This is a genomic window from Labrys sp. WJW (genome assembly GCF_001676615.1).
Lineage (GTDB): Bacteria > Pseudomonadota > Alphaproteobacteria > Rhizobiales > Labraceae > Labrys > Labrys sedimenti.
The window spans coordinates 1-56,255 of sequence record NZ_LYXZ01000018.1; the positions used below are offsets into that span (position 1 = coordinate 1).

The 56,255-nt window shown below is 64.7% G+C and carries 53 protein-coding genes and 1 other annotated feature (1 of these 54 running past the window's edge); of the genes, 25 read left to right on the forward strand and 28 right to left on the reverse strand.

Annotated features, from left to right (window positions below):
* From BA190_RS12030 to BA190_RS12080, 11 genes are all read right to left on the reverse strand, one after another.
* On the reverse strand, window positions 1-206 hold a 206-nt coding region (locus tag BA190_RS12030), incomplete at its 3' end, for a SulP family inorganic anion transporter (RefSeq protein ID WP_162275095.1).
* A 69-nt stretch (window positions 207-275) separates the two neighbouring features.
* Window positions 276-331, reverse strand: a sequence feature (sul1 is cis-regulatory element that is thought to sense ions involved in sulfur or methionine metabolism; They are found in Alphaproteobacteria).
* Between the two features lie 110 nt (window positions 332-441).
* Window positions 442-1,386: an ABC transporter permease gene (locus tag BA190_RS12035; protein WP_068286868.1), complete on the reverse strand. Its 945-nt coding sequence runs from the start codon at window positions 1,384-1,386 to the stop codon at window positions 442-444.
* Entirely contained in the window at window positions 1,383-2,438 is a 1,056-nt protein-coding gene (locus BA190_RS12040) for an ABC transporter permease (RefSeq protein WP_068286871.1), read from the reverse strand. The genes BA190_RS12035 and BA190_RS12040 overlap by 4 nt, the downstream gene beginning before the upstream one ends.
* Window positions 2,438-3,943 (reverse strand): ABC transporter ATP-binding protein, encoded by a 1,506-nt coding sequence (locus BA190_RS12045; protein ID WP_068286874.1) that lies wholly within the window; start codon window positions 3,941-3,943, stop codon window positions 2,438-2,440. Before BA190_RS12045 ends, BA190_RS12040 begins: the two co-directional genes overlap by 1 nt.
* Window positions 3,944-4,065: 122 nt before the next feature.
* Window positions 4,066-5,100 carry a BMP family protein gene (locus BA190_RS12050; RefSeq protein ID WP_068286876.1) on the reverse strand — a complete coding sequence of 345 codons (1,035 nt, stop codon included), beginning with the start codon at window positions 5,098-5,100 and terminating at the stop codon, window positions 4,066-4,068.
* 172 nt (window positions 5,101-5,272) lie between these two features.
* Window positions 5,273-6,568 carry an amidohydrolase family protein gene (locus BA190_RS12055; protein ID WP_068286880.1) on the reverse strand — a complete coding sequence of 432 codons (1,296 nt, stop codon included), beginning with the start codon at window positions 6,566-6,568 and terminating at the stop codon, window positions 5,273-5,275.
* Window positions 6,569-6,840: 272 nt separating this feature from the next.
* Window positions 6,841-7,761, reverse strand: coding sequence for an ABC transporter permease (locus BA190_RS12060; RefSeq protein ID WP_068286887.1), 921 nt, complete (start codon window positions 7,759-7,761; stop codon window positions 6,841-6,843).
* Window positions 7,761-8,828, reverse strand: a complete 1,068-nt coding sequence (locus BA190_RS12065) for an ABC transporter permease (RefSeq protein WP_068286891.1) — start codon at window positions 8,826-8,828, stop codon at window positions 7,761-7,763. The genes BA190_RS12060 and BA190_RS12065 overlap by 1 nt, the downstream gene beginning before the upstream one ends.
* A complete protein-coding gene (locus BA190_RS12070) occupies window positions 8,818-10,350 on the reverse strand; it encodes an ABC transporter ATP-binding protein (RefSeq protein ID WP_068286905.1) in 1,533 nt (510 codons plus the stop codon). The genes BA190_RS12065 and BA190_RS12070 overlap by 11 nt, the downstream gene beginning before the upstream one ends.
* Window positions 10,351-10,443: 93 nt before the next feature.
* A complete protein-coding gene (locus BA190_RS12075) occupies window positions 10,444-11,538 on the reverse strand; it encodes a BMP family ABC transporter substrate-binding protein (RefSeq protein ID WP_068286908.1) in 1,095 nt (364 codons plus the stop codon).
* A 62-nt stretch (window positions 11,539-11,600) separates the two neighbouring features.
* Entirely contained in the window at window positions 11,601-12,371 is a 771-nt protein-coding gene (locus BA190_RS12080; protein ID WP_068286910.1) for a GntR family transcriptional regulator, read from the reverse strand.
* A 195-nt stretch (window positions 12,372-12,566) separates the two neighbouring features.
* Between BA190_RS12080 and BA190_RS12085 the strand changes: the two genes are divergently transcribed.
* The 4 genes from BA190_RS12085 to BA190_RS12100 all read left to right on the forward strand — a co-directional run bounded on the left by BA190_RS12085 (window position 12,567) and on the right by BA190_RS12100 (window position 16,957).
* The gene (locus tag BA190_RS12085; protein WP_068286913.1) at window positions 12,567-13,433 is read left to right on the forward strand and encodes an aromatic ring-hydroxylating dioxygenase subunit alpha; all 867 of its coding nucleotides are present in this window, start codon (window positions 12,567-12,569) and stop codon (window positions 13,431-13,433) included.
* A gap of 33 nt (window positions 13,434-13,466) precedes the next feature.
* A complete protein-coding gene (locus BA190_RS12090) occupies window positions 13,467-14,372 on the forward strand; it encodes an aromatic ring-hydroxylating dioxygenase subunit alpha (protein WP_068286916.1) in 906 nt (301 codons plus the stop codon).
* A gap of 26 nt (window positions 14,373-14,398) precedes the next feature.
* Window positions 14,399-16,165: a 2Fe-2S iron-sulfur cluster-binding protein gene (locus BA190_RS12095; protein ID WP_068286920.1), complete on the forward strand. Its 1,767-nt coding sequence runs from the start codon at window positions 14,399-14,401 to the stop codon at window positions 16,163-16,165.
* 144 nt (window positions 16,166-16,309) lie between these two features.
* Window positions 16,310-16,957: a glutathione S-transferase family protein gene (locus tag BA190_RS12100; protein ID WP_068287668.1), complete on the forward strand. Its 648-nt coding sequence runs from the start codon at window positions 16,310-16,312 to the stop codon at window positions 16,955-16,957.
* A gap of 24 nt (window positions 16,958-16,981) precedes the next feature.
* Here the strand turns inward: BA190_RS12100 and ade are convergent, their stop codons facing one another.
* The 3 genes from ade to BA190_RS12115 all read right to left on the reverse strand — a co-directional run bounded on the left by ade (window position 16,982) and on the right by BA190_RS12115 (window position 22,088).
* Window positions 16,982-18,772 carry an adenine deaminase gene (ade, locus tag BA190_RS12105; RefSeq protein WP_068286923.1) on the reverse strand — a complete coding sequence of 597 codons (1,791 nt, stop codon included), beginning with the start codon at window positions 18,770-18,772 and terminating at the stop codon, window positions 16,982-16,984.
* 66 nt (window positions 18,773-18,838) lie between these two features.
* Complete coding sequence (locus BA190_RS12110) at window positions 18,839-20,242, reverse strand: NCS2 family permease (RefSeq protein ID WP_068286926.1); 1,404 nt, start codon at window positions 20,240-20,242, stop codon at window positions 18,839-18,841.
* A 49-nt stretch (window positions 20,243-20,291) separates the two neighbouring features.
* Window positions 20,292-22,088 (reverse strand): adenine deaminase, encoded by a 1,797-nt coding sequence (locus BA190_RS12115; protein WP_068286929.1) that lies wholly within the window; start codon window positions 22,086-22,088, stop codon window positions 20,292-20,294.
* 116 nt (window positions 22,089-22,204) lie between these two features.
* On the opposite strand from BA190_RS12115, the gene BA190_RS12120 reads away from it, so the two are divergent.
* The 3 genes from BA190_RS12120 (at window position 22,205) to BA190_RS12130 (ending at window position 24,956) form a co-directional block, all read left to right on the forward strand.
* Window positions 22,205-23,143, forward strand: a complete 939-nt coding sequence (locus tag BA190_RS12120) for a LysR family transcriptional regulator (protein WP_068286932.1) — start codon at window positions 22,205-22,207, stop codon at window positions 23,141-23,143.
* A gap of 85 nt (window positions 23,144-23,228) precedes the next feature.
* A complete protein-coding gene (dusA, locus tag BA190_RS12125) occupies window positions 23,229-24,245 on the forward strand; it encodes a tRNA dihydrouridine(20/20a) synthase DusA (RefSeq protein ID WP_256390529.1) in 1,017 nt (338 codons plus the stop codon).
* A gap of 108 nt (window positions 24,246-24,353) precedes the next feature.
* Window positions 24,354-24,956 (forward strand): hypothetical protein, encoded by a 603-nt coding sequence (locus BA190_RS12130; protein ID WP_068286938.1) that lies wholly within the window; start codon window positions 24,354-24,356, stop codon window positions 24,954-24,956.
* A gap of 116 nt (window positions 24,957-25,072) precedes the next feature.
* Here the strand turns inward: BA190_RS12130 and BA190_RS12135 are convergent, their stop codons facing one another.
* From BA190_RS12135 to cobT, 3 genes are all read right to left on the reverse strand, one after another.
* Entirely contained in the window at window positions 25,073-25,831 is a 759-nt protein-coding gene (locus BA190_RS12135) for an MBL fold metallo-hydrolase (protein WP_068286941.1), read from the reverse strand.
* 351 nt (window positions 25,832-26,182) lie between these two features.
* Window positions 26,183-26,482 carry a porin gene (locus BA190_RS12140; protein WP_068286944.1) on the reverse strand — a complete coding sequence of 100 codons (300 nt, stop codon included), beginning with the start codon at window positions 26,480-26,482 and terminating at the stop codon, window positions 26,183-26,185.
* Between the two features lie 241 nt (window positions 26,483-26,723).
* Complete coding sequence (cobT, locus tag BA190_RS12145; RefSeq protein ID WP_068286948.1) at window positions 26,724-27,749, reverse strand: nicotinate-nucleotide--dimethylbenzimidazole phosphoribosyltransferase; 1,026 nt, start codon at window positions 27,747-27,749, stop codon at window positions 26,724-26,726.
* A 186-nt stretch (window positions 27,750-27,935) separates the two neighbouring features.
* On the opposite strand from cobT, the gene cobS reads away from it, so the two are divergent.
* From cobS to cml, 6 genes are all read left to right on the forward strand, one after another.
* On the forward strand, window positions 27,936-28,742 hold the full coding sequence (cobS, locus tag BA190_RS12150; protein WP_245314692.1) for an adenosylcobinamide-GDP ribazoletransferase: 807 nt from the start codon (window positions 27,936-27,938) through the stop codon (window positions 28,740-28,742).
* Window positions 28,743-28,777: 35 nt separating this feature from the next.
* Entirely contained in the window at window positions 28,778-29,026 is a 249-nt protein-coding gene (locus BA190_RS12155; protein WP_068286950.1) for a DUF1289 domain-containing protein, read from the forward strand.
* 82 nt (window positions 29,027-29,108) lie between these two features.
* Entirely contained in the window at window positions 29,109-29,894 is a 786-nt protein-coding gene (locus BA190_RS12160) for a transporter substrate-binding domain-containing protein (RefSeq protein WP_068286954.1), read from the forward strand.
* A 167-nt stretch (window positions 29,895-30,061) separates the two neighbouring features.
* Complete coding sequence (locus BA190_RS12165) at window positions 30,062-30,937, forward strand: NAD(P)-dependent oxidoreductase (RefSeq protein WP_068286957.1); 876 nt, start codon at window positions 30,062-30,064, stop codon at window positions 30,935-30,937.
* 27 nt (window positions 30,938-30,964) lie between these two features.
* Window positions 30,965-31,300 (forward strand): hypothetical protein, encoded by a 336-nt coding sequence (locus BA190_RS12170; RefSeq protein ID WP_068286959.1) that lies wholly within the window; start codon window positions 30,965-30,967, stop codon window positions 31,298-31,300.
* Window positions 31,301-31,642: 342 nt separating this feature from the next.
* The gene (gene cml / locus BA190_RS12175) at window positions 31,643-32,863 is read left to right on the forward strand and encodes a CmlA/FloR family chloramphenicol efflux MFS transporter (protein ID WP_068286961.1); all 1,221 of its coding nucleotides are present in this window, start codon (window positions 31,643-31,645) and stop codon (window positions 32,861-32,863) included.
* Between the two features lie 367 nt (window positions 32,864-33,230).
* Here cml and BA190_RS12180 read toward each other — a convergent pair whose 3' ends face one another.
* The 6 genes from BA190_RS12180 to moaA all read right to left on the reverse strand — a co-directional run bounded on the left by BA190_RS12180 (window position 33,231) and on the right by moaA (window position 38,622).
* Entirely contained in the window at window positions 33,231-33,443 is a 213-nt protein-coding gene (locus BA190_RS12180; protein ID WP_068286964.1) for a hypothetical protein, read from the reverse strand.
* Between the two features lie 166 nt (window positions 33,444-33,609).
* Complete coding sequence (locus tag BA190_RS12185) at window positions 33,610-34,395, reverse strand: enoyl-CoA hydratase-related protein (RefSeq protein WP_068286967.1); 786 nt, start codon at window positions 34,393-34,395, stop codon at window positions 33,610-33,612.
* Window positions 34,396-34,409: 14 nt separating this feature from the next.
* The gene (locus BA190_RS12190) at window positions 34,410-35,339 is read right to left on the reverse strand and encodes a DMT family transporter (RefSeq protein ID WP_068286969.1); all 930 of its coding nucleotides are present in this window, start codon (window positions 35,337-35,339) and stop codon (window positions 34,410-34,412) included.
* Window positions 35,339-36,223: a DMT family transporter gene (locus BA190_RS12195; protein ID WP_068286971.1), complete on the reverse strand. Its 885-nt coding sequence runs from the start codon at window positions 36,221-36,223 to the stop codon at window positions 35,339-35,341. Before BA190_RS12195 ends, BA190_RS12190 begins: the two co-directional genes overlap by 1 nt.
* Before the next feature lie 112 nt (window positions 36,224-36,335).
* On the reverse strand, window positions 36,336-37,466 hold the full coding sequence (gene solA / locus BA190_RS12200) for an N-methyl-L-tryptophan oxidase (protein WP_068286974.1): 1,131 nt from the start codon (window positions 37,464-37,466) through the stop codon (window positions 36,336-36,338).
* Between the two features lie 148 nt (window positions 37,467-37,614).
* Entirely contained in the window at window positions 37,615-38,622 is a 1,008-nt protein-coding gene (gene moaA / locus BA190_RS12205; RefSeq protein ID WP_245314703.1) for a GTP 3',8-cyclase MoaA, read from the reverse strand.
* A 314-nt stretch (window positions 38,623-38,936) separates the two neighbouring features.
* Between moaA and BA190_RS12210 the strand changes: the two genes are divergently transcribed.
* Entirely contained in the window at window positions 38,937-39,320 is a 384-nt protein-coding gene (locus BA190_RS12210) for a gamma-butyrobetaine hydroxylase-like domain-containing protein (RefSeq protein WP_245314693.1), read from the forward strand.
* 78 nt (window positions 39,321-39,398) lie between these two features.
* On the opposite strand, the gene BA190_RS12215 is transcribed toward BA190_RS12210, so the two are convergent.
* Entirely contained in the window at window positions 39,399-40,562 is a 1,164-nt protein-coding gene (locus BA190_RS12215) for a patatin-like phospholipase family protein (protein WP_068286982.1), read from the reverse strand.
* Window positions 40,563-40,691: 129 nt separating this feature from the next.
* A complete protein-coding gene (locus BA190_RS12220; protein WP_082979681.1) occupies window positions 40,692-41,435 on the reverse strand; it encodes an acetoacetate decarboxylase in 744 nt (247 codons plus the stop codon).
* Between the two features lie 279 nt (window positions 41,436-41,714).
* Between BA190_RS12220 and BA190_RS12225 the strand changes: the two genes are divergently transcribed.
* Window positions 41,715-42,503: a 3-hydroxybutyrate dehydrogenase gene (locus BA190_RS12225; protein WP_068286985.1), complete on the forward strand. Its 789-nt coding sequence runs from the start codon at window positions 41,715-41,717 to the stop codon at window positions 42,501-42,503.
* A 148-nt stretch (window positions 42,504-42,651) separates the two neighbouring features.
* Here the strand turns inward: BA190_RS12225 and BA190_RS12230 are convergent, their stop codons facing one another.
* On the reverse strand, window positions 42,652-43,236 hold the full coding sequence (locus tag BA190_RS12230; RefSeq protein ID WP_068287677.1) for a L,D-transpeptidase: 585 nt from the start codon (window positions 43,234-43,236) through the stop codon (window positions 42,652-42,654).
* A gap of 182 nt (window positions 43,237-43,418) precedes the next feature.
* Complete coding sequence (locus BA190_RS12235) at window positions 43,419-44,162, reverse strand: 3-oxoacyl-ACP reductase family protein (RefSeq protein WP_068286988.1); 744 nt, start codon at window positions 44,160-44,162, stop codon at window positions 43,419-43,421.
* 79 nt (window positions 44,163-44,241) lie between these two features.
* On the opposite strand from BA190_RS12235, the gene BA190_RS12240 reads away from it, so the two are divergent.
* Window positions 44,242-44,568 (forward strand): helix-turn-helix transcriptional regulator, encoded by a 327-nt coding sequence (locus tag BA190_RS12240; RefSeq protein ID WP_068286992.1) that lies wholly within the window; start codon window positions 44,242-44,244, stop codon window positions 44,566-44,568.
* Between the two features lie 80 nt (window positions 44,569-44,648).
* Window positions 44,649-45,050: a rhodanese-like domain-containing protein gene (locus BA190_RS12245; RefSeq protein ID WP_068286995.1), complete on the forward strand. Its 402-nt coding sequence runs from the start codon at window positions 44,649-44,651 to the stop codon at window positions 45,048-45,050.
* 263 nt (window positions 45,051-45,313) lie between these two features.
* Here the strand turns inward: BA190_RS12245 and BA190_RS12250 are convergent, their stop codons facing one another.
* Window positions 45,314-46,084: a helix-turn-helix transcriptional regulator gene (locus BA190_RS12250; protein ID WP_068286998.1), complete on the reverse strand. Its 771-nt coding sequence runs from the start codon at window positions 46,082-46,084 to the stop codon at window positions 45,314-45,316.
* Between the two features lie 212 nt (window positions 46,085-46,296).
* On the opposite strand from BA190_RS12250, the gene BA190_RS12255 reads away from it, so the two are divergent.
* From BA190_RS12255 to BA190_RS12290, 8 genes are all read left to right on the forward strand, one after another.
* The gene (locus BA190_RS12255; protein ID WP_082979709.1) at window positions 46,297-48,552 is read left to right on the forward strand and encodes a marine proteobacterial sortase target protein; all 2,256 of its coding nucleotides are present in this window, start codon (window positions 46,297-46,299) and stop codon (window positions 48,550-48,552) included.
* A 74-nt stretch (window positions 48,553-48,626) separates the two neighbouring features.
* Window positions 48,627-49,190, forward strand: a complete 564-nt coding sequence (locus BA190_RS12260) for a class GN sortase (RefSeq protein ID WP_068287001.1) — start codon at window positions 48,627-48,629, stop codon at window positions 49,188-49,190.
* Between the two features lie 54 nt (window positions 49,191-49,244).
* Window positions 49,245-50,027 (forward strand): DeoR/GlpR family DNA-binding transcription regulator, encoded by a 783-nt coding sequence (locus tag BA190_RS12265; protein WP_068287004.1) that lies wholly within the window; start codon window positions 49,245-49,247, stop codon window positions 50,025-50,027.
* 389 nt (window positions 50,028-50,416) lie between these two features.
* Complete coding sequence (locus tag BA190_RS12270) at window positions 50,417-51,925, forward strand: sugar ABC transporter ATP-binding protein (protein ID WP_068287008.1); 1,509 nt, start codon at window positions 50,417-50,419, stop codon at window positions 51,923-51,925.
* Complete coding sequence (locus BA190_RS12275; RefSeq protein WP_082979683.1) at window positions 51,925-52,920, forward strand: ABC transporter permease; 996 nt, start codon at window positions 51,925-51,927, stop codon at window positions 52,918-52,920. The genes BA190_RS12270 and BA190_RS12275 overlap by 1 nt, the downstream gene beginning before the upstream one ends.
* Window positions 52,921-52,929: 9 nt before the next feature.
* Complete coding sequence (locus tag BA190_RS12280; RefSeq protein WP_068287011.1) at window positions 52,930-53,898, forward strand: ABC transporter permease; 969 nt, start codon at window positions 52,930-52,932, stop codon at window positions 53,896-53,898.
* 160 nt (window positions 53,899-54,058) lie between these two features.
* Window positions 54,059-55,162, forward strand: a complete 1,104-nt coding sequence (locus BA190_RS12285; RefSeq protein ID WP_068287014.1) for a substrate-binding domain-containing protein — start codon at window positions 54,059-54,061, stop codon at window positions 55,160-55,162.
* Window positions 55,163-55,491: 329 nt separating this feature from the next.
* Window positions 55,492-56,255, forward strand: partial view of an ADP-ribosylglycohydrolase family protein gene (locus tag BA190_RS12290; RefSeq protein ID WP_068287018.1) — the 5' portion only. Its footprint extends 283 nt past the window's final position; only the first 764 of its 1,047 coding nucleotides appear in the window; its start codon is at window positions 55,492-55,494; the stop codon falls past the right edge of the window.

Below are 56,255 nucleotides of genomic sequence, written 5' to 3' on the forward strand. Positions count from 1 at the left end.
GAGATCAGGGCGGGGCGCCCGCCGGTGAAAGCAATCACGCAGGCAATCACCACGGAAGCGTAGAGGCCGACCTTGGGGTCGACGCCCGCGATCACCGAAAAGCCGATGGCCTCGGGGATCAGGGCGAGGGCGACGACGATGCCGGAAAGCACGTCGCCGCGCGGATTGGAAAACCATTCCCGGGAATAGGCAGACAATCTGTTCATGAGAAAATTCGCAAGGGACATGCGGCCATACCCGATGAAGCGGGTTGGATGATGCTGTCACGACATTTGCGTTATCCGGCGGATCGGCGGCCGGAAGAGCCACCCGGAATTTCACCGGGTCCTTCTGAATGGCCTCCTTCTAGCGGCAAGGCGCAGGCCGAGGCAAGGCGAAAGGCCGCATCGGGGCAATTTTGTTGCGGCCGGCAGCAAATCGAGGGCGGCCGCGTTTTCGCGCTCAGCGCTCCTCCTTGCGGAAGGGCTTGAGCAGGGCCGCCGGTGCCACCGCGTTGCGCGACATCATCGCCATGGCCGCGATGGTGAGCAGGAAGGGCAGCATCAGGAAGATCTGATAGGGGATGTGTCCCAGGCCCACCGCCTGCAGGCGCAGCTGCAGCGCGTCGACGCAGGCAAAGAGCAGGGCGGCGCCGGTGGCGCGCAGGGGATCCCAGCGCCCGAACACCACCAAAGCGATGCAGATCCAGCCGCGTCCCGAGATCACGCCGAAGGTGAAGGCGTTGAACTGGGCCATGGTGAGGAAGGCGCCTCCGAGACCCATCAGGACGCCGCCCAGGATGACGGCCTCGAAGCGGCGGGCGGTGACGCTGATGCCGGCTGAGTCGGCGGCGCGCGGATTCTCGCCGACCATGCGCAGGCCCAGGCCCCAGGGCGTGCGATAGATCAGGAAAGCGGTCAGGGCAACGCCGATCAGCGCGAGATAGACCAGGGCGTATTGCTGGAACAGGATCGGCCCCAGGATCGGGATCTCGGCAAGGCCGGGGATTGGCACCGGCTGGAAGGCGGCGATGGTCGGCGGCGAGGCCTGCTGGCCGAACACCAGGCGATAGAAGAAATAGGCAAGGCCGGAGGCGAACAAGGTGATGCCGATGCCGGAGACATGCTGGCTGAGGCCGAGCGCCACCGTCAGCACGGCATGCAGCGCCCCGAGCAGGGCTCCGGTCGCGATGGCGGCTGCAACGCCGAGCCAGGGGCTGCCGGTAAAGTAGGCGGCAGTGAAGCCGGTCATGGCCGAGAGCAGCATGATGCCCTCGATGCCGAGATTGAGCACGCCCGCACGTTCGGAGATCAGTTCGCCGAGGGTGGCGAAGATCAGCGGGGTGGCGATGCGCAGGGTTGCCGCGAAGAAGCCGACCTGGAAGATCTGTTCGAGGACCAGGTTCATGCCGCAGCCCTCTGATAGCGCAGGCGATAGGAGGTGAACAGGAGCGCGACCAGCATGGTGAGCAGCGAGGTGCCCTGGATGACGTCGGCCAGGAAGACCGGCACGCCGGTGGCGCGCGACATCGCTTCCGCGCCGGTCATCGCCGCGGCGAAGAACAGGGCAGCCGGCACCACGCCGAGCGGGTTGAGCCGTGCCAGCATGGCGATCACGATGCCGCTATAGCCATAGCCCGGCGACAGATCCCCCATCACCTGGAAATGCACGCCGCCGACCTCGCCGACGCCGGCCAGGCCTGCTAGCCCGCCGGACAGCAAGGCGGTGGCGACCAGGATGGCATTGACCTTGATGCCGCCATAGGCGGCCGCCTCGGCATTCTCGCCGGTGACGCGGATGGCAAAGCCCAGCGTGGTGCGCGTGATCAGGAACCAGACGGCGGGGGCGGCCAGAAAGGCGGCCAGGACGCCCAGATGCAGCCGCGTGCCCTCGAAAAAAACCGGGAAATTGGCGCTGTCCTCGATCGGCGGCGAGATCGGATAGCCCGAGAGCGAATCCTTCCAAGGGCCTTCGATGAGGGCGAGCACGCCGAGCAGGATCACCGAATTGAGGAGAAGCGAGGAGACGACGTCGTCGACCTTGAGCTTCACCCTGAGAAGGGCCGGGATCAGCGCGGCAATGCCGCCGGCCAGCGCCCCTGCCAGCGCCATGGCGACATAGGCGAGCGGTCCGGGCATCGGAAAGGCGCCGACGAAGCAACTCGCCACCGCGCCGGCCATCAACTGGCCCTCGGCACCGATGTTCCAGAACTTGGCGCGGAAGGCGACAGCGACGGCGAGGCCGGTGAAGATCATCGGCGCGGCCTTCACCAGCGTCTCGGTGAAGGCATAGAAATCACCGAAGGCGCCCTTCAGCATCAGGCCATAGGCCTCGAACACATTGGCGCCTGCGAGCACGATCAGGCCGCTGCACAGGACGAGTGTGACCACCACGGCCAGCACGGGCAAGGTGAGATTCAGCCAGACGGGGGTGGATTGGCGGGGTTCCAGCCTCAACATCAGTGCTTGGCTCCGGTCATCAACAGGCCGAGTTTCTCGATCGTGGCTTCGCCGGCCGGCAGGATGCCGGCAACGCGCCCCTCATAGAGCACGGCGATGCGGTCGGAGAGGGTGAGCAATTCTTCCAGGTCCTCGCTGATCACGATCAGGCCACGGCGGCGGGCGCGCAGGTCGAGGAAGCGCTCATGCACGAAGCGGGCGGCGCCGACATCGAGGCCGCGGGTGGGCTGGGCCACGATCAGCACCTTCGGGTCGAAGGCAAGTTCCCGCGCCAGCAGGGCCTTCTGCATGTTGCCGCCGGACAGCGAGCCCGCCCGCGCCATGGGCCCGGGGCAGCGTATGTCGAAGGCCCGGATCTGCTCCTCGGCGAAGGCCTGGATGGCGCCCGGCTTGAGCAGGCCGCGAGCCGAGAAGGCAGCAGTGCCGACGCGCGGCAGCACCATCGAGTCGGCCAGCGGCAGGGCGGTGACCATGCCCTGCGTCATGCGATCCTCGGGGATGCGGCCGAGCCCCATCTCCTGCACGCGGCGCGGGCCATAGGGCACAACCTCGGCGCCGACGATCTTCAGTGTTCCGGCCGAAGGAGCGAGCATGCCGGCGACCACGTCCGCCAAAGCACGCTGGCCATTGCCGGTCACACCGGCAATGCCGAGGATCTCGCCCTCACGCACGGAAAGGGAAATACCGGCGAGCCGCATGCCGCCATGCCGGTCGGTCGAGACGTCATCGAGCGACAGGACCACGGCGCCGGGCTCGGAGGCGGGACGCTGTGGCGGCACGATTTCCTGGCCGCACATCAGCCGCGCCATCTCGGCCGAGGAGGTCCCGGCAGGTTCGGCGATCGAGCCGACGACGCGGCCATGGCGCAGCACCACGCAGCGATCGGTGATGGCGCGCACCTCGGTGAGCTTGTGCGAGATGAAGATGATGCCGAGCCCGTCGGCCGTCATGGCACGCAGCGCCTTGAACAGCCCTTCCGCCTCTTCGGGGGCGAGGACGGCGGTGGGTTCGTCGAGGATGAGGAGCCGCGCGCCGCGGAACAGGGCCTTGATCACTTCCAGCCGCTGCTGCTCGCCGACGGCGAGCGAGGACACCGGCCTGTCGGGATCGAGGCGGAGATTGAACTTGGCGGCGATCTCGCCGAGGCGGGCGAGGGCGCCGGCCCGGTCGAGGCGCCCGCCGCGGCCGGGCAGGCCGACCAGCAGGTTTTCGAGCACGCTCAGGCGCGGGGCGAGATGGAAGTGCTGGTGCACCATGCCGATGCCGGCTGCGAGCGCGTCAGCGGAGCTCTGGATGCGCCGTGCCTGCCCGTCGATCAGGATCTCGCCCTCGTCCGCCGCATAGGCGCCGAACAGGACGTTCATCAGCGTGGTCTTGCCGGCCCCATTTTCGCCGAGCAGGCCGACGATCTCGCCCGGACGCACCAGCAGATCCACATCCGCGTTGGCCTGGACGGCGCCGAAGCGCTTGGAGATGCCGCGCATCTCGACGAGGGGAGGAGGCATGATGAAGATCGCGTTGCGGTTGATGCGCAGGAAACGCCGCGGCTGGGACCGCGGACGTCAACGACATGCTTGCATGTCGTGATGTCCGCGGTCCCAGCCGCGGCGCCTCTTGTGGATAGGCCTCAGTCCGAGACCGGCGTGTTCTCGTCGACGTCGACACGGAAGGTGCCGGCGAGGATGTCAGCCTTCTTCTTCTCGACCAGATCCTTCACCTCGGCCGGCAGCAGCTTGTCGAACTTGTGATAGGGGGCGAGCGAGGAGCCGCCCTTGGCCATGCGCGAGAAGTCGCCGTAATCCTGGGCGGTGAACACCCCGGCGCGCACCATCTTGATGGCCTGCTGCACGGTCGGGTACATGTCCCAGACCGGGCCGGTGATCACGGTGTCCGGCCCCTGGTCCGATTGATCGGACATGTTGGAGATCGCGTAGATCTTCTTTTCCTTGGCCGCGTCGATCACGCCGAAGCGCTCGGCATAGATGACGTCGACGCCGCCGTCGATCTGGGCGATCGCGGCCTCCTTGGCCTTGGGCGGATCGAAGAAGGAGCCGATGAAGGTGACCTTCTTCTTCACCTGCGGATTGGCTTCCTTGGCGCCGGCAAAGAAGGCGTTCACCAGGCGGTTCACCTCGGGAATGCCCATGGCGGCCACGGCGCCGACGGTGTTGGACTTGGTCATCTTGCCGGCGATCAGGCCCGACAGGTAGGCCGGCTCATGGATCCAGTTGTCGAACACACCGAAATTGGGCTCGGCCGGGCCGGCACCGGAGCCGAACAGGAAGGCGGTCTTGGGGAACTGCTTGGCGGTGCGGCGGGATTCGCGCTCGGCGGCGAAGGCATCGCCCATCACCAGCTCATAGCCGCCCTGGGCATATTCGCGCATGACGCGACCGAAATCGGCAGCCTGGACCTTCTCGGAGAACTTGTAGTCGATGCCGAGTTCCTTCGCCGCCTTGGTGAGGGCGACATGGATCTGCTTGTCCCAGGGCTCCTCGATCGGGGTAGCGAAGATCGCGGCAACCTTGAGCTTCTTGTCGGAGGCGGCGAAAGCCGGCAGTGGTAGCCCGGCCGCGACCAGGCCGGCAGCGCCCAGCCCGATGAAATGGCGGCGCGACAGGCCTGTTTCCCCTTGAAGCAGGCTGCGATCTCTACGCGACATGTCATTCCCCTCTTTTGTCGGATAAAGTTTAAAACGGTTCGAAATACGGGATGGAACGTCTGGTTTGCCAAGCACTTGACGGCTCTTGCCGGAGCAATGTGCCCTGTGGCGCGACGCCTGTCCAGATGGTCAAATCAGGTTGGGCACCGGTCTGAAGACCGGCACACCACTCTTACCCCGCCGCCTTGGGCGCATAGCTCGCCGGATCGAGGCTGGCGGGTCGACCGGGCAGGTCGAGCGTGCTGCGCCGGGCCGGTGTCTGCGCAATCACCTTGCCACGGCGCACGACGGCGAGGCGGGTAGGGCGCATGCGCACGGCCTCGATCGTATCGGCCGCCTGCAGGATGACGAAATCGGCGTGGCAGCCCTTGGCAAGGCCATAGTCTTCCAGCCCCATCACGGCGGCCGGCACCGAGGTCACCGCTTCGAAGGCCCAGCGTATCGCCTCGCGGCTGGTCATCGGCACGGCATGCACGGCCATATGCGCGACATCCAGCATGTCGGCGCCACCGAGCCCGTACCAGGGATCCATCACGCAATCCTGGCCGAGCGCCACGGGAATGCCGAGCGCGCGCATCTCGGGGATGCGCATCAGGCCGCGACGCTTGGGATAGCTGTCGTGGCGGCCCTGCAGGGTGATGTTGATCAGCGGATTGGCGATCGCGAAGATGCCCGCCTCCAGGATCAGCGGCAGCAGCTTGGAGACATAATAGGAATCCATCGAGTGCATGGAGGTGAGATGCGAGCCGGCCGCCCGCCGGCCCAGGCCGAGGCGATGGGCCTCCGCCGCCAGCGTCTCGATATGGCGCGAATGGGGATCGTCGCTCTCGTCGCAATGCAAATCGATCATCAGGCCGCGCTTGGCGGCGATGGCGCACAGCGCTTTCACCGAGGCGGTGCCGTCTTCCATCGTGCGTTCGAAATGGGGAATGCCGCCGACCACGTCGACACCCATGTCGAGCGCCCGCTCGAGATTCCCGGCGGCGGTGGGCGAACGGTAATAGCCGTCCTGCGGGAAGGCGACGAGTTGCAGGTCGAGATAGGGTTTCACCCGGGCCTTGACCTCGAGCAGGGCTTCCACCGCGAGCAGGCGGTCGTCGCAGATGTCGACATGGCTGCGCACGGCCAGCAGACCCTGGCTGACGGCGAGGTCGCAATAGCGCAGCGCCCGTTCGATCACCGCCTCATGGGTCAGCATGGGCTTGAGCTCGCCCCACAGCGCAATCCCTTCCAAAAGCGTGCCCGACTGGTTGAGCCTGGGAAGGCCCAGCGACAGCGTGGCGTCCATGTGGAAGTGGCAGTCGACGAAGGGCGGCGCCACCAGATGTCCGCCGGCATCGATGCGCTGGGCGGCCTCGGCCGCAATGCCCGGCTCGATGGCGGTGATGCGTCCGCCCGTTACAGCGATGTCCTGGCCGGTGCGTCCGTCGGGCAGGGTGGCGTTGGTGACGATGAGGTCGAGCGACATCGAGGCGGTTCCGTTGAAAATCGTTCAGGAAGGAAGGGCGATTGTCATCATGGGCGGTTTGACGGATTCGGCCAATGGCGCAAGCGATCTTGCCCTCAATGCAGTCCACCGAAGGGTAGGTGCTCCGATTTGTCATAGCCGGGCTTGACCCGGCTATCCAGAAGCCACACGTGCAAACCGGCAGGAAGAGCTGGATTGCCGGGACAAGCCCTGCAATGACAAAGGTCGCGTAAAATCGAAGAAGCTTAAGTGAAGCGCCCGGCGCCCGGCCCTCACCCCGCCGGCCTGAACGGCTTGGCCAGCGAGGCCGGGAAGTGCAGGGCCAGGATCTGACGGTTGCGTGAGATCAACACCAGCACCACGATGGTGGCGAGATAGGGCAGGGCCGAAAGCAACTCTGAGGGCACGGCAAGGCCGAGCGCCTGGCCCTGCAATTGCAGGATGGTCATGCCGCCGAACAGCCACGCGCCGAGCAGGACGCGCAGCGGCCGCCAGGTGGCGAACACCACCAAAGCCAGCGAGATCCAGCCCTTGCCGGCCGTCATGTTCTCGACCCAGAGCGGCGTGTAGGCGACCGAGAGATAGGCACCGGCAAGGCCCGCCATCAAGCCGCCGAACAGCACGGCCATGTAGCGGATACGCACGACGGGATAGCCGATCGCATGCGAGGTCTCCGGCGACTCGCCCATGGTGCGCAGGACCAGGCCGGCCTTGGTGCGATAGAGGAACCAGCTGATCGCCGCGAACAGCACGAAGGCGAAATAGACCATCGCGTCGAAGCGGAAGAACATCGGCCCGATCACCGGAAGCTGGGAAAGCATGGGGATGTCGAGCGGCTTCAGGGCCTCGATCGGGGCGCTGCCGAAATTGCGTCCGACAAAGGCGGAGACGCCCGAGCCGAAAATGGCAAGCGCCAGGCCGGCGGCATATTGGTTGGTGAGGAAGGTGAGAGCGAGCACGCCGAACAGCAGCGAGGCCGCGGCGCCGGCCAGCGCGCCGATCAGGATGGCGACGGGCATGGGCATACCAGCCATCACCGCCCAGAAGGCGAAGGCGGCGCCCATCAGCATCATGCCCTCGATGCCCAGATTGAGGACGCCGGATTTCTCCACCACCAATTCGCCGAGGGCGGCATAGATCAGCGGCGTGGCGGCGATGATGGTGCCGGTGAAGATCGCGATGGTGAGGTCCATCAGGCATGCTCCCGCACGGGGCTGAACCGGTAGAAGATGAAGAAATCCGCAGCGAGCAGGAAGAACAGCAGGATGCCCTGGAAGATGCGGGTGAGGGAGGAGGACAGGCCGATGGTGAGCTGCACGCTTTCGCCGCCGAGGAAGAGCAGCGACATCAACAACCCGCCGAGCACGATGCCGAAGGCGTTGAGCCGGCCGATGAAGGCGACGATGATCGCAGCAAAGCCGTAGCCGGGCGAGATCTGTGGAGATAGTTGCCCGAGCGGTCCGGACAGTTCGGCCATGCCGGAAATGCCCGCGGCCGCGCCGCCGGCGAGCAGGCCCGTCCACACCGCCGCGGATTCGCGGAAGCCGGCATAGCGGGCGGCAAGCGGGGCCGCGCCGCTGACCGACATCTTGTAGCCAAGGAAGCTGCGGTCCGTGAACAGCCACATCGCCACCACACCGATCACGGTGAGGATCACAGAGGTGTTGAGGCGATAGGCATCGTCGAAGACGGGAAACATCGCGGCCGGGGGCAGCAGCGCCGTCTGCGGATAGTTGAAACCGGCGGGATCGCGCCAGGGGCCATGCACCAGCCAGGACAGCAGCAGGCCGGCGATATAGGTGAGCATCAACGTGACCAGGATCTCGTTGGTGTTCATCCGCGCCCTGAGGAAGGCGGGAATTGCGGCCCAGGCCATGCCCGCCAGCGCGCCCGCCAGGATCATCAGCGGCAGCAGCAGCCGGCTTTCCGGATCGGGATAGAACAGGCCGACGCCGCAGGCGGCGATCGCCCCGATGATCAATTGGCCCTCCGCGCCGATGTTCCAGACATTGGCGCGGAAGCCGACGGCGAGGCCGCAGGCGATCAGGATCAAGGGTGAGGCTTTCAGCAGCCATTCCGAGACGCCGTTCATCGAGTTCAGCGGCGCGATGAAGAAGGCCTGCAGGGTCTGGAGCGGATCCTGGCCCAGCGCTGCGAACAGAATGGAGCCGACCAGCAAAGTGAGCAGGACCGCGACCACGGGCGCGGCGAGGCGCATGGCGGCGGATGGTTCGGGTCTTTGTTCGATCTTAAAGCGCAACGGAACTGCTCCCACCATTCTGGCCCTGGCCACCGATCCTGGTCATGAGCAGGCCGACCTCCTCGCGATTGGTTTGGCTCCGGACGAGGGGAGGCGAGACGCGCCCCTGGCAGATCACCAGCAGCCGGTCGCAGATCTCGAAGAGCTCGTCGAGTTCCTCGGAAATCACCAGCACGGCCGCGCCCGCACGGCTGAGATCGATCAGCGTCTGGTGGATGAAGGCGGCCGCGCCGACATCGACCCCCCAGGTCGGCTGGGAAACCAGGAACAGGTTCGGCGCCAGCGCGATTTCCCGCCCCACGATGAATTTCTGCAGATTGCCGCCGGAAAGGCTGCGCGCGCTGGCGCGCGGGCCGTTCGCCTTCACCTTGAATGTCTCGATGACGCTGCCGGCAAAGCCCATCGCCCGCTTGCGGTCGACCAGGCCATGGCGCACTAGGTCCTTGCCATGGGCCGTGAGCACGGCGTTCTCCCACAGCGCATGCGGCGGCACGGCGCCACGGCCGAGTCTCTCCTCCGGCACGAAGGCGAAACCGCGCCGGCGCCTGGCGGCGGCATCGAACCGACCGACGGCCTGTCCGCCGAAACGGATGGCCTCATGATCGGCGACAGCCCGCTCGCCGCTGAGGGCGGCGATCAGCTCGGCCTGGCCATTGCCCGAGACGCCGGCGAGGCCGACGATCTCGCCACCATGCACCTCGAAGCCGACATCGTGCAGGGCGACACTCCCCTTGTCGGATGGCACCGACAGGCCGCGTACCTGGAGGACCGGCCCGGCGCTGCGTGTCGAGGGCGTGACCTTCATTTCCGGCAGGGTCGAGCCGACCATCAGACGGGCCAGTTCCACCGATGTGCTCTGCTTGGGCTTGGCGGTGCCGGTCACCCGGCCATTGCGCAGTACGGTGGCGGAGTCGCAAAGCGCCTGCACTTCGTCGAGCTTGTGGCTGATATAGAGGATGCTGCAGCCTTCGGCGGCGAGCTGGCGCAGCGTCTCGAACAGTTTCACCACCGCCTGCGGCGTGAGCACCGAGGTCGGCTCGTCCAGGATCAGGATCTTGGGCGTGCGCAGCAGGCAGCGCACGATTTCGACGCGCTGGCGTTCGCCGACGGAGAGGTCGTGGACCCGCCGCCGGGGATCGATCGGCATGCCGTAGCGTTCCGACAGCGCCGTGATCTGTCCGGCCAGTTCTTCCAGCCGGAAAGGGCCGGGGGCGCTGAGGGCGATGTTCTCGACGACGGTGACGGACTCGAACAGGGCGAAATGCTGGTAGACCATCTCGATGCCGAGGGCGCGCGAACTGGCCGGGTCATGCGCATCGATCGGCCTGCCGTCGCAAAGGATCTCGCCGGAATCGGCCCGGGCCGCGCCATAGATGATCTTCATCAGCGTCGATTTGCCGGCGCCGTTCTCCCCCAGCACCGCATGGATTTCCCCGGGCATGATCGAGAGCGAGATGCCGTCATTGGCAACGACGCCGGGATAGCTCTTGGTGATGTTGCGCAGTTCGAGGCGCGGGGGCATGGCCGGTCCTGAATTGGCTGGACGTGATGGGGTGGGCGCGCAAGGGCCCACCGGAGAGTTGGCCCCTCCGGTGGGAATCTTGCCGATGAAGCGTCAGCCGAGCTTGCCGATCATGCCCTTGACGAACCAGTTCATGCCGCGGATGTCGGCATCCGTGGCCACCGCGCCGGCCGCGACCTTGACGGTGCCTGCCTGGTCCTTGAGTTCGCCCGCATAGGGGTGGACCTTGCCCGAGCCGATGTCGGCCTCCAGTTGCTTGAGCTTGGTGACCACGTCCGAAGGGATGGCTTCGTTGTAAGGCGCCATCTTGACCACGCCGCCGGCGAGGCCATCCCAGCGTGCCTCTGGCTTCCAATTGCCATCGGCCACGCCTTTTGCCGCGCGCACATAGTCGCTCGACCAGTCTATCGTGAAGGCGGTGAGCTGCTTGCCGGCGCCGAACTTCGACATGTCGCTGGCATAGCCGATCGACCAGGCGCCGCCTTCGCCGGCGACCTGCACGCCGGTCGCGGTATCGGTCATCGAGCAGATCACGTCGCAGCCTTGCGACAGCAGGGTCTTGGCGGCCTCCTTCTCCTTGCCGGGGTCGAACCAGGAATTGAGGAAGATCGCGTTGCAGGTGATCTCCGGCTTCACGCTCTGGGCGCCGAGCAGCAGCGCATTGGCGGGGCCGACGATATCGGGGATCGGGAAGCCGCCGATGAAGCCGATCTTGCCGGATTTGCTCATATAGGCTCCGGCGGCGCCGGCGACGAAGGTGCCCTCGTAATATTTGGCTTCGAAGGTGCCGAGATTGGCCAGGTGCACGATGCCGGAGCAATGCTCGAAGGCGATCTTGGGGAAGCGCGGCGCCACCTTCTGCAGCGGCGTGCCATGCGAGAAGCTGGTGCCGAAGATCAGCTTGTTGCCGGACGAAGCAAGCTCGCGGAAGACGCGTTCGGCGTCCTGCGGCATGAAGATGTTGTCGATGACGGTGATCGCGACCTTGTCGCCGAATTCCTTCTTGATCGCTTCGACGCCGAGGCTGTGCTGCTTGGTCCAGCCGATATCGGCGATGGGCGAAACGTAGACGACGCCGATCTTGAGCGGCTCATCCGCATAGGCGCGGCTCGCGAAGCTCCCGGCTCCCAGGGCAGCGCCGGCCATGCCGGAATATTGCAGGAATTTGCGCCTCGTCAGGTCGATCATGATGGCAGTCCTCTGTTGGCTCGGTGAATGCCCGGCTTGTCGCCGAGTCTGTATGGAAGTGTCTATTTCGAAGTGTGGCTATGGCGATGCTTTGCCGCCTCACCATTGCTTTTCTGGGCGGTTTCTCGACGGGTCCGCAAAGTTTCGCTGGCTTCCGGCTCCAGATAAGGCTCAAGGGCTTCGCGGGGCGACAGTTCCGGGAAGACCTGCCTATCCATGATATAGCCGCGCACCACGCTGCGATGATGGGTGTCGATCAGCTCCATCGCCTGTTTGAGGCGCCCCTTCTCGAGCAGGTCGATCACCCGCGAATGATCGTCGATCAGGTTGCAATAGTCGAAATCGGCGGTGACCAGCGAGCGCAGCAGCGTGGTCCGGCGGACGAGCTGGGCATGGATGTCCTGCATCACCTTGTTGCGGCTCAAACGGACGAAGATCGTGTGGAATTCCTGGCCGAGGACATCGGCCAGGGCATCGTTGCCGGCGGCGATGGCCTGGCGCTGGCGTTCGACATGCTGGCGCAATTCGGCCCAGCCGGCCGGACCGAGCCTGTCGCTGAGCTGCGCCGCCACGCCCTGTTCGACCAAGGTCAGCGCGTCGTAGATCTCCAGCGCTTCCTGCATGCCGGGGCGGGCGACGAAGGCGCCGCGATTGCGCTCGATCTGGGCGAGGCCGTCATCGGCGAGCCGGATCAAGGCCTGGCGCACCACGATGCGGCTGACGTCGAAGATCTCGGCGAGCTCCCGTTCGCCGAGCTTGCAGCCCGGCACCAGCCGGTGCTCGATGATGGCCCGGGTCAGGATGTCGGCTATTGCCTGCGAGCGGCTGCTCATGCCCAATACCTCCCGCGCCGGCAGCACGGCATGTCCGAACTGCCTGCACCATATCGGTATTCAATCCTCTCTCCCTGTCAATCAAGAATCATTCTTTGTCGTGCAATTTTTAATTGATTGATATCCAATCCTGTGGTTCCAATGCCCGTAACGGAGCTAGGTTCATGGGGAAGAGCTAGCCGAGGGGAGGGTGCGATGAGCCAAGCAACCCTTTGTAGCGACCAAGTTCTTCTGAACGACTGGCATGTGATTGCCGACCTGGCGAACCTGATACCCGGCAAGCCCTTCCAAACCCGCCTGCTCGGCGTGGCGCTGGATATTCGCAGGGACGACAGCGCCGATTGGCGGGTTGTCCGTCAGGGCGATGGGCGCGCTGTTGTCTCGACCAGCCGCTACGGTTTTCTGTGGGCCTGCCTGGGCGTGGCGGAGCGCGACATCCCCCTCGTGCCCGAAGCCGTGGAGGAGGATCGCTATCTGGTGACCGGTGGCTCGATCGCCGTCCGTGCCTCCGGGTTGCGGGCCGTCGAGAATTTCCTCGACCTGGGCCATCTTCCCTTCGTGCATTCGGGCACCCTGGGAGAGGAACCTCATACCGAAGTAGCGCCCTATAACGTGCGGGTGACCGAGGCCGACGAGATCCTGGCGACCGAATGCAAGTTCTTCCAGCCCTTTGCCTCGCCCTCGGCGGAAGGAGGCTTCTTGGTCGACTATGTCTACAAGGTGATCCGGCCCTATACGGTGGCGCTCTACAAGAGCAATTCCGTGCACAAGGAGCGCTCCGACGTGATCGTGCTGTTCGTCCAGCCGGTGGACGAGGAGAATTGCGTGGCCCACCCCCTGCTTTGCTATGTGAAGGACGGTACAGGCGAGGCTGCCATCCGCGGTTTCATGCAGTTGATCTTCGCCCAGGACAAGCCGATCCTGGAGAACCAGCTGCCCAAGCGCCTGCCGCTCGATCCGCGCGCCGAGACGCCGATCCGGGCCGACGCCGTCTCCGTCCATTACCGGCGCTGGCTCAGGGACCATGCGGTCTCCTACGGCGCCATACCGGCGCGGCTTTGAAGTCTGCGCCGACGCAAATCAAGAGGAACAATGATGATCGAGACACGCTGCAAGGATCCGGTGACTCTCAATCTCTGGCATCCGCTCGCGGCCATGGCCGAGACGGCCGCCGGCAAGGTCGCCGAGACGGTGCTGCTGGAGGAAAGGCTTGGCTATGCGATCGATGAGCGCGGCAATGCGGCCGTCTGGTTGAAGCGACCGGGGCTTGCCGCGAGCGATCCGGTCGATGTCGAAGCCCTGGGAGACACACTGCCGGTCAAGCTAGCCTATGGCTATGTCTGGACCTCGCTCGGCACGCCGCCTGCGGAGCTCTTCCCCATTCCGGAATTCGCCGAACCCGATCGCCGCCGCTTGAATGCCGCCAGTATCGGCGTGAATGTCTCGGCGCCGCGTGCCATCGAGAACTTCCTCGACATGGGCCATTTTCCCTATGTTCACACCGACATCCTCGGCGCCGAGCCGCATACCGAGGTGAAGGAATATGACGTCGAGATCTCTGTTGACCGCGACGAGATCCTGGCGACGCGCTGCCGCTTCTTTCAGCCCATGGCCTCGACTGTCTCCACCGGGGGGGCCGATGTCGACTATGTCTACCGCGTTCCCCATCCCTTCTGCTCGGTGCTCTACAAATCGAGCCCGGCCGACGAGAGCCGGCGCGACGTCATCGCCGTCTTCCTGCAGCCGGTCGACCAGGAGCATGTCCGCGCCCACATGATGCTGTGCGTCCTCGACGAGGAGAACGAGGACAAGGTGATCAAGCGCTTCCAGCAGACCATTTTCGGGCAGGACAAGCCGATCCTCGAAAACCAGTTCCCCAAGCGTCTGCCACTCGATCCCAGGGCCGAGACGCCGATCCGCGCCGACAAGTCGGCGATCGCCTATCGCCGCTGGCTCAGCCAGAAGGGTGTGACCTATGGCGTCATCCCGGCCGCGACCTGACAAAGACCCGATTTTCGGAGACCACTATGCTCGAGACCGCCAAGACCCGCTGGCATCCCATTGCCGCGTCGCATGACCTGCCGTTCCGCCATGTCTTCCATGGCCAGTTGCTCGGCCGCGAATTCGCCGTCTGGCGCGCCGATGACGGCTACGTCAACATCTGGGAGAACCGCTGCCTGCATCGTGGCGTGCGCCTGTCGATCGGCATCAATGATGGGCGCGAGCTCAAATGCCAATACCATGGCTGGCGCTATTCCAACCGCACCGCGGGCTGCACCTATATCCCGGCCCATCCGGCCGATGCCCCGGCGCGCACCATCACCAACCGGACCTTCGCCTCGGTGGAGCGCTACGGCCTGATCTGGTCGGCCGAGGAGCCGATCGGCGAGGTGCCGGAGATAACGGGTCTTTCGGAAGGCAATCTCCTGGCCCTGCGCGGCATCCCGGTGAATGCGCCGCCCGAATTGGTGGCGGAGGGGCTGAAAGCCTATCGTTTCCAGCCAAGCGATGCCTTGGCGGGCTCGTCTGCCGAGGCGGTGGTCGAGGCTGCCAACGGCTTGAGCGTCGCGCTGCGCTCGAAGGAAGGCGAGCACTCGACCCTGGCGGTCTTCTTCGTGCAGCCGGTCGATTCCAACCGCTCCGTCATCCGCGGCGTGCTCGACGTCATTCCTGAAGGCGCCGCCCGGCCGGCGGTGCTGCGCCATCACAACGAGCTCCTGTCGAAATTGCGTGACAGGCTGGAACGCGAGGCGGCTGACCGGCCGACGCCCGCGCTCCTGGAGGCAGTGATCGAGCGGGTCTCGCCCGAGCTTGCCGAAATGCCTGAACTCACCGCGCATGGCCGCAAGGCCACTATTCGCGTCGAGGTGGCGCGCAAATGGCCGGCGGCCGACGGCATTGCCGGGTTCGAACTGCGCCCGGTGAAAGGCCTGCTGCCGACCTTCCAGCCCGGCGCCCATATCGACGTGCATCTGCCCAATGGCCTGATCCGCCAATATTCGATCACCAACGGTCCGGGCGAGGCCGACCGCTATGTCATCGGCGTCAAGCTGGAGCGCGACTCCAAGGGGGGCTCGTCCTGCCTGCACGAGACGGTGCGCGAAGGAGACGTGCTGGCGATCTCCGATCCGCGCAACAATTTCCCCCTGCGCCGGGATGCCTCGAAGACCCTCTTCATCGCTGGCGGCATCGGCGTGACCCCGATGCTGGCCATGGCCCAGGCGCTGCATCACCAGGGGCTGGCGCATGAGTTTCACTATTTCGCGCAGAACGAGGGCCAGCTTGCCTTCCGCGATAGGCTGGATCTTCTGAAGGCGACGCTGGTGCCGCATCTCGGGCTCGGCCCGGAAGCGACGGCGGCGAAGCTGCGCGAAATTCTTGGTTCCTATGACGGCGACACGCATCTCTATCTCTGCGGCCCCGGGCCGATGCTGGAGGCGACGCGGGCCATCGCCGCCGAGCTCGGCTGGCCGGAAGAGGCAGTGCATTTCGAGTATTTCAAGAACACCAAGGAGATCGACGACTCGTCCAGCTTCGAGATCGCCCTGGCGCGCTCGAACATGACGCTGACAGTGCCGGCAGGCCGCACCATCCTGGAAGTCATGCGCGAGGCCGGCATCGACATGCCTTCGTCCTGCGAGCAGGGGGCCTGCGGTACCTGCCTGTGCTCGGTCATCGAGGGTGAACCCGATCACCAGGACGTCTATCTCACCGAAGCCGAGAAGAAATCGGGCACCAAGATCATGACCTGCGTGTCGCGTGCCAAATCCGCCCGCCTCATTCTCGATCTCTAGCGCAACGATAATTTTTGTAGCCGTCATTGCGAGCGTAGCGAAGCAATCCAGTCTCTCGAGTGCGGCTAAGCCTGGATTGCTTCGCTCCGCTCGCAATGACGAAACACCACTCTTCCTGCAAGACTGCAATTCTGGGATATGACCGTGATCAAGCTCTACGACTACGAACTCTCCGGCAATTGCTACAAGCTGCGCCTGCTGATGGGCATTCTCGGCATGGCCTATGAAACCGTGCCGGTCGATTTCTATCCCGGCCGCGAGCACAAGTCTGACTGGTTCCTCAGGATCAATCCGCTCGGCCAGTTGCCGGTGATCGAGGATGACGGGCTGGTGCTGCGCGATGCCCAGGCCATCCTCGTCTATCTCGCCGCCAAATATGATGCCGGGGGTGGCTGGTATCCGCAGGGCAATCCCGCTTTGCTCGGTGAGATCAGCCAATGGCTGGCCTTCGCCGACGGCATCACCGCCACGGCCTCGGCGGCGCGGCTGCATGACGGCCTGTTCTACGAACTCGACGTCGAGGCGGCGCGATCGGGCGCCCATCGCCTGTTCCGTATCCTCGACGAGCATCTGTGGTTCGGCGAGCAGGAAAAGCGCGACTGGCTCTGCAGCGCGCCCCAGCCGACCATCGCCGACATTGCTTGTTTTCCCTATGTGATGTTGTCGGAGGAGGGTGGCATTCCCCGCCAGGACTATCCGGCGATCCGCCGCTGGTCCGACAGGGTCAAGCGTATCAAGGGCTTTTCGGTGATGTCTGGCGTCTTCCCCGCTGGCCCGGCGAAAGCGGCGTGACCGGCACGCCGCTTTCGGTTTTCTTCAGCCCGCCACCAGCACCGAGGTCTCGGCGAAGCGGGTGACGTCGATCAGGCCCTTGTCGGAGATGCGCAGCTCCGGGATGACCACCAGCGCCAGCAGCGAATGCTGCATATAGGCGTTGTTGAGCGTGCAGCCGCATTCGCGCATCGCCTCGACCAGCCGGCTCGCCTTCCCGGCCACGATCTCGGCCCGCTCGTCAGACATCAGGCCGGCCACCGGCAATTCGACCAGGGCGAGCTCCCGACCCTCGCTGATCATCACGATGCCGCCGCCGACCTCACCCAGCCGGTTGGCGGCCAGCGCCATGTCGCGCTTGTTGGTGCCCACCACGATCATGTGGTGGCTGTCATGCGCCACGGTCGAGGCCATGGCGCAATCCTTGGTATAGCCGAAGCCGGACACGAAGGCGTTGACCACCTCGCCGGTGGCGCGGTGGCGCTCGACCAGGGCGATCTGGCAGACATCGTTGGCCCTGTCCATGCCGACGATGCCGTCCTCGACCGGCAGCTTCCTTTCCAGCGCCTTGGTGGGGGCCTGGTTCTCGACCACGCCGATCACCCGGGCCGTGATCTCGGAGGCGCCGGGTGCGGCGATGTCGAAATCCGGGGCCTCCAGGCGCTTGCCGAGCCGCACCGTGTTGCAGGCACTGTCCGGATAGGCATAACGGGGGATTTCCGCCGTCAGAGCGCCATGCTCGGCCAGCAATTCGCCGCGGGCGAACACCATCTCGACCGGCAGCGCCGCGAGGTCCGAACTGATGATCAGGTCGGCGCGGCGGCCCGGCGCGATCGAGCCGAGCTCCCGTTCCAGGCCGAAATGCTGCGCGGTGTTGAGCGTCGCCATCTGGATGGCGGTGACAGGCTTCAGGCCCTGGGCGATGGCATGGCGCACCACCCGGTTCATGTGGCCGTCATTGACCAGCGTGCCGGAATGGCTGTCGTCGGTGCACAGGATGAAGTTGCGCGGATCGAGGCCGCATTCGGTGATGGCCTTGACCTGGGCGGCGACGTCGTACCAGGCCGAGCCGAGGCGCAGCATGGCGCGCATGCCCTGGCGCACGCGGGCGATGGCGTCGTCCAGCGTGGTGCCCTCGTGATCATCCGCCGGGCCGCCGGCCGCATAGGCGTGGAAGGCGCGGCCGAGATCGGGGGAGGCGTAGTGGCCGCCGACGGTGAGACGGGCCGCCTGGGTGGCAGCGATCTCCGCCAGCATCTTGGCATCGTTCGAGGCGACGCCCGGGAAGTTCATCATCTCGCCGAGCCCGATGATATTGGGCCAGGACAGGGCCTGCCTGACATCTTCCGCGCTGAGTTCGGCGCCGGCGCGTTCCAGCCCTGGTGCGCTCGGCACGCAGCTCGGCACCTGCACCAGGATGTTGATCGGCAGGCTTTGCGCCTCGTCGTTCATCAGCTTGACGCCGGGCAGGCCGAGCACATTGGCGATCTCGTGCGGATCGATGAACATGGTTGTGGTGCCATGCGGGATGACGGCGCGCGCGAACTCGGTCACCGTGACCAGGCCGCTTTCGACATGCATGTGGCCGTCGCACAGGCCCGGCACGAGATAGCGGCCGGCGGCGTCGACGACCCTGGTCTCCGGGCCGATGGCGTGGCCGGCATCGGGGCCGACATAGGCAAAGCGCCCGGCCGAAACGGCGATGTCGGTTCCCGGCACGATCTCGCCGGAATAGACGTTCACCCAGCGCCCGTTGCGGATGACCAGATCGGCCGGCGTGCGGCCCATGGCGACGTCGACAAGCCGGGGCGCGATTTCAGACCAGGGCTTCAGCATGTCCTGCTGTCCTTTCAATTCGGAGAAGTGACGGGCGGGCGTCGAGGCGCCCGCCCGCGCGGATCGTCAGGCCTGCACCTGCAAGACCAGCATGGCCGCGAGCACCGCCACGAACCACATCACCGGCCTCACTTCGCCTGGCTTGCCGGCGAGAAGCTTGAGCAGCACATAGGCGATGACCGCGAGCGACAGACCGAGCGTGATCGAGAAGGTGAGGGGAATCAGCACGATGGCGAGGAAGGCCGGGATGGCGTCCTCCATGCTCGACCAACGGATGCGGCCCATCGGCTCGGACATGAACAGGCCGGTGAGGATCAGCACCGGCGCCGTGGCGATGGCCGGGACCAGGGAAAGCAGCGGCGACAGGAACAGGAAGGGCAGGAAGAGCAGGCCCGAGACCAGCGCGACCAGGCCGGTGCGGCCGCCCTGGGCGATGCCGGCGCCCGATTCCAGATAGACCGTGGCCGGGCTGGTGCCGAGCGGCGCCGAGATCAACGCGGCGACGGCGTCGACATGCATCGACTGCTTGACGTTGCGCGGCATGCCGTTCTCGTCCTTGAGGTCGGCAGCTTCGGCCAGGCCGAGGAAGGTCGACAGCGCCTCGACGAAATTCGTGAACAGGAACACGAAGATGAAGGGCGCATAGGCAAATTGCAGGGCGCCGAGCAGATCGATCTTGCCGACGAAGCTGAAATCGGGGGCGGCGGTCAGCCCGCTCCAGTTGACCAGCGTGTGCAGGTCGGGCGTGCCGGCATTGAAGGCGGCGCCATCGCCCCACCAGCGCCCGATCGGGATGGCGAGAAGGGTGGTGGTGATCATGCCGAGCATCATGGCGCCGGGCAGCCGGCGCACCACCAGCGCGACCGTGACGATGAAGCCGGCGATGAAGGTGAGCGTCACGGGCGAGAAATGCGTGAGCCCGACGATGGTATCGGCATTGGAGACGATGAACTTGGCGTTGACCAGGCCGATCAGCGCGATGAACAGGCCGATGCCGCAGGCAATGCCATAGCGAAGGTCTGTCGGTATCGCCTCGATCACCGCCGTGCGCAGGTCGAGGAGCGCCATGATGGTGAAGAGCACGCCTGCCCAGAGGACGCAGCCGAGCGCGATCTCCAGCGGCACCTTGGCGCCGAGCACCATCGTATAGGTGAAGAGGGCGTTGATGCCCATGCCGGGCGCCACCAGGATCGGGCTGCGGGCATAGAGCCCCATGGCGCAGCTGCCGATGAAGCTGACCAGCACGGTGGCGGTGACGCCGGCCGAGAACGGGATGCCGGCCGGCAGCAGGATCGCGGGATTGACGACGATGACATAGGATGCCGCCAGGAAGGTCGTCAGCCCGGCCAGGATCTCGGTGCGAACCGTCGATCCGAAGTGCGATATCTGGAAGTAGCGGTCGAGTGCGGCGGCGAGCCAGGATTGGCCCTCGCCCGTTCCCCTTGCCTCGACATCGGTTTGATAGCCCATTTCTCCTCCCCTCAGAATTATTGTCGTTATGGAGCCGGGCAGAGGCTGTCTATGCCGCTGCCCCGATGTCGTTACCCGCTGCTTGGATCAGTGGCGAGATCACCTTCAAATTCACGCAGTCGACCACGCCCAGATCGGTGATCGCATAATCGGGAATCGCGGTGATCTGCAGCACGAACATGTACATGAACGGCCAGGGCAGGTCGCAGCCGAGGCTCCGTACCGCGTCGTCGAGCCGCAGTTCCTTCTCGGCCATCGCCGCGGGGTCGATATCGGCGACGATGCCGCCGACCGGCAGATGGAGGAATTCGAGCACCTTGCCGTCGCGCACCACCACCTGGCCGCCCTGGTTGGCGATGAGATGGTTGATGGCAACGGCCATGTCCTCGACATTGGTGCCGATGCAGATGATGTTGTTGTCATCGGGCGCGGTAGAACTGGCCATGGCGCCCGCCTTCAGGCCGAAGCCGGAGGTGAAGGCGACGGGGCGGTTGCGCGTCTTGCCGTAGCGCTCGACCACGGTGATGTACTGCACGTTCTGGCCGATATCCGCCTGGATGCGGCCCTCCTTCACTGGCAGCGACACGTCGCGCCGCGTGCGCACGAAGATCTTCTCGGGCGTCACCGCGATCGCCAGGACGTCGGCGCTGTCGCCGGAGCCGCTGAAGGGCACCGCAATCTCCTCGGGTTTGATCGGCTCGAGCTTGATCGAGTGCAGCAGAGCCTCGCTGCGCGGCGGCGGCGCGAGCTCCACGGCCATGCTGCCGTCGCGCGCCGCCAGGGCGCCCTTGGCGATCACCGCCTCGATCTTGAAGTCGCGCAGGTCGTTGACCAGCAGGATGTCGGCTGCCCGGCCCGGCGAGAGCGAGCCGACCTTGTCGTCGATCCTCAGGGCATCGGCCCCGTTGATCGTCGCCATCTGGATCGCCGCCATCGGGGAGATACCCATGGCGATCGCCATGCGCACCATGTTGTCGAGATGGCCGCGCGCCAGGATGTCGCTGGCGACGACGTCGTCGGTGCAGAAGCTGATGCGGCGCAGCGCCTTCACGCCCATTTCGGTGACGATGCGCAGATTGTCGGACAGGAAGTGCGAGATCGAGGATTCGCGCACCACCACATGCATGCCGGCGCGCAGTTTCTCCAGCATCTCCTCGGGCGTGTAGCTCTCATGGTCGGCGCGTACGCGGGCCTGCTGGTAGGCGTCGAGCCGGGCGCCGCGCGTCATCGGGCAGCAGCCGAGCAAGGGCAGGCGGCTGGCCTCGGCGATCTCGATCGCCTTGAGCACGTCGGCATCCTCTTCCTGGATGAACTCGCGCACCGTCTCCCAGATGCCGACGCATTCCGGCCAGTGATGGGTGGCGAGGTGATCCTGCGGGCCGAAATAATGGCCGACGGTGGAGCGGGGCATGGTGTAGGGCGTCTTGCAGGGTGCGCCCCAGAACACTTTCAGCGGTGTCTGTCGTGCCTCGTCGAGGAATTCGCGGGCCGCGGCCGGGCCGCCCACCACGATGATCTGGTCGAGGCCCGTGACGATCGAGGTGGTGCCGAGCGGCACCACGGCCTTCGCGAAGCTGGTGATCGAGAGCTTGGAGCATTCGACATGCAGATGGCCGTCGATCATGCCCGGGCAGAGATATTTGCCGCTGGCATCGATGATCTCGGTCTCCGGTCCGACATGGTCGGCGATGTCGCCGACGGCGATGATGCGGTCGCCGAGAATGGCGATGTCGGCCTGGTAGATCTCCTCCGACACCACATTGACCAGCCGGCCGCCGCGAACCGCCAGGCTCGCCTTGGCACCGTGCCCCGACGCGGCGCGAATGAACTCCCGTATATCCGTCACTGAAACCTCCCTGGATTGGGAGGGAGTATTCCGGCAGAGCATCGTTTACACAACTGGCCGAATTGGGCTATCCGATGAACTGATCGTCCAATTCTTTGAACGAAATTGAGGCCGGCATGGATCTTTCCATCATCGATTGCTTCGTGAAAGTCGCGGATGCCCGCTCGATCTCGGCCGCCGCCCGGCTGCACCGCTTGCCGAAATCGACGCTCAGCCACCGCATCCGCCAGCTCGAGGACGAGTTCGGGGTCGAACTCTTCGTGCGCGAGGGCCATCACCTCCATGTCACCGATGCCGGCTCTGAATTGCTGCGCCATGCCCGGCGCATCCAGGCGAGCTGCGAGGATGCGGCGACGGCGATGGCGGAGATGCGCCACGAGGTGGCCGGCACGCTGCGGGTCGGTTCCACCGGCGAATTCGGCACGACCATCACCTCCGAGCTGCTCTTCGCCTTCCGCCAGAACTATCCGCAGGTGGTGCTCGACGTGGTGTTCCTCACCTCGCGCCAGCCCTTCTCGGATGTCACCGAACTCGCCCTCGACGGCATCTTCCATTGGGGCGAGCCGTCTGAGATCGACTATGTCAGCCGCCGCCTGGCGACGGCCTCCTACGGGCTCTATGCCAGCCCCACCTATCTCGACCGCCACGGCCTGCCTGAAACGACCGACGATCTCGCCCGCCATCGCGGCCTGATCTTCCGCCAGCCCACCCGCCCGCAATCCTGGTATCTCGCCGATGCGCAGGGCACCGAGACCGACATCCTGCCGCCGGTGAGCTGCATGACCAACGACTACTGGACCCTCAAATATTTCGCGGTGGCCGGCGAGGGCATCGCCTATCTGCCCGGTTTCTTCGTCGAGACCGAATGCGAGCACGGCCTGCTCGCGCCTGTCTTGCCGCAATGGCGTTCGCCGGAGACGGCGATCAACCTGATCTACTCCCGGCGCCGCCACGTCTCGCGCCGTTTCCGGGCCTTCGCCGATTTCTGCGCCGATTTCTATCGCGACCGTGAAAAGGGAAGGGTTCCCCGCTACTATGTCGAGCGGGTTGGCTGATCCCGGGGCGATCAACTCTTTGAAAAGACAGGAAAATGCTGTAAGAGCCTCGGGCGCTCGGTGGCCGAGGCCCTCCTGATGGGCGCTGCGAGCGCAAAAGAGCAACGAAAGCAGCATGTTGGACAGAGACTTTTCCATCGCCCCGATGATGGACTGGACGGATCGTCATTGCCGGTTCTTCCATCGCATCCTCTCGGCGAAGGCCTTGCTTTATAGCGAGATGGTGACCACCGGTGCCGTTATTCACGGCGACCGGCAGCGTCTGCTCGGCTTTTCGGGCGAGGAACATCCCATCGCCGTGCAGCTCGGCGGTTCCAATCCGAAGGACCTGGCCACCTCGGCCCGTATCTGCGCCGATTTCGGCTATGACGAGATCAATCTCAATGTCGGCTGCCCGTCCGACCGCGTGCAGGAAGGGCGGTTCGGCGCCTGCCTGATGGCGGAGCCAGAATTGGTGGGTGAATGCGTTGCCGCCATGAAGGCCGCCGTCGACCTGCCCGTCACCGTCAAATGCCGCATCGGCATCGACGAGCAGGACCCCGAGGCTGCACTCGATCGTATCACCGCCACCGTCCGGGCCGCCGGCGTCGACGCCCTGATCGTGCATGCGCGGAAGGCCTGGCTGAAGGGCCTGAGCCCCAAGGAGAACCGCGACGTGCCGCCGCTCGACTATGGCCGCGTCTACAGGCTGAAGAAAGCCAACCCTGACCTCAACATCTCCATCAATGGCGGCATCAAGGCCGTCGAGGAGTGGGGCACGCATCGAGCCTGTCTCGATGGCGTCATGGTCGGGCGCGAGGCCTATCAGAATCCCGAGATCCTGCTGGCTGTCGATCCCACCCTGTTCGGCGTGGCGGCGCCGGTTGCCGACGGCTTCGAAGCCATCGAGGCGATGGCGCCCTATATCGAGGCGCAGCTGGCGCAGGGCGTTCGGTTGAGTTCGATCACCCGTCATATGATCGGCCTCTTCCCGGGCCGGCCGGGCGCGCGGCTCTACCGGCGCCATCTCGCCACCGAGGCGGTCAAACCCGGGGCCGGGCTCGAGGTGCTGTTCGAGGCAGCCGCGCATGTCCGCCGCGCCATCGAGGCCAAGGCCGCCTGATCGCCGATCGCACGCCGCTCCCGCCAAAGTGAATCGCCTCGTCCCGCCGGAGCGCTATGCTGCCTCATCGGGGACGCAGTTGCGTCGCGGGGGCGCGGAGTTTGCATCATGACGAAACCCTATCGGCTTGCCGGCCTGCTGGCGCTTGCCTTCATCCTGCCGGCCCAGGCGCAGGAGACCCCGCGCAAGATCTTCCGCGGCACGATCGAAGCGATGGACAGCAAGGGGCTCAGCCTCAAGACCAAGGACGGCCAGAGCGTCTCGATCCATCTCACGCCTGACTGGAAGGCCCGGCTGGTGGCGCCGATCGGCGTGGAGGCCATCCATGCCGGCAGCTTCATCGGCACGGCGCAGATCCCCCAGGCGGACGGCTCCGGAAAATCGCTGGAGGTCCATGTCTTTCCGCCCGGCGTCAAGAGCGGCGAGGGCGAGCGGGACTGGGATTCCCAGCCGGGCGCCCGCATGACCAACGGCACGGTGGGGGGCGAGGTCGTCTCGACGGACAAGGGCAGGGAGGTCACGCTCAGCTTTCCCGGCGGCAGCCGCAAGATCGTGATCCCGCCGCAGGTTCCCGTGGTGCAGTTCAATGCGGCCGAGCGGACGATCATCAAGCCTGGGATTGCCGTTTTCGTGGTGGCCCAGCCCGACGGCAAGGACTGGCGGACCAACAGCGTGGCCACCGGCCAGAACGGCGCCGCGCCGCCGATGTGACGACAGTAGGAGCGCGGACATCGCGACATGCTGCATGTCGCGATGTCCCCTCTGCTTACCAACCGACAATGTCTTTACAAGAGCGGACAAGATGTCCGCGCTCCAGGGAGGAGCCGCTAAACGTCGATCACCATGCCGTCCTCGGCAAGGTCGAACAGGGTGCGGTCGACCTTGTCGCGATAGGCCAGCATGGTCGGGCCCATATGGGTGAGCACCACGCGTTTGGCGTTGAAATCGCCGCGGCGGGCCAGCAGGCGATTATAGTCGAGATGGGGCGGGGTCTCCTCGATGGCGAAGCATTCGAGGAAGAGCAGGTCCGCGCCGTCGGCGATCTGAGGCAAGACCTCGGTCCATTCGGTATCGCCGGAATGGACGAAGACCTTGCCGTCGCCTTCCAGCCGGACGGCTGTGGCCGGCGCGCCGCAGGGATGCACCACCTCGACGGTACGGATCGTGAAGCCCTGGGCTTCGCGCTGCGTGCCCGGCGCCATTTCCTCCACGCTCCAGGCAAAGCTCCAGGGCGTCTCCATGGTAGCGCCGGCAAACAGCGCCTCGATGGTGGTGGACAGGCGCTCGATCGTGCCGGGGGGGCCGATGATGCGCAGCGAACGGGTGCGCTTGCGGACCCATTGGGCATCGAGCAACAGGAAGGGAATGCCGCCGAAATGATCGCCATGCAGATGGGTCAGCATGATCAGGTCGATCTGGTCGGGATCGATGCCCATGGCGCTGAGCGCCGTCATCGTGGTCGCGCCGCAATCGAGCAGGCAGATGGTACGACCCTCCTGCGCATCCTCGATCTCGACCAGGCTGGCGGTGTTGAACCGTCCGCCCGATCCGAAGGCATCGCCACAGCCGACCACCGTCACGCGCATGGCAGGACCTCCTGCCGCCGGGGCGCCGCGAATTGGAGGGAGCGGAAAAGGATCTGCCTCATGCCGAAGTCTGTTCTATTTCGATAACAAGCCTGGCCGATCGGCGAGGCTTCAACCGGGTGATGCGCGTCAAGTCATCCACCGGTATGAACCGAAAAGTCCTGGAACTTCAACTTAAAGAAAGCAGGCAAAACCGGCGAGAATGAGCCGGGGGCGGCCAGCCCACGAAATGCCGAAACTGTCTGTGCGAAAACGCACAAAGCGAATGGCCTGAAACGCCGCAGGCACTTGAGATCCTACGGATTCCTTTCGGTCGAATCTTGTGGTTCGGCCGGGGCGAATCCGTCTGGGTCAGAACTTGCGGGCAGTCGGCTCGACCACGATGCGGAAGGGGCCGAGATCACTGTTGCCGCGCGCATCGACATGGCCCTTGACGGTGGAACCGAAGCCGCTCTGCTGGCCGAGGCCGCTCTGCTTCCTGAACCCGTAATCGGCACGGAACTCGCCGCCCACCCTGATGCACATGCCGGTATCGGCCGAATAGGCGAAGCCCTCGCCATATTGGCTGCAGCGGGGATCGGTCTTCTCGCCGGCAAAGCCAGGCGCCGTAAAGGCAAGCACGGCGATGGCAGCACTGATCGTCCTGAACATGAATAGGCTCCTAAAGCGCCTTGCGATTGGGCGGATCGCCCGGAAATCGTAAGGACGCGTCGAAACAAAAGTTAGAGCAAAGCAGGCATTCTTGCCGAAACATACCCGACTCTAGCAGCGAGTCAGGCCTAGCGCCCGATCGTGACCACTTCGCGGCAAAGCTTTTCCGGCTCGAACACGAGATGTAACGGTTTGTTACATCCAGTCGTCGTGCCGCCCCGCTTGTACCATCGAGCGCAGCTCATGCCTTGTCGGTGACACCCGCCTGCGCGAAGGTCGCCATGCCGGTATGGCAGGCAAGAGCAGCCTTGATGAGGGATACCGCCAGGGCCGCGCCGGATGCTTCGCCGAGTCGCATGTCGAGATCAAGCAGCGGCTTCTTGCCCAGGCGAACCAGTACATCGCCATGAGCGCCCTCGGCGGAGACGTGCCCGGCGATGCAATGGTCCAGCAAGGCGGGATCCATGGCGTGGAGAATGGCCGCGGCGGCGCAGACGACATAACCGTCCAGCACCACGGGCACGCGCTGGCTGCGGGCCGCCAGGATGGCGCCGGCCATCGCCGCGATTTCACGGCCGCCCAGGCGCCGCAGCACTTCGAGGGGGTCCTTGAGATGGCTGCGGTGGAATTCGACCGCGGCCGAGACAGCCGCGATCTTGCGGGCGAGGCCGGCATCGTCGACACCCGTGCCGCGACCGACCCAATGAGCGGCTTCTCCGCCATAGAGGGCGTGATAGATGGCGGCGGCGATGGTGGTGTTGCCAATGCCCATCTCACCCAGCACCAGCAGGTCAATGCCGCCGGAGACCGCCTCCATGCCGAAGGCCATGGTGGCCGCGCAGGCCTTCTCGTCGAGCGCTGCCTCGCAGGTGATGTCACCGGTGGGGATGTCCAGGGCGAGGTCGAAAACCTTGAGGCCGATGTCGAAGGTCGAGCAGATCTGGTTGATTGCGGCGCCCCCGGCCGCGAAATTCTCCAGCATCTGGCGTGTGACTTCCTGCGGATAGGGCGAAACGCCCCGGGCGACCACGCCGTGATTGCCGGCGAAGATCGCCACCAGGGGGCGCGAGACGGTGGGGGAGGGCGTGGCCTGAACGGCAGCGAGCCATTCGACGATGGTCTCCAGCCGGCCGAGGCTGCCCGGCGGCTTGGTCAGTTGACCGTCACGCTGCTTCACACCCGCCACGGCGTTGGCGTCGAGGGCGGGCATGCTGCGGGCGAGCTCGCGGATGTCGTCGAAGGGCAGGGCGGTGCCGGCAAAAGCCATTGGGATGTTTCCAATGTGGGAGAGATGATTTGCCGCGCTTATAGACCGATGACCGCGCGGCGGAAAGGTCGCGTGACGACGGTTGATGCCCCGGTCTCGACACGGGGGAGGAAGCAGGAGCCGGGCTGTGCGAGCCCGTCGCACCGTTGATTTGATGGGTGCCAGCATGGCATGCAGGTTGTCGTCATGATGCATTCCTCCTTTCTCGCCAGCGTTCCGCAGGCTCTGCGCTTCTGGTCGCGTTTGCCGTTGCCCGTCCTGTCCTTCGAGGCCGATCCGCATGGCCGGCCCGACATGGAGCGGCTGGCGCCGGTGACGCCGCTGGCCGGGGCCGTGCTCGGCCTGGCGGCCGCCATCGCACTGGTTATCGCCCATCTCGTCGGCTTGCCTGCAACGGTTGCCGCCATCTTCGCGGTCGCTGCCCTGGCGGTGATGACCGGTGCCATGCATGAGGATGGGCTTGCCGATGTCGTCGATGGTTTCGGCGGTGGCGGCACGCTCGAGCGCAAGCTGGAGATCATGCGTGATTCGCGCATCGGTGCGTATGGAGCGACCGCCCTGATGCTGGCTCTCGCCGCCCGGGTGTCGCTGCTTGCTGCGTTGCTGACGGCGACCGGCGATATCTGGCGCACCAGCCTGGTTCTGGCGGCTGCCGTCGGCACTTCCCGCATCCTGGGGCTGTTGCCGCTGGTTTTGCTGGGGCCGGCGCGCCCGGATGGTGCCGGCGCTTCGGCAGGCCGGTTGACCGGCCATGCCTGGCGCTCCGGCGCCGTCCCCGCCATGGTCGCAACGGCTTTGCTGGCCTGGGCCGGAACCGGCCATTTCATGTCGGTTCTCGCACCCCTGGCGGGGCTTGCGGCGGCCTATGCTGTCACGCGGCTGGCTGAACGGCAGATTGGCGGGCAGACCGGCGATGTCTGCGGTGCTGCCGTGATGCTCGCCGAAATGGCAATCCTGGCAGGCGCTCTGGCGCCTCTGGGCTGGCATGTCTAAATTATTGATACCTCGCTAGCCGGATTGTGAACGCCATGCAGATCACCTCCACACCTTGCGTCGCCATTTGCCGCATCGATGCGGCGAGCGGCTTCTGCATCGGTTGCGGACGCACCAGCCTGGAAATCGGCCGCTGGGTGGAGATGAGCGAGGAGGACCGCCTGGCGCTGATGGCGAGATTGCCGGATCGCTTTGCGCAAACGCCCGCCTTGCAAGCCGCCCGCGATGCTTTCGACGCCATGATGGCGGCGCGGCGGCGGACCGGGCGGCGCAATCGCGTATGAATGCCACATTTGAATGGCTGAACTCCCTGTGGGCGGTTGCACCAAATCGCCGGCCACTTTGGGGAAGCATCGAGGAGATGGCATGATTCGGATCGGCGCTCTCATCTTGGCTGCAGCTTTCGCCGCCTTCACCGGCGGTACGGCCTCGGCAAGGGAGTGGAAATCCATCCGCATCGCCACCGAGGGCGGCTATCCGCCCTTCAACCAGCTCGATGCCAAGGATGAGCCCATCGGTTTCGATGTCGATATCGCCAAGGCGCTCTGCCGGAAAATGGATGCGGCCTGCAGTTTCGAAGTCCTCGATTGGGATGCCCTGATTCCGTCCTTGAACGCCGGCAAGGTCGACGCCATCGTCTCCTCCATGTCGATCACGCCGGAGCGGCGGCGCCAGGTCGCTTTCACCAATCGCTATTACGATCGACCGACGAGCTTCGTGGCGCGCAAGGACAGCAAGATCGCCGCCTGGGACGCGGCGGGGCTGAAGGACAGGGTGGTCGGCGTCGTCGCCAACACGGTGCAGGCTTCCTTCCTGCAGGCGGAGATCCAGGCAGGAGGCGCCCAGATCAAGCTTTATGGCAACCAAAGCGAGGCCAATGCCGATCTTGTGACCGGGCGCCTCGATGCCGTGCTTGCCGACAAGCTGATGCTGGCCGGCTGGCTGGGCAAGCCCGAAAGCACCTGCTGTGAACTGAAGGCCGATGTCGACCTGGCGAAATATGCCAGGTTCTTCGGGGAGGGCGAGGGGATCGCCCTGCGCAAGAGCGATGTGGATCTTGCCGAAAAATTCAACAAGGCGATTGCCGATATCGTCGCCGATGGCACCTACAAGACGATCAACGACAAATATTTCCCCTTCTCGATCTATTGAGCCCAGCAGTTGCTCGAGCGTTTTGCGATTTGGTGGAAACACCAAGAATCGCAAGGACGCCTTAGCCAATCCTTTGGATTAGCCTGGGAACACGGAGCCGGAACAAATAAGCGTTCACGCTTGCACGTACTTTGCTCTAGAAGCGCTGGGATAAAGGAGTTCTTGCGATGAAAGTGGCGTTTCTCGGTCTCGGCGTGATGGGCTTTCCGATGGCGGGCCATCTGACCGTAAAGGGCGGCCATCAGGTCACCGTCTACAATCGTACGCCCGCCAAGGCGCAGGCCTGGGTAGAGAAATACGGCAACGCCTCTGCGCCGACCCCGGCCGAGGCAGCCAAGGATGCCGACATCGTCTTTGCCTGCGTGGGCAATGACGATGATTTGCGCTCGGTGACGACTGGGCCGCAAGGCGCCTTTTCCGGCATGAAGAAGGGCGCCATCTTCGTCGACCACACCACAGCTTCCGCCGAGGTCGCGCGCGAACTCTATGAAGCGGCCGGCAAGCTTGGCCTCGGCTTCGTCGACGCTCCGGTTTCCGGCGGGCAGGCCGGCGCCGAGAACGGTGCGCTCGGGGTGATGTGCGGCGGCGATGCCGACGTCTATGCCCGGGCCGAGCCGGTGATCGCCCATTATGCCAAGGCTTGCCAGCTCATGGGTCCTTCAGGCGCCGGTCAGCTGACCAAGATGGTCAATCAGATCTGCATCGCCGGGCTGGTGCAGGGCCTGTCCGAGGGCGTCCATTTCGCCAACAAGGCCGGCCTCGACCTCGAAAAGGTGATCGGCGTGATCTCGAAGGGCGCCGCGCAATCCTGGCAGATGGAAAATCGCTGGAAGCCGATGCAGGAAGGCAAGTTCGATTTCGGTTTCGCGGTCGACTGGATGCGCAAGGATCTGGGCATCTGCCTCGAAACCGCCCGGGCGAACGGCGCCCAATTGCCGGTGACGGCCCTGGTCGACCAGTTCTATGCCGAGGTCCAGGCCATGGGCGGCCGGCGCTGGGATACCTGCAGCCTCGTCGCTCGGCTCGAAAAGCCGCGCAGTTGATCGGGCGAGGATAGGAAAGCCGCACGCATGAAGACCCTTGAGGATATGGGCTCGCCGCCGGGTTTCGATGGCGAGCCGGACTACAATGCCGAGACAGACGAGGAAGAGGGCAAGCTCTATGAAAGCCTGATGCTGGCCACGGCATCCGGGCTCGACGAAGCTGTCGCCAGCCTTGTCGCCTTCCTGCAACGCCATGTCGGTGCCGAATTGGAGACGACTTCCGAGGATGTCGCCGGTGTGCGCAGCTGGGTGGGGAGAGCCCAGACGGCAGCACAGTCGGTGGATGCGCAATTGACCGACTTCGGAGACTATCGCGGCGGCTATCTGCGCCTCGTCTCCGATTTGGATGGCTCGCGATCTTGACCGGGAGAAGCGACGCCTGACAGGAGGTTTCGCCACCGAGGATTGTTCGCCCGTCGGCATTTTGCTAGAGCGTTTTGCGATTAGGCGGAATCATCTCGAATCGCAAAGACGCGTCGAACCAAAGAGCGAGAGCAAAGCAGCGTTTCCGTCTAAACGCGCTTTGCTCTAGAGGCCTTGTTTCATCCGTTTCACGGGAGCCGGACATGAGAGGCCTCAAATCGTCGGACCGCTAGGCCGCAACGACATGTCGATGTTGTTGCGGCGTTCTGTCCGATCCCATCCGGTTTCGCACTGAAGAGGCAGACCGCCGCCGAATGTTTTCATTTGAGCGGATGTTTCGTCATGCCTGCCAAAAACCCCGTCTGGGGCCATGCTTTGCCGTCGGCCCTGTTGCTGATGGCCCCCTTCGATATCCTCGCCTCCCTGGCCATGGATATCTATCTGCCCATCGTGCCCATCATGCCGGCGACGCTGGAAACCAGCGTCGCGGTGATCCAACTGACCCTCAGCCTCTATATGGTGATGCTGGGGGCCGGGCAGATCGTCTTCGGGCCGCTGTCCGACCGCACAGGCCGCCGGCCGGTGCTGATCGGCGGTGCCGCCCTGTTCCTGCTTGCGTCTCTGGGACTTGCGGCGAGTTCCAACGCCGCTGTCTTCGTGGCCCTGCGCTTCCTGCAGGCGGCCGGCGCCTCCGCCTGCCTGGTGGCGACCTTCGCCACGGTCCGGGACGTCTACGCCGAACGTCCCGAAGGCGCCGTCATCTACAGCCTGTTCAGCGCCATGCTCGCTTTCGTGCCGGCCTTGGGGCCGATTGCCGGGGCACTCATCGCCGATCGATTCGGCTGGCGGGCAATCTTCCTCACGCTGGGACTGTTGATGGCCGCCGCGTTCGCCCAAGCGGCATGGCGCTGGCCCGAGACCCGGCGAGAAGCGGTCGAGGTCGCTCGGCGTCCGGCCACTACGGTTCTCTCCAGCTATGCCTTCTGGACCTATACGGCGGCCTTCGGCACGGCGATGGGGAGCTTCTTCGTCTTCTTCTCCACCGCGCCGCGGGTGCTGATCGACAGGGCCGGCTATTCGCCCCTGGCCTTCAGCCTTGCCTTCGCCACGGCGGCCGTCGCCATGATGGTCGCAACCCGTTTCGTGCCAGGCCGTGTCGAGAGCTGGGGACGCCTGGGCTGCCTCAGGCGGGCCATGGCGACGATCCTGGCGGGCGCCGGCCTGCTTGCCTTGGGCGAGATGGTGGAAGCGGCATCCTGGTGGAGCTTTCTCGCGCCGATGTGGGTGATCGCCGTCGGCATCGTCCTCGCCGGCGGTGTCGCTGCCAATGGTGCGCTCCAGGGCTTCGATGACATCGCCGGTGCGGCTGTTGCGCTCTATTTCTGCGTGCAGAGCCTGATGGTCAGTGTGGGCGGCACCTTGGTCGTCCTGGTTCTGCCGGGGGATACCGCCTGGCCGCTGGTGGCCTATGCCGCCGGCATGGCGAGCCTGGTTCTTCTGCTTGCCGGAGCAAGGCGGGAAGGGCTGTCGAGGATCGACGTCGAGAATTCCTCTGCGGGCTGAAGCATTTTGCTCCGGCCCGTCTTGTTCTCGTCACAAAGGCTTCCTATATAGCCTTCCAAGGGTGATCCGGCGGACGCGTCGGGTGCCTGATCGAAAGGTAGCCCTACCACGGATGTACTGGGGGGTGGGCCGATTGAAATGAAAGGGCCGGCGTTTCGCCTTCGGGTTTGATCCTGGCCTTTGTCGCAAGGCAACCCCGTCAGCAATGGCGGGGTTTCGTTTTTCTGGCGTCTTAGAGCGTTTTTCCAGAAGAGTTGATAGACTTTTCGAACAAGAAAACGCGTCAAAACAAGAAGCTAGAGAAAGATGCAATTCGAGGTGACCCCGTCGAACCGCAAAACGCTATAATCTTCGAGCGCCGAAGCGCTCACTCCTTGCGAATGAGGAAGAACCAGGCGAGATAGCCGCCGACCGCCAGGGCAATCAGCAGCATCACGGTCTGCTTGGTATCGGCGCTCAAGGCCGCGTCGCGTTGCGCCTGGGCGTAGCGGCTCGCCATTTCCGGGTTACTGCTGACATAGATGGCGGCAATGCCAAGTATGGCGACCAGTACCAGCAAGGTCCAGCGTGAACGAAACAAATCAAATCCTCAACTTCAGCCTGGCTGCATTCTCGGCCGGAATGCCGGCGATTTCACGTTAAGAAAGCGCAATTCTGGAACACAGTGTGCTCATGCATGAACTTCTTTGCTCGAGTTCCTTGTTTCGACACGTCCTTGCGCTTCCGCTAAATCCCAGAAAGCTCCGTCAGCGCCCCTGGAACAGCGGCGCCCGCTTGGCCAGGAAGGCGGCGACGCCTTCGGCAAAATCGTGCGAGGCGCCCGCCTTGCGCTGCAGCGCCGCTTCCAGGGCCAATTGGGCATCGAGATCGTTGTCGGCGCTGGCCAGTACCGCTTCGCGGATCATGCGGAAAGCCAGGGCCGGGCCCAGGGCGAGCTTGGCAGCAAAGGCCGCGACGTCGTCGCGGAAGCTGGCATCCTCATAGAGCTTGTAGACGAGGCCCATGCGCAAGGCTTCCTCCGCCGGCACCGCCTCGGCGGTCAGCATGAGGGCGAGCGCGCGCTTGGGGCCGATCAGGCGCGGCAGCAGCCAGGTGCCGCCGGCATCCGGGATCAGGGCGATCTTGGCGAAGGCTTCCTGCAGGGTCGCCGATCGCGACGCCAGCACGATATCGCAGGCCAGGGCGATGTTCATGGACGCACCGACGGCCGGCCCGTTGAGTGCCGCGATGGTCGGCTTTGGAGAGCTGACGATCTGCTTGATCAGGGGATTGTAGTCCCGTTCCAGGGCGGGGCCGAGGTCGATGTCACCCCGGCTGTCGCGCGGCAGGTCCTCGGTGAGGTCCTGGCCCGAGGAGAAGGCGCGCCCCTCACCGGTGAGCACGATCACCTTGACCTCGTCATCGGCAATTGCCGCTGAAAGCGCTGTTCGGAGTTCGGCGTGGAGGTTTGCCGTAAAGGCATTGAGCTTCGTGGGGCGGTTCAGCCTCAGAGTGCGTACCGAACCCACATTCTCCACCACCAACTCGCTCATGCCGTACTCCCCGCTCAGACACCCTTTTCCAGCGCCGCCTCGATGGCCCGCCGGCGCCGCATTTCGCGTCCGGCAGCATAGAGGCCGCTGAGGATGATCAATATCATGCCGGCACCCGCCCACACATCGGGTAAATCGCCGAAGACCGCAAGCCCGGCCAGGACCGAAAGCGCGATGGCCGAATAGCGGAACGGGCTGACGACCGAGACATCGGTGCCGCGATAGGCGGCGATGACCAGGGCATGCCCGCCGACAAGACTCAGGCCGCCCAGCATCAGGAGCGAAAGGTCGGCAAGGAGGAGCGGCTGCCATTCGGATACGGCCGAGCCGGCAAAACCGGCCAGGGAGACGATGGTCGTGGTGCCGAGCGTCACCAGCAGGGTCGGCACGCTGGCGCCGATGCGGTGGGTGACGAGATCCCGCAGCGCCGCCAGCACGGCGCAGGCCAGGGTGGCCAGGACATAGATATTGAGGCCTTCCGTGCTCGGGCGAGCCACCAGGATCACGCCGGCAAAACAGACGAACACGGCTACCCATCGCCTGGCGTCGACCTTTTCCTTGAGCAACAGCGCCGACAAGGCCAGCAGCAGGATCGGCGCGATCTGGCCGATGGCGGTGGCGATGCCGAGCGGCACATGGCTGAGGCCGAGAATGGAGGCGAAGGCGACCACGCTCTCCATGCCGCCGCGAGCGGCGACCCGCCATTGCCAGATCACGCGGAAATGGCGCTGAAGGCCAGTGGCCAGGATGAGGGTGAGCACGAAGGCCGTCGCAAAGACGCCGCGAATGGCGATCACCTCGCTGACGGGCATGCGGGCGGTGGCGAGCTTGGCGACGGAATCGTTCACCACGAAGCAGGCCATCGCAGCGATCATCAATATGATGCCGCGCTGATTGGCCCGTTGGCGGCCGAGATCGGCCTGGGTAAATGCAACCGTGGTCATCAGGCGATGGCTTCCTGCGTATGCCTCGATCTGACGAAGAGCAGGGCTAGCCCGCTTGCCACGATCATCACCATGCCGGTTATGGCGAGCCCGTTCGGCACCTCGCCCCAGACCAGGAAGCCGCCGATCACCGCCCAGACGGTGAAGCTGTAGTAATAGGGCGCCACGATCCCGGCCGGCGCCCTGCGGTAGCTCAGGAAGATCGCCATCTGGCCGAGCGTGACGATGAAGCCGGAAGCGGCCATGGTCACCCATTGATCGAGCGAGGGCGGCATCCAGCTCTCATGGATCAGGGTGGCACAGCCGGTGGCGAGCGTCAGCACTACGGTCGTGGTGGTGAGGACGACGAAAGTGGGAATGGTGGAGGGCGTACCGCGAGTGAGCAGGTCTCGCGTTGCCACCATCATGGCGGTCACAAAGGCGTAGAGCGCCGCGGGTGACAGGCCTGCGCCGCCGGGCTGTGCCACCAGCAGGGCTCCGAGAAAGCCGGTGCAGACCAGAGCGAGGCGGACCGCGCCGATCCGCTCACGGAAGATCACGGCCATGGCGACGATGACCAGCAGCGGTGCGGTCTGGCCGATGGCGATCGCATCGGCGATCGGCATGGCGGACAGGGCCGCCATGTAGAAGAAGGTGGCTGCCGCCTCGAGCATCGCGCGCAAGATGGCACGCCAATGCAGGGCGCCACCGAGCTGGCGCATCTGCCCGGTCGCGACTAGCAGGAGGCTGCAGGACACCAGCCCGAAGAAACCGCGCATGAACAGGACCTGGAAGGGCTGCAAACCCTGCGCCGTGAGCTTCATCAGGCTGTCGCTGACGACAAACAACCCTGTCGCGAGAACCATCGCGACGATTCCGGACCAATGCGATTGTGCGGGCGGCATGGAGGCGCAATCAAAAGATCGCCGCCGGCAGGCAGCGGGCAATCAGGAGGTAAGAGAATAATACTTACCTATACTTTGTCTGAGGATTTGGCAAAGACAAACCGAGGGAATCTCAAGAAAAGCGCCCGAGGCTGAACATGCCAAGGTCGAGACGGCTGCTGCCCGTGGTGGCGAGCTCGGCGAGGGCCTCGCCGACGGCGCTGGCGAATTTGTAGCCATGGCCCGAACAGGGCGAGGCGACGATGACCTGCTCGTGGCCGGGCAGGGTATCGATGATGAAATGCTCGTCGGGCGTCATCGTATACATGCAGGCCTTGAGGCCGAGCAGGTCGCCATTGGCGCCCGGAATGTGCTTGGCGAGGCAGGCTCGCAATTGCTCGCGATGCCGGGGCGAAGGCTCCCGGTTGGGCGTGTCGGGGTCGTAGGCTTCGCCGCCATAATGCGGGGAGCCGAGCTTGAATCCCGGATGCTGCCAGAGCGGGAAGCCGTAGAAATGCCCCTCGTCGGCTTCGAGCGTGAAAACCGGGAAATGGGAGAGGTCGAAGAGGGAGGGCCGGGCAGGGGCGAACCAGCCGAGTGTCTGCAGCACCACCTCGGTCGAGCGCTTGAGCGCGGGCACGAGTTCCCCGATCCAGGCACCGGGCGACAGGATGAGCCTGCCGGCTTCGTAGCTGCCCTGGTCGGTCGTCACGCGCACCCCGCCATCCGCTGTCGGCTCCCAGCCCAGCATGGCTTCGCAGCCGTGAATCTCGGCGCCGTGATGCAGGGCGAGTGCCGTATGGGCGAGGATGGCCCGCTCGGAAGCCACGAAGCCCGACTGGGGCTGGTAGAGGCCGATATGATTGCGGTCGAGCGTGAAGGGATAGCGTGCCTCGATGGCGTCGCGATCGAGCAATTCGTGCTCCAGGCCATGGGCCTGGCTGGCCTCGAGTGCCTTCTCGACGATGCCGCTGCCCTCATGGGCGATGTCGAGCGCGCCGACCTCGAAGAATAGCGGCTCGCCGGTGAGCTTGCCGGTCTCGATCCACAACTCCCGGGCCCGCTGCACCAGGGGCACATAGGCTTCGCCCTCGAAATAAGCGAGGCGCAGGATGCGAGTCAGGCCATGCGAGGAACCCATCGCATGGCCGATTTCGAATTTCTCGAGGCCGAATACACGCACGCCCCGCTTGGCGAGCTGATAGCAGGTGGCCGATCCCATGCCGCCGACACCGGCGACGATTACATCAAAGGTCTTGGACATTATGGGAGACAAGTGGAAGGCAAACCGGCCGAGTCTTCAACCCCTGGGAGCGCGGACATCCTGTCCGCCCTTCCTCGCCTGCGGGCGTAGCGTTTCCAAGAGCGGACATCGCGACATGTCTTCATGTCGCTGAGATGTCCGCGCTCCATCATCCCCCCGTCACGCTCATATGCCTGCTGACGGCGGGCTGCCTGGTACGCCGGTCGATGACGAAGTCATGTCCCTTGGGCTTGCGGGTGATGGCGCGATCGATGGCGGCGTTGAGGAGATCGTTGGCCTCGGAAGCACGCAGGGGCGCGCGCAGATCGGCGGCATCTTCCTGACCCAGGCACATGTAGAGCGTGCCGGTACAGGTGACACGCACCCGGTTGCAGCTTTCGCAGAAATTATGGGTCATCGGCGTGATGAAGCCGAGGCGGCCGCCGGTCTCGCGAACGCGCACATATCGGGCCGGGCCGCCCGTATTATAGGGAATGTCATCCAGCGTGTAGGTGTCGAGCAGCTGGGCGCGCAGCACCGAAAGCGGCAGATATTGGTCAACCCGATGCCCGGTGACGTCGCCCATCGGCATCACTTCGATGAAGGTGAGATCCATGCCGCGGCCATGGGCCCATTCGATCAAGCCGACCGCTTCGTCCTCGGTCATGCCCTTGATCGCGACGGCATTGATCTTCACCGCAAGGCCCGCTGCCTGGGCCTTGTCGATGCCATCCATGACCTTGGCGAAATCGCCCCAACGGGTGATCGCCTTGAAGGCGGTCGGATCCAGCGTATCGAGCGAGACGTTGATGCGCTTGACGCCGCAATCCTTGAGTTCGGCGGCGTAGCGGGCAAGTTGCGAGCCGTTGGTGGTCACGGTGAGCTCATCGAGCCGGCCACTGTCGAGATGGCGCGAGATCGAGCGGAACAGAGTCATGATATCGCGCCGCACCAGCGGCTCGCCGCCGGTGAAGCGCAGCTTGCGAACACCCTTGGCGATGAAGGCGCTGCACAGCCTGTCGAGCTCCTCGAGGGTGAGCAGGTCCTTCTTGGGCAGGAAGGTCATGTCCTCGGACATGCAATAGACGCAGCGAAAGTCGCAGCGGTCCGTTACGGAAACACGCAGGTAATTGATCGCGCGCCCGAAAGGGTCGATCATTGGCGGCATGTCCGCCATGGCATGATCATCCAGCACGTTCATACTCCCGGAAGCAAGGCGCTCTTGAATGAAAGCCTCCCGCTCCAACTCCCTGTTTCGATGCGTCTTGCGACGGTTGGCAAGGCACCGGATCGAAAAACGCTTCAGGGGCATGTCCCCTTTGGTATTCTTCTAAGCCGACGACGGCACAAACACCAATGATAGTCTAGGCAAACTGCCATTATGTCGCAGAGTCTGAGCCGAATGCTCAAACAGCATCGGTTTGAGTTTGCGGCTTGCGCAGCATCCACCTTCTCCTTATGTGGCGATCAGAACAGAAAAGGGAAGATGCCGTGAGCGGAGACGTCGCGAAGGCCTGGCCGACCGAATTGCGCCTATCCAAGGACAAGAAGACCCTGACCGTGAGTTTCGACGACGGCCAGTCCCATATGTTCAGCGCCGAGATGCTGCGCGTGATGTCGCCGAGTGCCGAGGTGCAGGGCCACAGTGCCGCCGAGCGCAAGACGGTGGGCGGCAAGATCAATGTGGCCATCCTGGCCCTCGATCCGGTCGGCAACTATGCCGTGCGCATTTCCTTCGACGACATGCACAATACCGGGCTCTACACCTGGACCTACCTGGCGGAGCTCGGCCGAGAGAAGGAGAGCCGCTGGGCCTCCTATCTCGCCGACCTCAAGGAGAAGGGCCTGTCACGCGAAAGGCCGGGGCAGCGCTGAGTGTTTTCCGCCTTGACGCTATCCCTCACCCTCACCCGAGTCGGGGAGGGTGAGGGAGCGATTGCTACTTCGCTCGCCTCAGGTAGGGTCCTCGCGATGCAGATCGTGGATGGCCATGCCGCCTTCCGCATCCGTGGGAGGCAGCAGCCATTGGCGATGGCGCAATGTGCGCTGGGTGTCCTCCAGCCCCATCTCCCAATGCTCGCGCATCGAGGTGCCTGAGAATTCATAGTCCTTGGCGTGTCCCTCGTAATTCTTGTGCTGGTAGATCAGGTGCACGATGTTGACGAGGCCGAGCTTGGCATGGCTGTCGATGAGCGCCTGTTCGTCCCGCGTCAGCAGGTCCTTGGGCACGCGCTTCAGCGCATCGATCAGATGGGTCTTGATGCCGTGGATACGCCGGAAATTGTCGGTGTTCTGGCGTGTCCGGCTCGAATACATGATGTCCTTGTGGCGCGAGAGCACGTCCGGCATGCTGCGGGGCAGGGTGCCGCGGGCGCTGAAGAGATCGACCTGGAAGACCAGCGAGCTGCGCTCCTCCTCCTGGTCGAGCAGATATTGCAGCGGCGTGTTGGAGACGATGCCGCCGTCCCAGTAATATTCCCCCTCGATGCGGATGGCAGGAAAGGCGGGCGGCAGGGCGCCCGAGGCCATGATGTGCTCGGGGCCGATGCGGATCTCGTCCGTGTCGAAATAGACGAAATTGCCGGTGCGCACATTGACGGCGCCGACGCTGAGGCGCTTGCGGCCATCGTTGAGGATGTCGAAATCGATCACCTCTTCCAGCGTCCGCTTCAGGTCCGAGGTGTCGTAGAAGCTGGTGGCCCCTTCAGCGCCCGGAAGCTCTAGCCAGGGATTGGGCAGGCGCGGCTTGAAGAAGCCGGGCTGGCCCTGCGACATGGTGATCCAGGAACTGGTGCGGTTGCGGATGTCGCGGAACAGATCGCCTTCCGGCGTATAGGCCCAGATCTTGCGGCCCGAGATCGTCTGCCAGAACTGCTCGAGCCGCTGCAGTCGGTGGCGCGGTTCGTTGCCGGCAATGATCGAGGCGTTGATGGCGCCGATGGACACACCCGAAAGCCAATTCGGTTCGCAGCCGGCATTGGCTAGCGCCTCATAGACCCCGGCCTGGTAGGCACCGAGCGCACCGCCGCCCTGGAACACCAGGGCGATGCGATCATATTGCGCCGAGATCTCCTCGATGGTGGCGCGCGCGGCCTTGTCTCTATTGCGTTCGAGCACGATGGAAACTCCGATCAGGCATAGCGTTTTGCGATTTGGTGGAATCACCAAGAATCGCAAAGACGCGTTGAACCAAAGACTTAGAGTAAAAAAGCGTTCACGCTTGAACGCGCTTTGCTCTAGGCTGGATCAGCGGGCGGCGAGATAGTCGTGCACCACCTCGCCGAGCCCGAGCGTGAGGTCGGCGACGAAATGCACGGCCGAGACGACTTCCAGCACCGGCAGGCGGCTGACATCGGCCATGACGTGGGCGTGCAGCTCCAGCGCGGCGGGGGCCGTCCAGGCTTCCTTGAGCGTCACGTCGGTGAGGTGATAGCGAACGAGTTCGCAGATCCGTGGCGATCCGTCGACATGCGGGATGATCTTGACGAGGAAGTTGGGCGCTCCGAGCGAGTCCAGCACGGCCTGCCGATCGGCGGGGCGATGCTTGTAGCCCATGGTGCCGGTGGCGCACAGCACGCTGCCGTAATGGAGCGTCCCGACGATGACCTCGCCCTCATGCACGATCTTGGGTGTCGCCAGCTTCTTGGGAAAGCCCCACAATTCGCGCCCGCCGGCGATGGGAGCGTCGTCGTCCAGATACATCGAATGGACATAGGCGCCGTGCTGACCCTTGAACCGCACAGGAATGACCTGTCCGGTCTCGGTATAGTCGCCGAAGCCGGTCGAGTCGGGCATGCGGATGAATTCGTATTTCACCAGCGGCTCGTCGATCTCGAGCGGGGCGGGCACCACAGCTTCCAACGCCTCGCGCGTCGTGCGGTAGGTGATGATGATGTATTCGCGGTCGAAGAAACGGTAGGGGCCGGGCGGGAAGGAGGGGTTGGTCAGCGGCATCGCATAGGCGCGCTTGACGACTTCGGCTTGATCCACGGGATGTCCTTCATGAAAAGCGGGGAGGATCTCGGCCTATGTTGCATGGCAGCATGACAGGTCCATGTCCGCTGGAGCAAAGCGCGTTCATGCCTGAACGCCTGCTCGCTCCCACTCATCGTCCCCGAGCGTCTTTGCGATTCTGGGTGATCCCGTCTCGTTGCAAGGCGCTCTGGGAGCCGAGGGCCGGTGTAATAAAGGCGACATCTGGCCATGCCAGCTTCCGGGCCGGCGGTCCTGTCCGCCGCACCTTCCCACCTCCTGCCTGACGAGATGAACATGGCCCAACTCTCCTCCCGCAATGCCCTGGTCACCGGCTCGACCAGCGGCATCGGCCTCGCCGTTGCCCGAGCCCTGGCGGCCGAAGGGGCCAACGTCACCATCAACGGTTTCGGCGACGCCGATGCCATCGAGCGCGAGCGGGCCGGCATCGAAAAGGATTTTGGCGTGAAGTGCCGCTACAGCGGCGCGAACATGATGGTTGGGGCCGAAATCACCGCCATGATCCACGAGGCCGAGGAGGCTTTCGGCAGCCTCGACATCCTGGTCAACAATGCGGGCATCCAGCATGTCGCCCCGATCGACGAGTTTCCCGACGACAAGTGGGAAGCGATCACCCGCATCAACCTGATCGCCTCCTTCTATGCCATCAAGGCAGCGATTCCCGGCATGAAGCAGCGCAAATGGGGCCGCATCATCAATACGTCATCGGCCCATGCGCTCGTGGCTTCGCCGTTCAAATCCGCCTATGTCGCCGCCAAGCATGGCGTGACCGGCCTGATCAAGACGGTGGCCCTCGAAGTCGCCGAGCACGGCATCACAGCCAATGCCATCGCCCCCGGCTATGTCTGGACACCGCTGGTGGAAAAGCAGATTCCCGATACGATGAAGGCGCGCGGGCTGACCGAGGAGCAGGTCAAGCATGACGTCCTGCTCGCAGCGCAGCCGACCAAGGAATTCGTCACGGTCGACGAAATCGCGGCCGTCGCGCTTTTCCTGTGCAGCGATGCCGCCAGGCAGATCACCGGTACCACCCTGCCGGTCGACGGGGGCTGGACGGCGCAGTAGCCCAGGGTCATCCCGGACGCGATGCGGCACGTAGTGACGCTTCGCAGAGCCGGGACCGCAGGAGGAGAGAGACGCTCTATTCGGAGCACGGTCCCGCGTCTGCGACGCAGCATTACATGCTGCATCGCGCGCGGGATGACGACGATTGTCAGCCGCGGATGATCACCACCCTGGTGCCGACCTTCACCCGCTCGTAGAGGTCGGTGACGTCGTCATTGGTCATGCGGATGCAGCCCGACGACACGGCCTGGCCGATGGTCTGCGGCTCGTTCGAGCCATGGATGCGGTAGAGCGAGGATCCCAGATACATCGCCCGGGCGCCCAGCGGGTTCTGGATGCCGCCGGCCATATAGGCGGGCAGGTCCGGCCGGCGCTTGCGCATCTGCGGCGGCGGCGTCCAGCCAGGCCATTCGGCCTTGCGCGAGATGCGGTGCACGCCGCCCCATTCGAAGCCCTTACGGCCAACGCCGACGCCGTAGCGCATGGCCGTGCCGTCTTCGAGAACAAGATAGAGCCGCCGTTCCGGCGAATTGACCACGATGGTGCCGGGCTTCTCGCGGCCGCTATAGCTCACTACCTCGCGCGGGATCGGCGAGACGGCGGCGACGGCGCCTGCATTGGCAGGTTCGCGCGGGCTGCCGAACAATTTCTCGAAGATACTGGCTGCGTTGGCCGAGCTTGAGGCGATGCTCAAGCTCGACACCAAGACCAGGCCTGTCAAAAGACGACGCATGATGAAGCCCCGAATGGTTTGATCGAAATTCTTCGATCTCACTTGAATGAACAGAGCCCCGATCTTCGGATTCTTCAACTGGTGGACGACTGTCAACCGCTAGTCTTCACGCAAAAATCAAGGCCTGTGTCCTCTCAACAACACTTGGCCGAAACATGCTGTGCGTATCGGCACAAGATCTCTCAAGCATTGGTGCCGCCATCGATGGTATAGGCGCCACCCGTGGCATATTGCGCCTCCGGACTTGCCAGCCAGGCGACCAGGCCAGCGATCTGCCCGGGCTCGCCATATCTGGGGATCGCCATCGCGGCCCGTGCCTGGTCGGCGCGTTCGGTGGTGGCGGGGTTCATGTCGGTATCTGTCGGGCCGGGATGAACGATGTTGACGGTGATGCCGCGCGGGCCGAGGTCCCGGGCCATGGCTTGGCTGAGGCCGGTCAGGGCCGCCTTGCTCATGACATAGAGACCGATGCCGGCGCGCCCGACGCGGCCGACCAGGTTGGAGCCGATGGAGATGATGCGCCCGCCTTCTGCCATATGAGTGGCGGCGGCCTGGGAGGCGACGAAGGCACCGCGCAGATTGGCGGCTATGATGTGGTCGAAATCTTCGAGGGTGACTTGTTCCACGGTGCCGCCAGTGAAAATGCCGGCATTGTTGACCAGGATGTCGAGGCGGCCGAACGCGGTGGCTGCCTGGTCAACGGCGCTACGGACGGCGCCGGCGTCGGCGCTGTCGGCCTTGATCGCCAGCGCACGCTGGCCAGTGGCCCGGATCTGCTCGGCCACGGCGTCGGCGCTGTCGGCCCGGCTCGCATAGGTGATCGCGACATCGGCGCCCGCTTCCGCCAGCTGCAGGGCGATGGCTGCGCCGATCCCGCGGCTTCCTCCAGTCACGATGGCTGCCTTGCCCGACAGGGTCTTGATCATGAGGATCTCCTTGGTAAGATGTTCACCTTACCTAGCAGATCGCATAGGTACGATGCAAGGCTTACCTTGGAGGTTGCTCATGGCCGATCGCGAAGGCCATCCCGAGCCGGAAGAAATGCAGTTCGGCAAATTGCTGGCGGCGCTGGCCGATCCGCTGCGCCGCCGCGTGATCGCCGAACTGGTCCAGGCACCCGACGGCACGGCGCGGCACTGCGCCTCCTTCGGCTTCGAGGTCAGCAAGGCGACGCTGACCCATCATTTCCGCGTGCTGCGCGAGGCGGGCCTGATCTGGCATTTCGATCGCGGCAACAGCCGGGCTGCCAGCTTGCGCCGCCAGGACATCGAGACGCGCTTTCCTGGCTTGCTGGCTCTGGTTGCGGCAGAGGAAGCTTTGGCCAGATCTTGACGTAGACTGGCAGTCGCGACAGTTCCCTGCAGCGGCAGGCATGGCCTATCAGGATCGCATCCAAGCAAGAGGAGACGATCATGAGCCTGGTCAGCGCCATCCCAGCGGCCCCATCCCACCTTGCCATCGCCCATTTTGAGCGCCGGCTGTCGGTCGAGACCGATTGTTCGGACGTGGCCCAGGCGCTTGCCTCCGGAGAGCAGGATTTCGTACTGCTGCATGTCGTCGGTTCGTCGGAGACCTTCCGCCGCCGGCATGTTCCGGGTGCCCTTCATCTGCCGCATCGCGAAATCGATGCCGGGCGCATGGCGCAGTGGCCTGACGATACCCTTTTCGTGGTCTATTGCGCCGGCCCGCACTGCAACGGGGCCGACCAGGCGGCCCTCAAGCTTGCCCGGCTCGGCCGTCCGGTGAAGGTCATGATCGGCGGCCTGACGGGCTGGGCCGACGAAGGCCTGGCCTTTGCTAGCGATGGCGCTTGAGCTTGGGGGTCTTCGGGCTCGTCCTAAGGCCCACCGCCTCGATGTCCTTCGAACGAACCGAGAAAAGGCCGGGATAGAGCATCGTGACCCCTCATCCGCCTGCCGGCACCTTCTCCCGCAGGGGGAGAAGGAGGCTTTTTCTGACTGCGCAGAGCAAGCCTATCGCCTTCTCCCCTTGCGGGAGAAGGTGGCGCGAAGCGCCGGATGAGGGGTTGCACAGCTCCATCTGGACTTCACACCACAACATCTTGACCAGGGTGCCTCTACGGCCCTGCCTTGAACAGGGCGAACTCCTCCGCCGTCACGCGGTCGAGATGCTCGCGATAGGCATTATAGTGGCGGTGCAACGGGCCGATCCGGCCGAAGGAGAGGTCCGCCTCGCGGCCGGGAGGAATGGGCACCAGGGCGATGGCCGCCGAGACCGGCGTGAGCTGCGTGCCGCGGCCGGCGCGCAGCGACGTCAGGATACCGTACATCTCGCCGGTATTCATCGGGCGACCGACCACCGCCACCCGGTATTGCCCGCTGATCGACGTCACCAGATAGACATGGCCGGACTGGTTCGGCACAGAGACCTCACCCTGCTGGTTGAATCCGGTGTCGAGGCGCTCGGCCTCGCGGAAGATCAGGCGGGAGGCGCTGTCGCTCCAGGTGATCTCGGTGCGATAGGCAAACACCGCCCCGGCCTCGCCGAAGGAGGGGCGCAGCGTGAGGTAATTGCCGGTGAGCCAGGATACGGCCGCCTTGGTGTAGGAACCCAGATGTTCCGGCGCCGTGCCGCCACCCTGGAGGGCAGCCGGGGCGGAAGCGTGATCGGCATGACGCAGGCCGGCGCCGAGGGCTTCCTCCAATCGAATGACGGTGGCGAGCGTGAAGGGACGCCGCCCGGAAAGGGCCTTTTCCAAGGTCGACAGGCTGATCTTGGCCTTTTCGGCGAGGGTCTGGCGCGAAATGCGCCGACGTGCCAGGGCCTCGCGCACCGCGAGCGTGATCTGGTGGGCTTGTTCGCTGGAAAACTCGCTGTCCGACGTCACGAAACCGGTCCTATAGCGCCGCCGACATGGCTCTGCGCACAATCACGTACAAAACCGGACATTGCCGCAGGAGTCCACAGCCGGCAAGGCGATTTGTGACGGTTTATGCCTAACAAACGCAGTTAATGAAGCTCGTACGCACAGTCCTCGCGGGAGCAGAACGGAACCAGGCCACACGAGGCCGGATAGCGTTCAACGAGGACGACATGCACATGAACCAAGCGGTTGCCGGCCGCCAAACCGGCAGACGACGGCACCCTCATTCCGGCATCGGTCGCGCCGCGCTGATTGCGTTGGCCGAACGTTTCCTCATGGCGGTGCTGGTCCTTGTAACCTTCCTCATCTTCGTGGTGGGTGCGTATGCCGCTCCGCGCATCACCGTCGACGACGTCAAGGCGGGGTCCCTGCTGATGCGCACGGACGATCCCGGCTCCTATGTCGAAGCCGTGAGGACGGCCACCGACGTCCAGCTCAGCGTCAGTGGCCCTACCATTCGCGCCACGCTGACCCAGATGTTCCACAACCCGAGTAAATCCTGGGTCGAGGGCATCTATGTCTTCCCGCTGCCCGACGGCGCCGCAGTCGACACCATGAAGATGGTGATCGGCCAGCGCGTCGTTGTGGCTGATATCAAGGAAAAGCAGCAGGCCAAGCTGGTCTATGAGCGTGCCAAGGCCGAGGGCAAGAAGGCGGCGCTGGTCGAGCAGCAGCGGCCGAATATGTTCATGAACTCGATCGCCAATATCGGCCCCGGCGACACGGTGGTCATCCAGATCGAATATCAGGAGCCGGTGCGCCAGGCCGACAATACATTCTCTCTCAGGGTGCCTTTGGTGGTGGCGCCACGCTTCTCGCCGAGCGAAATCGGCGCCGGCTCGGCCCAGACCGTGACCTTCCAGGACAAGTCGGGCTGGGGCGCTGTCGCGCCGGCTCCGAAGTCAAGTGAGGTGCCGCAGGCGCCCGTCCTCGATCCGCGCGAGAACGCGCCTGTCAATCCCGTGCAGATCCGCATCGATCTCGACGCTGGCTTTGCGCTGGGCGAGGTGAAGAGCGCCTTTCATCCCGTCAAGATCATCGACAAGGGCCCCCAAGCCCGCCATATCGAGCTGGCCTCGGGGCCGGTGCCGGCTGACCGCGATTTCGAATTGACCTGGCAGGCCCAACCTAGCCAGACGCCGAGCGTCGGCCTGTTCCGCGAGAAGGTCGGCAGCGACGACTATCTGATCGCCTATGTCACGCCGCCCAGCCTCAAGAGTGCGCAGGCCGACCAGCGTCCGCGCGACGTCACCTTCGTGATCGACAATTCCGGCTCGATGGGTGGCACCTCCATCGAGCAGGCCCGGGCCAGCCTCGCCTATGCGCTGGGCCGCCTGACGCCATCGGATCGCTTCAACGTCATCCGTTTCGACGACACCTTCACCAACCTGTTCGGCGGCACGCTGGCGGCCACGCCCGAGAACATTGCGCGGGCCCAGGATTATGTCTCGCGGCTCCAGGCCAATGGCGGCACCATGATGGTCGCGCCCATGCTGGAGGCCCTCAAGGACGACCATACCGACGAAAAGGGCTTTCTGCGCCAGGTGGTATTCATCACCGATGGCGGCATCGACAACGAGCAGGAGTTGTTCGACGCCATTGCCTCGCATCGCGGTCGCTCCCGTGTCTTCATGGTCGGCATCGGCTCGGCGCCGAATTCCTACCTGATGACCCGTGCGGCCGAGCTCGGCGGCGGCGCCTTCATGCAGATCGGCTCCGTCGACCAGGTGCAGGAGCGCATGACGCAACTGGTCGACAAGCTGGAGAGCCCGGCGATGACCAATGTCGACGTGGCCATCTCGTCTGGCTCCGCTGACGTGACGCCGCGCATCCTGCCCGACCTCTATCATGGCGAGACCCTGGTGCTGGCGGCCAAGGTCAAGCATCTCACCGGTGAGGTTGAGGTGCGCGGCCTCATCGACGGCAAGGGCTGGTCCGTCTCGCTGCCGGTTGCCGGCGCGGCCGAGGGAGCCGGCATCTCCAAATTGTGGGCACGCCGCAAGATCGACGATACCGAAGTGGCGCAGACGCTGCGCCAGATCAGCCGCGAGGATGCCGACAAGCGCATTCTGGGTCTCGCCCTCGACCATCACCTCGTTACCCGCCTCACCAGCCTGGTGGCCGTCGACAAGACGCCGATCCGCCCCCGCGGCGTGCGCCTGTCCCGCTCCGACGTGCCGCTGAACCTGCCGGCCGGCTGGGATTTCGACAAGGTGTTCGGCACCAAGGGCGAGACGGTCTCCGATCGCGAGCAGCGCCAGGCCTTGCTCGATCTCGATGGCAGGAAGGTGCAGACCATCGACGCCTCGCGGGCGATCAGTCTGCCGCAAACCGCCACCGACGCAGAGCTGCGCCTGATCATCGGCGGCCTCCTGCTTGCCGGCGGCCTCACCTTCGGCCTCCTGACCCGCCGGCGCAGGGCATTCGCATGATTGCGCTCAAACTCCAAAGGCTCCCGCCCGCAGCGGCGGGAGCTTCCTTGTTTGCCAGGACCCGGTTGCTGGTCATGGGCGGGCTGGTCTGCGCCGGCCTGGTCCTGGCCGGGCAGGGGATGTGGATCCACGCCAAGGCCTTCCTCGCCCAGATCCTGCTCGACAGGGCCTTCGACCAGTCGGTGGCCAGCGGCGCCATCGTCAAGCCCTGGTCCTGGCTGGATACCTATCCCGCCGCCCGCATCGAGGTGCCCCGCCTCGGCAGGAGCGCGGTGGCGCTGGAGGGGGCGAGCGGGCAGGCCCTGGCGTTCGGGCCGGCTCACGTGGCCGGCACGCCGGCCGCCGGGGAGGCGGGGACAGCCGTCTACGCCGCCCATCGCGATACCCATTTCGCCTTTCTCGGCGAGATGCGGCTCGGCGACGAGATCAAGGTCATCCGGCGCGATGGCGTCGCCGTTCGCTATCGTGTGACCGGGCAGGATATCCGCCGTTGGGACAGCTCCGGCATCGACCCCGCCGCGCCCGGGCGCCATCTCGTGCTGGCGACCTGCTGGCCGTTCAACGCCGTCACCAGCGGCCCCCTGCGCTACCTCGTTCACGCCGAGATGGTACAGGAAGGCATGAGGAAGATCGATTGAAGCGACGCTCGCCATGATCTAGTTTGCTCACAAAACGTCCGATGGGAGCGAACCTTGAGCGAACTGAACCGTCAGAACCGGATCATCGAGGTTCTGGGCAAGCGTCCCTTCCTCACGGTGCGCGACCTGCAGGGACAACTGGGCGTGTCGGCTGCCACCATTCGCCGGGATATCGACAAGCTCGACCAGTCCGGCAAGGCCCAGAAGGTCTATGGCGGCATCGCGGCGCTCGACGGGTCGGCCGCGCCCGGCCGTCATGCGGCCAAGCCCTATGACGAAAATCGTGATCTTGCCGTGGAAGCCAAGCAGGCGATCGCGGAGGAAGCGGCGACGCTGGTGCGCGATGGCGATTCCGTCATCATCCATGGCGGTTCCACCTGCTTCTATCTCGGCGCGAAACTCGCGCATCGCAATGTGCGCCTCTATACCAATTCCATGCCCCTGATCGCCTTTCTCAGCGACCGCGGCAGCTGCAGCCTGACGGTCGCGGGCGGCGAATTGCACCGCGAGCCCGGCATTATCCACCCCACCGCTCCGGCGCCGCCGTTCTATGCATCGAAGTTCTTTCTCGGTGCCCAGGGCATTGGACGGGATGGGCTATTGGAATCGCATCCCCTGCTGGTGCGCACCATCATCGATCTCAGCGCCAATGCCGATCAGGTCGTCGTGCTGGCGGACAGCCGGAAATTTGCCATCCGTGCGCGTAGCGTCGCCCTGCCGCTCTCCAGGGTGGGCGTGCTGATCACCGATGACGGCTTGTCGGATCGGGATGCCAAGATGCTCGAGAATGCCGGCATCACGATCCGGATCGTCTCTCTCTTGCCCGAGACGGTTTGACGGCGTTGTGCTCCCGCTCGTCATGAGTGAATTCAATCGATCTGGCGCTCAGACTATTGCGTGCGCCGGAATCAACACGCAAGCCGAATGACCTGTCAATCTACCCTTTCTCATTGAAATACATGAGTAAAAAGAAAATTTTTTCGGAATCGAAGGTCTCGTGAAGATGATGATTCTAGATCATTCGTGAGTTAATTATTTCACATGATGCTTTATCCCGCTTGCTGAAAGACGATTTTTGATCTAGTTGGGCGATATGTCTTACAAAAAAGCGTGAGGAAAGGCGCGGACATGGGGGAGACGTGGGTCGGCCGGATGACGATCGTCGCCGGGCAAGCCTTTCGGTCACGCCTGGGTCGTCCCATGGCGGCGGTCACTCGGAGGGCGCCATGACGGCCGTCGTCAGCCTCCGCGACATCTCCAAATCCTTTTCCGGCGTGAAGGTGCTGCGCGACGTCAATTTCGACGTGCGCCCCGGTGAAGTCCACGCTTTGCTTGGCGAGAACGGCGCTGGCAAGTCGACGCTGATCAAGGTGATCGCCGGTGTGCATCAGCCGGATACCGGCACGCTGACGGTCGGCGGCGAGACCGTCCGCTTCACCTCGCCACGGCATGCGCGCCGCCACGGCATCGCCACCGTCTATCAGGAATTGCTGCTGTTTCCCGAACTCACGGTGGCGGAGAACATCTTCCTGGGCAATGCTCCCCGTCAGAAGTGGGGCGGGCTCGACTGGAGCGCGATGCGCCTGAGGGCACGCCAGCTCCTGGATTCCCTGGACAGCCACGACCTCGACGTCGATGCCAAGGTCGGCACGCTTTCCGTCGCCAATCGCCAGCGGGTCGAGATCGCCAAGGCGCTGTCGCAGGATGCCCGCCTGTTGATCATGGACGAGCCGACGGCCGCGCTGGTCGAGGCCGATGTGCGCCGCCTGATGAGCGTGGTCAAGAAACTGCGCGAGCGAGGCGTCGCCATCATCTACGTCTCCCACCGCATGCCCGAGATCTTCGAATTGGCGGATCGGGTCACTGTGCTGCGCGACGGCAGCTATATCGGTACGCGCGATATCGGCGAGGTGACCGAGGGCTTGCTTGTCTCGATGATGGTCGGCCGTTCGATCGAGCAGCTTTTCCCCAAGGTGGAAGCGCCGCTCGGCGAGGTCGCACTCGAACTGCGCGATGTCAGCTACGGGCGCAAGGTGCAGAACGTCTCGCTAAGCCTGAGGGCGGGCGAGATCCTGGGCCTTGCCGGCCTGATCGGCTCGGGGCGCACGGAATTGGCGCTGACCGTGTTCGGCATCACCCCGGCCAGCACGGGCGAGATCTTGGTCAATGGCCGCAAGGTGACCATCGACGGTCCGCGCAAGGCGCGCGATCTCGGCATCGCCTATGTGCCGGAGGATCGCGGCTCCCAGGGGCTGGTGCGGCCGATGACCATCCGCGAGAACGTCTCGATGGCGGTGCTCGACAAGATGTCGAACGGCTTCGCCATTCGCTTCGGCGACGAGATCCGCCGTTCGGTCGAGGCGATCAAGCGCCTGGGCATCCGCACCCGCGGTCCCGAGCAGATCGTCGGTCAGCTCTCCGGCGGCAACCAGCAGAAGGTCGTGCTCGCCAAGTGGCTGGAGGCCAATCCGCGCATCCTGATCATGGACGAGCCGACCCGTGGCATCGATGTCGGCGCCAAGGCTGAGATCTACGCGCTGATGGGACGGCTGGTGCAACAGGGTGTCGCCATCCTGATGATATCGAGCGAATTGCCGGAGGTGCTCGGCATGAGCGATCGCGTCCTCGTCATCAATGGCGGGCGCATCGTCGCCGAATTCGATCGCTCCCAGGCGACGCCGGATGCCGTCGGTGCCGCCATGACCAATGCCCAACCCCTGCAGGGAGCCGCCTGATGGGCGAGACTGCATCCTCTTCCACCCTCATGCCCTCGCGCGGTCCCCTGGCACGCCTGTTCGGCGGGCTCGGCCAGGAGATGGTGGTGCTCGGCGCGCTCGTCGTGCTGATCGCCGCTATCGGCCTCTACAATCCGCGCTTTCTCGGCGCCAGCAACCTGAACGCCATCTTCGCCGGCAATGCCTATATCGCGGTTGCCGCCATCGGCATGGCGATGGTGATCATCTCCGGCCATATCGACGTCTCCATCGGCTCGCTGATCGGTGTTCTCGCCACCATTGCCGGCACGCTGGCGACCAAGGGCTATCCGGTCTGGATCGCCTGGTTGGTGCCGGTGCTGGTGGGCATCGCCATCAACGCCTTCGTCGGTGTGCTGGTCGCCTATGCCAGCATCCCCTCCATCGTGGTCACGCTCGGCATGCTTTCCATCCTCAAGGGCGGTCTGATCCTGGCGACCAGCGGCAACTGGATCAACAACCTGCCACCCGACTTCATGATCGCGCAGATGAACTGGTTCGGCGTGCGCTCGCCCATCGTCATCATGGTGGTGTTGACGGCGGCCGTCGCCTTCTGGATGCGCTATTCGGCCTTCGGGCGCTCGATCTATGCGGTCGGCGGCAATCCCGAAGCCGCCCGCGCCGCAGGCATTCCGGCCAAGCCCGTGACCGTTGCCGTCTTCGCCATTCACGGCTTCTTCGCGGGGCTCGCGGCGCTGCTCTTCGCCACGCAGTTGCAGGTGATCCAGTCGACCGTACCCCCCGGCCTCGAACTCACCGTCATCACCGCTGCCGTGATCGGCGGCGTCTCCATCCTCGGCGGCACCGGCACGGTGATCGGCTCCACCCTGGCGGCCATGCTGTTCGCCACCATCACCTCGGCTTTGACCTTCATGCCCTATTCCAATGTGCTGGTGTTCTGGAAACAGGCGATCGTCGGCGTGCTCATCCTTGTCACCGTGCTGGCGGACATGGTCCGCCGCCACCGCATGGTCTGAGGGGGCACGATGAACTGGCGCTCCCTTCTGCTTCGCCACGAGGCCATCCTGGCTCTGCTGCTGGTGGTCGTGCTCATCTTCCTGGCGCAATCGTCCGACAGGTTCCTCACCGTCGACAACCTCCTCAACCAGGCCCGGCTGATGACGGAGATCGGCTTGATCGCCCTGGCGATGACCTTCGTCATCGTCACCGGCGGCATCGATCTCTCCGTCGGCTCGATCGTCGGCGTGGTCGCCATCGTGCTCGGCGTGCTCTGGCAGAATCTCGGCCTGCCGCTGCCGGTCGCCATCGTGCTGGCGCTAGTGCTCGGCACCCTGTGCGGGGTCGTCAACGGCCTGATCATCACCCGCTTCAAGGTGCCGCCTCTGATCGCCACCCTGGCCACGCTCGCCCTCTATCGCGGCCTGGCGGAGGGCATCAGCCAGGCCCGGTCCGTGCGGGGCTATCCCGACTGGTTTCTGGTGCTGGGGCAGGGGCAGGCGCTCGACGTGCCGGTGCAGGTCTGGCTGCTCTTGCTGGCGGCGATCGTTGCGGCCTGCGTGCTCGGCCTGACGGTGTTCGGTCGCACGACCTATGCCATCGGCTCCAACGAGGTCGCCGCGCGCTTCTCGGGCATCGCGGTCGACCGCACCAAGATCCTGATCTACGGCGCTTCGGGCCTGTGCGCTTCGCTGGCCGGCGTGATCTTCGTCTCCCGGGTGACGACCACGCGTTCCGACATGGGATCGGGCTGGGAACTCGATGCCATCACGGCGGTGGTACTCGGCGGCACCAGCATCTTCGGCGGGCGCGGCACCGTCATCGGCACGGTACTCGGCCTCGCCTTGATGCAGGCTCTGAAGAACGGCCTGCTGTTGCAGGGCTACAAGGGCGACAGCACCATCATCCTGATCGGCACGGCCCTGATCCTCACCGTGCTGCTCAGCAACCTGGTTCCCTTGCTGAGCCGCATCGCCGGTCGCAAGCGGCCGGCATGACGAAGATCTTCCGGGCGGGGCCTGTCCTCCCGCCTGAAAGGATATTCTGGCGTAAGGCGTTCAATATCAACGATCTGGCCCTCGTTCCGGAATCGGATTCTCCGGCGGCGGGGACGGCAATGGCAGCCGGTGCAAGACCGGCGAACTGTGGAGGAAGACCATGATCCGTATATCCCTGGCTCTCGCCTTGAGCGTGTCCCTGGTGGGCCTGGCGCATGCCGCCTCGGCCTGGACCGGCGGCGATGACCTGCCCACCAATCCGCTCGCCTGCGATGCCACGCCGGCCAGCGCGACGAGCAAGCCCTATGACGGCGGCGCCGTCACCGGCGCGCCCGACCGCAAGGGCAAGCCGATCAAGGTGGTGGACGTGCCCAAGCTCATCGGCATCGGCTATTTCAACGCCACCTCCAAGGGCATCGCCGACGCGGCCAAGGAGCTCGGCAATGTCGATGCCAAGACCGACGGGCCGACCAAGGCCAATATCGATGAACAGATCACCTTCATCGACAATTACATCACCTCCGGCGTCGACGGCATCCTCTACGCCGCCAACGACCCGGTCGCGATCGCGCCCGTGCTGAAGAAGGCGCTGTCCAAGGGTATCAATGTCGTCGGCTACGACGCGAATTCCACGCCGGATTCCCGCCAGTGGTTCGTCAACCAGGCCGAGTTCAACGGCATCGCCAAGGCCATGGTCGACAACATGGTCAAGGAGAGCGGCGAGGATGCGGGCGTTGCCATCGTCACCTCGACCTTCACCACGCCCAACCAGGCCCGCTGGATCGCCGAGATGGCAGCCTATGCCGCCAAGTGCCATCCCAAGCTGAAGCTCCTGGAGACGGTGGAGGCGCAGGAGGACAATGCGCTCTCCTTCTCGCAGGCGACCACGCTGATCAACAAATACGGCTCCGATCTCAAGGGCATCTTCGGCATGACCAGCGTCGCCACGCCGGCTTCGGCCGAGGCGGTGACCCAGGCCGGCCAATGCGGCAAGGTGGCGGTGATCGGGCTGGCCACGCCCAACGCCATGAAGCCCTATGTCGCCAAGGATTGCGTGAAGTCCGTGGTGCTGTGGAACCCGGTCGATCTCGGCTATGCCGCCATGCAGGTCCTGCGCGCCACGGCCGATGGTTCGCTCAAGCCCGGCGACACCAAGGTCAAGGCCGGCAAGCTCGGCGAGCTCAACGTGATCAACGGCTCCGAAGTGCTCCTCGGCTCGCCCTTCGTGTTCACGAAGGAGAATATCGAGAAGTTCGATTTCTAACGAAAGATCAAGGCTGTAGGCGTCCTTCCCGAATCGGATTGTCGCCCAGTGCTCAAACCAGCAGAAGGCCGGGAGAGATCCCGGCTTTTCCTTTGACGTCGACCCGGAATCGGTGTGGAGAAACCAGTATCCCGCTACCTGGAGCAAAGCGCGTTGAGACGGAGGCGCTTGTTTGCTCTAGCTCTTTGGTCCGACGCGTCTTTGCGATTCTTGGCGTAACCGCCAAATCGCAAAACGCTCTGGTTGGATGCCCCTTGACAGGGGGCAAATTGCACGGGAATATCGTTTGTACACAAACGAATTTTCGGCGCTTTCTCGAAAGGGCAGCCATGGCTATTTCCGCTCAAAGCCGTGCTCGGGGGGCGCTTGTCGGCCTGGCGATTGGCGATGCCTTGGGCATGCCCACGCAATATATGCCGCGGGCCCTCGTCTCGGCGCGCTACGGCATTCTCGAACGCTTCGAACCGGCGCCCGACGACAACCCGATCAGCCGCGGCATGCCGGCCGGCCGGGTGACCGATGATACCGACCAGGCCGTCATCCTCGGCGAGCTCCTGGTCGAGGGCAGGGGCTATGTCGATCCCCGGCGTTTCGCCGACGAACTCCTGGCTTGGGAAACACGCATGATCGCGGCGGGCTCGGCCGATCTCCTCGGCCCCTCCACCCGCAAGGCGCTGACGCTGATCGCCGAGGGCATGCCGACCGACGAGACCGGGCGCACCGGCGCCACCAACGGCGCGGCCATGCGCGTTGCCCCGGTCGGCATCGTCTTCCAGGCGCGTCCCGTCGAGGCGCTGGTCGATGCCGTCTTCCAGTCCGGCCATGTCACCCACAACACCACCATTGGCCTTGCCGGCGCATCGGCCGTCGCCGCTGCCGTGAGTGCCGCGGTCGACGGAGCCAATATCGACGAAGCGCTGCAGGCGGCCGTCGAGGGCGCGGTGCAGGGGGCGAAGCGCGGCTTCTATTTCGCCGGCGGTGATATCGCCGCGCGGATCCGCTGGGCTATCGGGCTGGTACGGGGCAAAAGCGAGGCCGAGGCCCTCGATCTCATCTACGACATCGTCGGAACCGGCGTCGCCACGCAGGAGGC

What these genes read in the sequence shown, in the direction of transcription:
- BA190_RS12035 (WP_068286868.1), bottom strand. Translation starts at nt 1,386, where the DNA reads ATGAACCTGGTCCTCGAACAGATCTTCCAGGTCGGCTTCTTCGCGGCA.
- BA190_RS12040 (WP_068286871.1), bottom strand. Translation starts at nt 2,438, where the DNA reads ATGTTGAGGCTGGAACCCCGCCAATCCACCCCCGTCTGGCTGAATCTC.
- BA190_RS12045 (WP_068286874.1), bottom strand. Translation starts at nt 3,943, where the DNA reads ATGCCTCCTCCCCTCGTCGAGATGCGCGGCATCTCCAAGCGCTTCGGC.
- BA190_RS12050 (WP_068286876.1), bottom strand. Translation starts at nt 5,100, where the DNA reads ATGTCGCGTAGAGATCGCAGCCTGCTTCAAGGGGAAACAGGCCTGTCG.
- BA190_RS12055 (WP_068286880.1), bottom strand. Translation starts at nt 6,568, where the DNA reads ATGTCGCTCGACCTCATCGTCACCAACGCCACCCTGCCCGACGGACGC.
- BA190_RS12060 (WP_068286887.1), bottom strand. Translation starts at nt 7,761, where the DNA reads ATGGACCTCACCATCGCGATCTTCACCGGCACCATCATCGCCGCCACG.
- BA190_RS12070 (WP_068286905.1), bottom strand. Translation starts at nt 10,350, where the DNA reads ATGCCCCCGCGCCTCGAACTGCGCAACATCACCAAGAGCTATCCCGGC.
- BA190_RS12075 (WP_068286908.1), bottom strand. Translation starts at nt 11,538, where the DNA reads ATGATCGACCTGACGAGGCGCAAATTCCTGCAATATTCCGGCATGGCC.
- BA190_RS12080 (WP_068286910.1), bottom strand. Translation starts at nt 12,371, where the DNA reads ATGAGCAGCCGCTCGCAGGCAATAGCCGACATCCTGACCCGGGCCATC.
- BA190_RS12085 (WP_068286913.1), top strand. Translation starts at nt 12,567, where the DNA reads ATGAGCCAAGCAACCCTTTGTAGCGACCAAGTTCTTCTGAACGACTGG.
- BA190_RS12090 (WP_068286916.1), top strand. Translation starts at nt 13,467, where the DNA reads ATGATCGAGACACGCTGCAAGGATCCGGTGACTCTCAATCTCTGGCAT.
- BA190_RS12095 (WP_068286920.1), top strand. Translation starts at nt 14,399, where the DNA reads ATGCTCGAGACCGCCAAGACCCGCTGGCATCCCATTGCCGCGTCGCAT.
- ade (WP_068286923.1), bottom strand. Translation starts at nt 18,772, where the DNA reads ATGCTGAAGCCCTGGTCTGAAATCGCGCCCCGGCTTGTCGACGTCGCC.
- BA190_RS12110 (WP_068286926.1), bottom strand. Translation starts at nt 20,242, where the DNA reads ATGGGCTATCAAACCGATGTCGAGGCAAGGGGAACGGGCGAGGGCCAA.
- BA190_RS12120 (WP_068286932.1), top strand. Translation starts at nt 22,205, where the DNA reads ATGGATCTTTCCATCATCGATTGCTTCGTGAAAGTCGCGGATGCCCGC.
- BA190_RS12130 (WP_068286938.1), top strand. Translation starts at nt 24,354, where the DNA reads ATGACGAAACCCTATCGGCTTGCCGGCCTGCTGGCGCTTGCCTTCATC.
- BA190_RS12135 (WP_068286941.1), bottom strand. Translation starts at nt 25,831, where the DNA reads ATGCGCGTGACGGTGGTCGGCTGTGGCGATGCCTTCGGATCGGGCGGA.
- BA190_RS12140 (WP_068286944.1), bottom strand. Translation starts at nt 26,482, where the DNA reads ATGTTCAGGACGATCAGTGCTGCCATCGCCGTGCTTGCCTTTACGGCG.
- cobT (WP_068286948.1), bottom strand. Translation starts at nt 27,749, where the DNA reads ATGGCTTTTGCCGGCACCGCCCTGCCCTTCGACGACATCCGCGAGCTC.
- cobS (WP_245314692.1), top strand. Translation starts at nt 27,936, where the DNA reads ATGATGCATTCCTCCTTTCTCGCCAGCGTTCCGCAGGCTCTGCGCTTC.
- BA190_RS12155 (WP_068286950.1), top strand. Translation starts at nt 28,778, where the DNA reads ATGCAGATCACCTCCACACCTTGCGTCGCCATTTGCCGCATCGATGCG.
- BA190_RS12160 (WP_068286954.1), top strand. Translation starts at nt 29,109, where the DNA reads ATGATTCGGATCGGCGCTCTCATCTTGGCTGCAGCTTTCGCCGCCTTC.
- BA190_RS12165 (WP_068286957.1), top strand. Translation starts at nt 30,062, where the DNA reads ATGAAAGTGGCGTTTCTCGGTCTCGGCGTGATGGGCTTTCCGATGGCG.
- BA190_RS12170 (WP_068286959.1), top strand. Translation starts at nt 30,965, where the DNA reads ATGAAGACCCTTGAGGATATGGGCTCGCCGCCGGGTTTCGATGGCGAG.
- cml (WP_068286961.1), top strand. Translation starts at nt 31,643, where the DNA reads ATGCCTGCCAAAAACCCCGTCTGGGGCCATGCTTTGCCGTCGGCCCTG.
- BA190_RS12185 (WP_068286967.1), bottom strand. Translation starts at nt 34,395, where the DNA reads ATGAGCGAGTTGGTGGTGGAGAATGTGGGTTCGGTACGCACTCTGAGG.
- BA190_RS12190 (WP_068286969.1), bottom strand. Translation starts at nt 35,339, where the DNA reads ATGACCACGGTTGCATTTACCCAGGCCGATCTCGGCCGCCAACGGGCC.
- BA190_RS12195 (WP_068286971.1), bottom strand. Translation starts at nt 36,223, where the DNA reads ATGCCGCCCGCACAATCGCATTGGTCCGGAATCGTCGCGATGGTTCTC.
- solA (WP_068286974.1), bottom strand. Translation starts at nt 37,466, where the DNA reads ATGTCCAAGACCTTTGATGTAATCGTCGCCGGTGTCGGCGGCATGGGA.
- moaA (WP_245314703.1), bottom strand. Translation starts at nt 38,622, where the DNA reads ATGGCGGACATGCCGCCAATGATCGACCCTTTCGGGCGCGCGATCAAT.
- BA190_RS12225 (WP_068286985.1), top strand. Translation starts at nt 41,715, where the DNA reads ATGGCCCAACTCTCCTCCCGCAATGCCCTGGTCACCGGCTCGACCAGC.
- BA190_RS12230 (WP_068287677.1), bottom strand. Translation starts at nt 43,236, where the DNA reads ATGCGTCGTCTTTTGACAGGCCTGGTCTTGGTGTCGAGCTTGAGCATC.
- BA190_RS12235 (WP_068286988.1), bottom strand. Translation starts at nt 44,162, where the DNA reads ATGATCAAGACCCTGTCGGGCAAGGCAGCCATCGTGACTGGAGGAAGC.
- BA190_RS12240 (WP_068286992.1), top strand. Translation starts at nt 44,242, where the DNA reads ATGGCCGATCGCGAAGGCCATCCCGAGCCGGAAGAAATGCAGTTCGGC.
- BA190_RS12245 (WP_068286995.1), top strand. Translation starts at nt 44,649, where the DNA reads ATGAGCCTGGTCAGCGCCATCCCAGCGGCCCCATCCCACCTTGCCATC.
- BA190_RS12255 (WP_082979709.1), top strand. Translation starts at nt 46,297, where the DNA reads ATGAACCAAGCGGTTGCCGGCCGCCAAACCGGCAGACGACGGCACCCT.
- BA190_RS12260 (WP_068287001.1), top strand. Translation starts at nt 48,627, where the DNA reads ATGGGCGGGCTGGTCTGCGCCGGCCTGGTCCTGGCCGGGCAGGGGATG.
- BA190_RS12270 (WP_068287008.1), top strand. Translation starts at nt 50,417, where the DNA reads ATGACGGCCGTCGTCAGCCTCCGCGACATCTCCAAATCCTTTTCCGGC.
- BA190_RS12275 (WP_082979683.1), top strand. Translation starts at nt 51,925, where the DNA reads ATGGGCGAGACTGCATCCTCTTCCACCCTCATGCCCTCGCGCGGTCCC.
- BA190_RS12280 (WP_068287011.1), top strand. Translation starts at nt 52,930, where the DNA reads ATGAACTGGCGCTCCCTTCTGCTTCGCCACGAGGCCATCCTGGCTCTG.
- BA190_RS12285 (WP_068287014.1), top strand. Translation starts at nt 54,059, where the DNA reads ATGATCCGTATATCCCTGGCTCTCGCCTTGAGCGTGTCCCTGGTGGGC.